Source organism: Haloarcula terrestris (genome assembly GCF_031624315.1).
Lineage (GTDB): Archaea > Halobacteriota > Halobacteria > Halobacteriales > Haloarculaceae > Haloarcula > Haloarcula terrestris.
In genome coordinates this window covers 1-55,353 of sequence record NZ_JAMQOM010000006.1, presented here as the reverse complement: position 1 = coordinate 55,353, position 55,353 = coordinate 1, and the positions used below count along the sequence as shown (strand labels likewise).

Here is a 55,353-nt window from a genome sequence, read left to right as displayed (position 1 = left end):
CGGGGACGTACATCCACAGCGTCTTTACCCGCGACTTCGGGCAGTCAGCCTTGATAACTGTCGAGACGACGGGTGAGGAGCCGCCGGAAGAGGAGCCAACTGAGACAGAAGAGCCGACTGAGACTGAGGAACCGACCGAAACTGAAGAACCGACGGATACAGAGGAGCCAACGGACACTGAGGAACCGACCGCGACCGAGGAACCGACCGAAACTGAAGAACCAACAGAAACTGAGGAACCGACTGAGACTGAGGAGCCCACGGAAACTGAAGAACCGACTGAAGCTGAAGAACCAACGGATACAGAGGAGCCCACGGAAACTGAGGAACCGACTGAAACAGAAGAACCGACCGAGACTGAGGAACCAACGGAAGTCGAGGAGCCGACGGAGACTGAGACGGAAGTATAACCCGCGCCAACGGACCGATTCGAGACCCGACCAGGACAGACAAATAACGGCGGCCCTGGTCGGGAGCCTACCGCATCGAGACGCGTCTCCGTTCACGACTTGGCAGCCGCCTTCGAATTAGGGGTCTATTGCCGTCCATGCCACGTCTGTGGCCAGGGACGCCGTAAAAACACGGCTTGGTCACTGCGACTGCCGTTCGAGCCACGTCTCGACGTGCCCGACCACGCCGGTGAGGTGGGCGGTCCCCCAGATAGCCACGATGATCGCGCCGATGGCGTCGAACACCAGATCGAGCATCGTGTCGCTGAGGCCGAACTGTGTCAGAATCGTGTCGTTGCCCGTCGCCGATGCGGCCAGCGTGATCGAGAACTCGATGACTTCCCAGAACACGCCGAAGGCCATCACGAACAGCAGCAGGAACACGAACATGAACCGCGATGGAATCGATATCTCGTCGGTGTGCTCGTCGAGCGCACGGACGGTCGTGTAGCCGACCGCGGCGACGACCGACGATGAGAGGGCGTGGGTGAAGTGGTCCCACCACCAGATAGTGACGTAGAAGTTCTCCTCGGCCCCGGGGAGACCCACAGTTCCGAGGGCGTGGAAGAACGCGGCCGAGGTAATCCACAGCGTCAGCGCCGGGTCGAGGACGATGTCGTAGTCCCGCTCCAGCAGCGCCGGAAGCTGCGTCACCGCGATAGCGACGGCGGAGTTGACGATGATGCCGACGTTGCCCCGCTCGATACCGACCGCAAGCAGGCCGACAAGCGCGAACGACAGCACCCGCGAGAGCAGTTGTTGTGTGGCCGTACTGACGCTCAGGCGGTCGCGCACCCTCATGCGTCCGGCCGCACCTCCTCGGGGACGCGGTTGGTCCCGACCTGCTGGCGCACGTAGTACGCGAAGACCACGCCGGCCCCGACGCCGGCGATAGTCGACGCGACGAACTCCCACATCAGCGCCTCCTCGATGACGTGCTCGGACACCGACGGATCGAGGATGAAGGTGGTCCCGAGGAACTGGTCGGCCACCCAGCGGACGACCGCCCAGACGCCGGCGGTCGCCATCGTGGTGATCGCGACGAAGACGACGGCGAACCGGGGGGTCATCCGAACGGGCGTAAACAGCTGGAGTTCGACGGCGAGAATGAGCGCGATGGCGGCGACCGAGAGATAGGTCGCGAGGTTCCCGGTCATCGAGAAGGTCGCGAACAGGCGGCCGACCACGGGCAACGCCGCCAACAGGAGAATTTCCCAGGGGAGCATCGCGTACCGGTTGAAAAGCAGGACCGGTGGAAACAGCGCCAGTGCGGCGACGGCGGCCGCGAACCCGGCCCACAACAGGTCGCCCTGACCGGCACTCGTCACCGAGACAGCGGCGAGCATGACGACGATACACCACGCCGCGAGCGCGTTGACACGCCTGTCCCGGACCAACTGTGTAACGTCTCGGCTCATACCACGTGGAGTGACGCGATTCAAAAAACCCTATCGACCGCCAGGGATGACGTGGCTCCGTCAGATAGCGCCATACGCCATCGCGTACGCGAGCGCGGCGATAGTCACCGCCGCAAGCCCCGTCACGACCGTCTCCAGCCAGTCGACGCCGTGGCTGAACGGCCGGACCGGAGCCCCGATGACGCCCAGCGCGAGGACGCTGAACACGAAGTGCGCCGACCGTTCGAGCGTCGGCGCGGGCAGGAACAGAACGGCCGCCGCGTAGCCGATTCCCAGCGCCGCCCGCGGCCGGACGAGTTCGGTCAGCGTGTACCCGCGGAGGTGGACGTAGGTCCACACTGCGAGCCAGACCGTTGCGAGTTCGATGGCAAACGCCGCCAGGAGGTGCGTGGTCGGGTCGGGGTGGAGTAGCACCCGCTCGGCGACGAGCGTCACGTCGAAGGGGTAGAGGAACGGCGGCGGGCCGCCGGTAAAGAGGTCACCGAACGGGTGGGTGAGCAGTCCCAGAAGCGCCAGCGCAGCCACCGTCCGCGGACTGATATCGCGGGAGACCGCGAACGTAGCGATGGCAAGCGCGGCTGCGACGAACACGACCGTTACGAGTGCCGCGACGGGGCCGCTGAGTACGCCCGTCACCGCGACGAGTGCCACGCCGATAGCCAGCGACGCGATTCTGGCAGGCTGTGATTCGGTCGACCAGAGCCCGGCCGCGACGGCGAGTGCCGTCCCTAGCACGAGCGAGTGGGTCGGCCCGCGGTGGACGACGTTCGCGGTCTCCCAGAAGCCGTCCGCCGTCAGGTTCTCGGCGGCTCCGACGAGCAGCCCGAACGGAGCGTAGACGATGTCGGCGTCGGGCGCTGCGGCGAACAGGCCGGCGACGACACCTAACTGGACCGCTCGCTCGCGGGAGAGCCCCAGCCACCGGGCGGCGAGGGCTCCGAGGGCGAACGCAAATAACGCGTGCCCGACGAACATACGTCTGGTACGATAGCGATAGGCTTAAATATCGCGTGTGAACGGGTAGCGCGGCGCTTGGTTCCGCTCAGGACCCGGATTCGACTTTCGTCCAGCGTTCTTCGATGGCTGCGTTGGCTCTGACGACAGTATCGCCGTCGACCCGGAACCGGGTCTTCCGGAGTTCGATGGCGGCCACTTCGCCGGTGGTATCGCCGGCTTTGATAGTGTCGCCGGGGTTGAAGTCCGGGTCCCGGAGGAGGTACACGCCCGCGACGGCGTCTTTAATCATCTCCGAGAGCGCGTAGGAGACCCCGAGCGCGAGGAACCCCGTCGCTGTGCCCAGCGACGCGGCGATGGCAGTCAGGCCGACGATAGAGAGGAAGGAAAGCGCCACGCCGAACCACAGGAACACGAGCACGATGACGCCGAGGAACTGCCGATAGACGGGCGATTCGCCGGGCAGCGACCGCTTCAGAACGGCCCGCACGACGAACATGATGGCTTTGATACCCACCGTCGCGACCGCGAGAAAGACGAACGCGGTTATGAGACGCGGGAGCGCGTCGACGACGTTCGAGACTAGCTGTTCGAGCGCTCGATTGATAACACCGACTTGCACGCCGGATGGTGGACGGAGAGCCCCCTAAGTGTTGGTGTCGGGCGGTACGGCTGTGTCGCCGGGGTGCCGGACCACTTCGTAGTCGCCGTCTTCGGTGACGCCGATGACGGCCCAGTCGTACGATACGTCCCGCCGGTCGAGACGGCGGCTGAGATGCGTCGCTTCGCCGGTGCGTGTGACGAAACAGCGCAACTCGCCGCCGTCGGGTATCGGGTCCCGCGAGTCGAGCACCGAGACGGTGACGACGCGCCAGCCGCGTTCCGCTTGCAGTTCGGTACCAGTGCGCGACACGGTGTATCCGAGATCGTCGAATATCGACCGGGCCTGCTCGTCGAGTGATGTGGTAACGGCCCCCATCTGAGAACCAGTACCACTGGCTGTCTCATAAACGTTCCCACTATCCACTCAGCTGATAGTTCCGGTAGGGAGACGAGCAAAGGGGTTCAGGGCCTCGGTCGGCCAGTCCGACACAGAGCCGGCGCTACTCGTGGGCGGCGTCCCACTCCTCGGCCTTGCGGAGGTTCGAGCAGTCGTTACAGCGGATGCGTCCCATCGAGTCCATGGCGTTGTTGAACGTCTCGCAGTTGCTACAGAAGTAGCCCCAGCGGCGTTCGTGGTCGGCATCGCGGTAGACGACGTGAAACGCGCCTTTCGTGCCGATGTCGCCGTCGCTCCTGTCGACATACAGCGTCTCGCCGTCCGGACCTTCGAGTGCGTCCATACGTAGTCATGACAGGCCAGCGGCTAAATCACTGCGGAAGCCATTTGTGGCTGGTTCCCTTGCACTGTGGGTGTGAGTCCCCGGATCGTTCACTACTCCGACCTGGAGAAGGCCTACGACACACCCGAGCGCATCGGGCGGTTCGCGGGGACGGTGGCCGCCGCTGACGGCCCGGACACGCTGGTGGTCGGCACTGGGGACAACACCGGCCCCGGGGTGCTGTCGCTGGTCACAGACGGCGCGCAGTCCCTGGACCTCTTTACCGCGCTGACGCCCGCCTTCGAGACGCTTGGCAATCACGACTTCGATCACGGACTCGACGCCACGCGGGACATCATCGCCACATCCCCCCAGACGTGGCTGACCGCGAACGTCGAACGGGACGGCGACCGCTTCGCCCGGCGATTGACCCGGCCGTGGGCGAGTCGGACTGTCGATGGGCAGCAGATTGGCTTCGTCGGCGTGACCGACCCCGACACGGCGTCGGCCAACCCGCAAGCGAGTACGCTCTCGTTTACGGACCCTATCGAGGCCGTCGCCGAAGCGGTCACGGCACTTCGAGAGGACGGGGCCGATGTGGTCGTCGTGCTGTCCCATCTGGGACGCACCGACGAGCAACTGGCCCGTGCCTGTGACGTGGACGTAATTCTCGGCGGGCACGTCCACGAGCGTCGCATCGACCGCGTGGCCGGAACCTTACTCACCAGACCGGGAGCCAACGGCGGGGCCGTCGTCGATGTCGACCTCGGCGGGACCGAACCGACTGCACAGTTCCGCGAGACCGCAGCGGGTCCCGTCGACGGTCGCGTCGCGGCGGCTATCGAGGACAGGCTCGCCGAAGCGGGGCTGGACGAGGTCGTCGGCCACGTCGAAGAGCCACTGGACCGGAGCCAGGCGACCATCTACGGCGGCGAGTGTCGGCTCGGGAACCTCGTCGCGGACGCGTACCGGTGGGCGACAGGCGCGGACGTGGGGCTCCAGAACAGCGGTGGCCTCCGGAACGACACGGTTCCGCTGACTGGGGCGCTGACGGTCGCTGACCTGATGTCGATCGTTCCCTTCGAGGAGCCCCTGACCGTCGCCGAACTGACGGGCGCGGAACTCCGGACGCTGTGTCAGCAGGGCAGCGGGCAGCAGGTCGACTTCGGGGAGTCGGACTGGTGGCACGCCCACTTCAGCGGCGTCGAACTGGTCTGGAACGACGACACGCAAACCATCGAGCGGCTGCGGGTGGACGGCCAACCGGTCCGTGACGCCGAGACGTACACGCTCGCGACGAGTAACTACCTCTACTACACGGAGCTAGAGTTCCCGGTGTTGACCGAATCCCACCGGGTCAGCGTCGCTGCGGTGCAGTACGAGGCGCTGGCCGACTACGTTCGGGAGACGGACATCGCCCCGGCCGTCGACGGGCGGCTCACTCGCCGCTAGCGATTTAAACCTCGGCACGGTACGTTTCGCCGATGCCACAGGTCGTCGTCCCGGTCAGATACCCGCTCTCCGAGAACTCCCGAGCCACGCTCGCTGAGGCCATTCAGATCGCCGACGAGGAAGACGCGGACCTCACCGTGTTACACGTCAATCTCTATCAGAACAGCCACCGGGTCGACCGGACGGAACTCAAACGCGCCGTCGAGCAGTCGTTCGGTCACGTCCCCCGGACGCGATACGTCGTCCGGTCGGGGATGCTGGTCGAAGAGACGATTCTCGACGAGGTGGCCGCACAGGACGCTGATATCGTCGTCATCGGGAGCAAGCAGGCGAGCCGCTGGCGACAGATGATCCGGCGGCTAGTCGATGACCCTGATGTCGAACAGTTCCTCCGCGAGGAACTCGACTGCGAGATCGTCACCGTCCAGCCGGACGCACAGTCGACGCATCACTCGTCGGCGAACTCGTCGGGGTCTTGAGCGGGTGACACGGGCGCGTCGCCGGTCGCCGTGTGGGGCCGGTCGACGCCGTCCAGGCTCTCAAGTCCGTTGTTGAGCGAGACGTTCATTTCGCCACTGGTGTCGTCGAAGTACAGATGCGAGTGCGGGTAGGCGATCTCGACATTCACGCCCTCGAGCCGTCGCCAAAGGTTCGTCTGGACGCGCGAGCGGGCGGCGAGCAGTTTGTATGGCTCTGTGATCCAGTACCGGAGCGTCAGCAACACGCCGTGGTCGGCGAACTCGTTGATGTACACCGTCGGCGATGCGGGGTACCGGGCCGCGCCGACGCGGATGTTCGGCCCGCCGGAGATGACGTTGTCGACCTCTCTGGCGGCTTCCTCGATGAGGCTCCGTGCGACGGCGATGTCGCTCTCGTAGGTGACCAACACGTCGAGTCGAAGGCGTGTCCGTGAGTCTTCCGCGGAGTAGTTGACGACATCCCGCTGTCGGATCTCCCCGTTGGGGATGACGAGAAACGTGTTGTCGAGCGTGAACATCTTCGTGTGCCGGAGCGTGATGTCCTCAACGAACCCCTGTTGGCCGGTGTCGACGAGTTCGATCATGTCGCCGATCTCGTAGGGCTGGTCGGCCAGCAGGAACACCCCGGAGATGAAGCTCCCGAGGATCGGGGCCAGCACGACACCGACCACGGCCGAAAAGATAGCGACGGACAGGCCGATGTCGGTCAGTCGCAGGCCGTAGATGTTCAGGATGGTCAGTAACCCGAAAAGGTACACGGTGACGCGAATGCCGCGCAGCGCTGTCCGGGTGAGACTCGGCCGCCGGAACTGCTGGGCGACGCGTCGGCCGAGCAGGCGGACGAGCAGTCTAGAGACGACAACTGCCAGCGCGATGACGATCAGGGACTCTCCGATGTTCGCCACCCACATCGGAATCTCGAACGGGAGCAGACCACCGATGTCAGTGGCCACGTCCGTCGCGGTTTCGGTCGGCGTCGGTGTGGGTGTCTGTAACGGCCAGACAGGGCCAAAACGCATGACAGGGATTCGACGCCGCCACGAGAAAAGGGTTCCCCTCCCGAACTACTTAGCCCCCGCCGCCCGTTCGCTACGATATGTCTCCAGATGACATCTCTGTGGTTCTTTCGGACGACCGACCACCGGTCGACACCTTAGCGGTTGGCGTCTCGGAGTACGGCCTGGCCGGGCTCACGGCCGTCGATTATCTGACCGACCAGCACTCGATGCGCGAGATCGGGCACCTGCGGACGCCGGGGCCGCCGTTTATCACCCCCTTCGAGAACGGGACGCCGAGACACCACACGCGGCTGTACGCCGACGAGGAAGCGTCGTTTGCCGTGGTGGTTGGGGAACGGTTCGTGCTGCCAGCCCAGGCCGGGTCGCTGGCCGAGGCCGTCGCGACTGCCGGGCGAAAACTGGACGTTTCGAACATTACGATGCTCACCGGCGTCCCAATCGCACACGGCCCGGACGACCACGCCCCGTTCTACATCGCAACACCGGCCTATCAAGAGGCGTATCTCGACGACACCGACATCAGGCCGATGGGCAACGGCTTCCTCGAAGGATTGAGCGCGGAGCTTGTCGCCCGAGGTATCGACGACGAGCGTCCGACCGGCGTGTTCACGACACCGACCCACCCGCAAGCGCCCGACGCCGCGGCCGCGATCAGACTGCTCACCGCGCTGCAAGAGACCCACGCAATCGAGACCGACACCGGTCCGCTAGAGGCCTTCGCCGCGAACATCGAGGCCCACTACAAAGCACTCGCAGAGCGGATGGAAGCAGCCAACACCGACCAGCCGTCGGATGACCGAATGTATATGTAAAACGCAAAATATACTACGAATGGTCGAGTATATACGTCAAAAATAAACGATAATTCCACATTGTGGGTTAACAATCAAACATTCTGCCGACAGGTTTTTCAGCGTACAGCGCGTTCTTTTCTCTGATGACCTCCACCGAAATCTATACGCGCGGCGCAGTCGATTCTGACCCGCCACCGCGGACGCGGTCCAAGAGCGCGCTGTTCTGTCCCGACTGCGGTCACGAGAGCGCAGTGACGGGCGACTGGACAGTCGAAGGAACCGAGAACCGTTTGCGGCTTCGGTGTCCGGAGTGTGACACCGTCGTCCAACAGCGGTAGGGCCACTGTCGGCACAGCTATCCTATCCGCCCAGCGAACTCTGTCCTTATTACTGCAGTCATCAAAAACCGCGTACAGCAGCTATTTCAGCGGCGCTGCTCGAATCGGCTGGTCAGTGCATCGAGAGACTTTCAGAAACGTTGGTCGGGCCAGCGTTAATCGAGTCGTTAGCCTGTATTAAGAGACGACAGACCGCATCACCTTCGCTATGTCTGTAAGGGTCTTTTCGCCCTGTAGTGACGATGCACTGGGTCCAGTCGCAAATACCGGGACTTTGGTTTTCGTGTGTTGCGTTGTCGACCACCTGAGACCGGCTCTGTTAGCAACGATTCGGCGGATGTTCCCCGAATTAGCTTTCAATGATTCGATTTCGAGGGTCGTCAAATCAGAGATGCCAGTTCCGTCCGCAACAACGGCCCGAATGAGAGCCGTATCGCCGTCCACCTGTGCTAGCCGATTCCGCAGCGTTGTATCACTGGCTACCAAGCTATCTACGACATTGAATTTCGGAGAGGCTGTGAACGAGAGCCCACCAGTTTCGTGGTCACCTGTTGTAATCACCAGCGTACTACCGTCTGCGGCATCAAGCGCCTGTTTGGTCCCCGCAGTGTCGAGTTCCAACACGTCGTGGGGGAGACCGGCCCAGTTACTGTGGCCGTACGTATCGATGTGCTCGTTTTCTATCAGGAGGAAGGACTTGCCCGTCCCCAGGCGTTGTCTTGCCTTTTTGACCAGTAGGTCCATATTCGGCTGACTCGTCGCTGAATTGGACCGCGAAATCGTCCCGCCCATCGAATCTGTCGCGAACAGCCCGAGCGTTTTTCCTGCTCCCGAGAGGCCCGCAAGCCCGCTCGCGGTAGTGACGTAGTTGTATCCAGCAGCCTTCGCCTGGTCCCGTAGAGTACTGCTGAAGTATTTTTTCCCACCCCCCAGCAAGACATCCACACCGGTCTCCCGAATGTATTGTCGGGCGATTTCTGTCTGGTTTGACCGACTCGCCGTGTGTGCACCGAAGGCCGCTGGTGTCGCATCTGTTAGTGCCGATGTCGTCACTAGCCCCGTCTTGTAGCCGGCCTTCTTCGCGCGTTCAAGCACGGTCTCTTTCGGGACGAATCGACCACTGCTGTCTATCACGCCGCCGATAACGCCGTTTTTTGTCTTGAATCCAGTCGACATTGCGGTCGCCGCGGCGGCCGAGTCAGTAATTCCTCCAGAGGCGTTTGTTGTCGTGGCTTGGCCCGACTCAGCATGCCGATCTACCTGTAGCGAGGCATTGAACCCCGAGCTTCCGTCTCGATATGCCTTGAGCCCACGACCTGCTTTCAGCTGATTCGGGCCTTGCCCGTCGCCAACGACGAGGAGTATGTCCGGGGCAGTCTGACTGCTTGCGACCGTTCCGAGACCACCTCCGGAAAAGAAGCCCGCCCCGGCAACTGCCGTGAGCCCCTGCAGCACTTTTCGTCGTGAGAGACTGTTTTCAGTTTGTCTATCAGGGGAGGCATGTTCCTGTTCGGGTTGCGTCGCTTTTCGGTGCGCTGAATTATCCTTTTGCTTGAATTTCTTCACAACTGACCTGTAACAACAGTAGTATTTAGTGCCAGACGTTCACCCGGTCACGGACATGTAGCATTTGTTACGTGCTATCGGTCCATACTCCCGAAACGGCCATCTACTCTACTACGAAGACCTCGGTTTCGATACGGAGGACAGCCCGCTAACGGCTACACAAGCAGGAGGCGCTGCTGATGCGAACGCCGTCTGGGAGTCAGTTATTCTCACCGTCCCGAACAATGGCTGACTGACGTTCACGGGCTCGTTCGAGAAACGCCTTGGGAAGCGATTGGATGTCACCGACCTGGACCCGCCAGAGGTTGGCGTACAACTCGTCCGCTTGAAGGAGTCCCGTGTGGGTGCCGTCCTCGACGACGCGACCGTCGTCGAGAACGAGAACCCGGTCGGCGTTGCGGATCGTCGACAGCCGATGGGCGATGACGAAGGTTGTCCGGTCAGCGGCGAACTCCTGGAGACTCGCCTGGATCAGGGCCTCCGTCTCCGTATCCACCGCGCTCGTGGCTTCATCGAGTATCAACAGGTCCGGGTCTTTGAGCATCGTCCGGGCGATCGCGAGGCGCTGGCGCTGGCCGCCGGACAGTTTCACCCCCCGCTCACCGACCATCGTGTCGAAGCCGTCGGGAAGGTTTCGGATGAACTCCCCGGCCTGTGCTCGCTCGGCGGCCGCTTCGATCTCGGCGTCAGTCGCATCGAACGTCCCGTAGCGGATGTTCTCCGCGACCGTCCCGTAGAACAGAAACGGGTCCTGGCTGACGTAGCCGATGGCGCTCCGGAGACTCTGCAGACGCACCTCGCGAACGTTCTGCCCGTCGATGCTGACTGTGCCCTCGTCGGCGTCGTATAGGCGCGGGAGCAGTTTCAACAGCGTCGACTTGCCCGCGCCGGTCGGTCCCACGACGCCGACAGTCGTACCGCCCGCGACTGCGACATCAATATCGTGGAGCACGGCATCCTCGCCGTATGCGAACGTGACAGCATCGAACGCGACGGCCCCCTCGGAAACGGTCAGATCGCTCGCCGTAGCGCTGTCGGCCACGGTTGGGCTGCGGGCGAGTAGCTCATCGACACGGCGGCCGGCAGTCTTCGCGCGTTCGTAGTCGTCGACAACGTCTCCGAGCCTGATTATGGGCCAGATGAACTGCTGCGCGTAGATGACGAAGGTGACGAACGCGCCGGGTGTGAGCGTTCCCGCCACCCCCAGCGGCGCAGCACCGAGGACCCACAGTCCGCCCACGAGGAAGGTGATTGCGAACCCGATACCGGAGATGAGGTTCAATCCCGGGAAGTAAGTGATGCGCACGCGGATGGCCGCCAGGCTGGCCCGAAGATAGCTGTCCGAGGCCGCCCGCACCCGGTCCGTTTCGAACCGCTCGGCGCTCTGGGTTTTGACAACCTCGATGCCGGAGACGCTGTTCTCCAGCCGGGCGTTTAAGTCTCCGATTTCCTCGCGGACGGCGAGATAGCGGGGCTCGACGACCCGGGTGAAGACGAGCGTAAACAGGGCCAAAAGGGGGATGGGCAACAGCGCGACCGCGGTCAGTGTGGGGTTGAGCCCGATCAGGATGACGCTGATGCCGCCGACGGTCGCCAGAATCCACACGATTGCACTCAGCCCGTCTTCCAGAAACGTCTGCAGTGCGTTAACGTCGTTATTCAGAACCGACATCAGGTCGCCCGTTCGGCGGCGGGTGAAGTACGCGAGCTCCTGGTCCTGCAGTGCGTCGTAGGCGTCGACGCGGAGCGAGCGCTGGACCCGCTGGGCGAACACACTCCACCCCCAGTCTTCGACCCACGACGCGACCGCGCCACCGCCTGTCGCGACGAGGAGGAGCACGATAGAGAAGTACAGCTGGCCGACCGGGGCCGCAGGGATCAGTCCGGCGGGGACGAACGGCAGTGCGTACGCGCGTTCGCCCAGGAAGATGGCGTCGACGGCAAGCCCGATCACCAGTGCCGGCAACAGTCCCAGTGCCCGACCGACGAGCGTCGCGACAGTCCCGAGAACGGCGTACCGGCGGCCCTCGTCGGCGTATTCAGTGTAGAGTCGCCAGACGACGTTGCCCGTCCCGGACTCGGGACCCAGTTGCCGGTCGCTCATGTCCCCGTTCGGTCCTCCACCGGTATCAGGGTGCTGGACGGAGCGGTCAAATTGTGGGCGCTACTTCCGAGCAACGCAGCAGACAGAGCCCGTGGTCGCTATATCGTCTGTGTCTCTCAGGGGACGCTCCTCGGTTTTGTGGCGGTAGCAACGATACGGCCGGTAGCTGTCCGACACTGACTGGTTCGATTGGATAGCCAGCAGTTGTATGACGGCCCCGTTTTCAGGGAACCGCCTCCTTACCGCGAAAAGACCGGACCAGCCCGTCAGTATTCGTGTATCTCGTCGTCAGTGACGACCGTATCCAGCAGGTACGTCGGCGTGGCGTCGTAGGCCGGGTTCGCGACCTCGAAGCCGTCTGCGGGTTCCCGGAGCACTTCAGACGGTGATCGGATCTCGTTTTCGAAGGCGAAGGCCCCGTCGACGTACTTCGCGGCGGCCCCGACGACCGTCACCGGCACGTCGTTGTCCGCGGCGGCCGTCGCAATCGGGTAGGTTCCGATGCGGTTGTACAGCGTGTCGTCGACGATACAGTCCATCCCCACGAGCACGCGGTCGACCTGTGACATGAAGTGGCCGGCGGCGCCGTCGACGATGAGCGTCACGTCGATCCCGTCCCGTTTGGAGAGGTGCCGTGCCATCTTCCGGCCGATAAAGCGCGGCCGCGACTCGGTGACGTACACCTCGAAGCTGTGGCCGGCCTCGATGGCGTCGTCGATAGCAGCGAGCACTGTCGAGGAGAAGTCATGCGTCAACAACACGTCGTCGTCGGCGATCTCCGACACCGCGCGTTCGGCGGCGCGGTCCTTCGCCGACTCCACCGAGTCGATAACGTCGTCGATAGCCTCGATGGTCAACTCCTTGGCGGCCGCCACGTCCTCGGGATCTGCGTCCGAGACGGCGTTCACGATCCGGTGCTGGGTCGTGTGAAGCGAGGCGTGGGAGGGGTTCGCCCGCCGCAGGGCGTTGCTGTTCCGGCTGAGCGAGCGGAGGTAGTCCTCGACCGTCGGGTACTCCCTGTCAGTTAGATCCCGGAGCGCCTGGGCGGCTTTGACCGCGACCACGGAGGAACTGTGTGTCTGCATCTCCGAGATCTCCTCGACCGTCTCGTCTATCATACGGGTGGCTGTGAGTTGAACCGATATGTGTCTTCCCCTCGCTGCCGAACAGCATTTAACGCCGTCTCACATTAGGGGCGATAGACGGCTATGGGACGGTTCAGCACTGACACGGTCGGGATGACAGAGGGGATCGGCGTCGCCGTACTGATCGGCCTGACGCTGCTCGTGACGGCGATTGTCGGGCTGAACGTCCTCGTCATCGATGACGACAGCGGCGGCCCGCAGGCGAACTTCTCCTATGACTACGTCGAGAGCAACGAACTGCTCATCGTGACACACGAACGGGGTGACGAGTTCGAAGCCGGTAACATCGAGTTCGAGGGGCCGAGCAAAACAGTCACCTGGGCGAAGCTCGCCAACCGGGAACCAGATGCGACAATCGGTCCGGGCGACCTCGCGCAGTTGAGCAGCGGAAACGCCTACGAACGGCGGGTGGGCGCACGGGACACGATCACAATCTACCACAACGCGAGCGGGAACCGGACCCAGTTGGATCAGTGGAACGGCGCGAACTGAGGGCGCACACCGTACAGCTGAGTGCTGTGGACCGGCTCAATCCGCCGAGACGACGGTCTCACGGTCGGTCTCGGCCGGCCGACCGAACCAGTCATCGAAGGAAAGCGGTCCCGCGCCCATCGTGAACACCGCCGAGGCCATCCCGAACAGCGTGATGTGAGCGAGCACCGGGTCGTCCGGCAGGCCAAACAGTGTCGTGGTGAACAGGACGAAGGAGACGGCCGCCGCCCCGCGGGTCATGAAGCCGAAGATCAACACCAGGCCGACCAGCATCTCGGTCAGGCCAGCGCCGAGTACCCACATGCCGGGGTCGACGGGGACGACGGCGGTGAGATCGTACTTTTCGACGACCAGCAACGCCTGGCCGGGCTCGGCGAGCTTTTGAATCAGGCCCAGATAGACGAAGGTCACGCCCATGCCGACCCGGACGATGACCGGGACGTATTCGCGGTACGGCGCTGTCGCCGCGTCGAGGAACCCCTTCAGGTGATGCACCGGGTCGACGCGCCCGTAGTAGGTGCCCTCGGTGCTGGCGACCTGCTGGAGCATGTGGTCCGCGCTCGGGCGGCCACCGCCCAGTAGCAGCAGGGCCAGAAACGCCGGGACGTACTCCATAGCGAGAATCACGCCGACATCGACGGTCAGCGCCCAGCCGTAGGTCACCAGGCCGATTGCGGTGACGATGCGGGTCGCCAGCCCGAACAGGATCGTAAAGCCCAGTCCGATGAACAGCGCCCGGACGACCGGGTTCAGTGTCGGGTCGAACGTCACCGTCGGGGCGAACAGATACCCCTGGAAGCCGGCCCCGACGAGCGGTAGCCCCACGCTCAGCCGGAGCATCCACGGGACGAGGTCGGCGTAGCTCGCGAGGAGGTTCCGCAGGACGACGATGTCTTTGACCGTCGGTCGGACCCAGAGGTACGCCGCAAGGCCGGCGGTCACTGCGAGGCCCGAGACGCCGAAAACGGCCGCGTTCAGGGGGTCCGAAAGGACGGACAGCGCGAAATCGAGCGCATCCAGCGCGTCTCCCGGTCCCTCCGTCACGTAGTCGACGTGTCCCGCCACGGGTCGCGGAAGGAGCGTGAGAACGAGCACGATAGTGCCGGCGATACTCGGTATGCGCGCATCCATGCTTGAGAATTCGTGTCCAGGGCACCTAATCCTGTTTGTCCGTTCAGGGCTGTCCGAGCCGTTCGATGGTCCCACCAGCGGCCCGTCTCCGTAGGCGGTGGAATTATATCCACGCCTCCACTACTTATACGGCAGTGAGCGTCAATATCGAAACACAGATCGTCGAACGCGGGGACGACGAGCACGTCGACGCGGCGTGGCGGCTCAAGGAGGACATCCGCGAGTCCGACGGGGTACTCCGACAGCGACGGGGGTTCTTTCGTGACGCCTACCGACGGTCGACCACCTATCTCTACATCGACCGGTCGGAGGAGCGCCTCATCGGCTTCGCCGCGGTTCGCCGCGACGGCTACATTCTCTTTCTCGCAGTCGACGACGAATACCGGGGCCACGGCTTCGGCAAGCGACTCGTCGCCCGCGTCGCCGAGGACTACGGCAGCGTGACCTGCCACGCCCGGGCGACGAACCGGGAGGCCATCGGCTTCTACAAACACATCGGCTTCGAGATCCGGCGGCGTATCGACAACTACTATGAGGACGGCGGCGACGCCTACTACCTCAAACTCGGCGAGGACTCGATCACTGACAAACTGTCGAAGTTCCTGCGTAGCTAAGCGAACGCTTTTCAAGGGACCTCCCCAACGAGGTAGCCGATGGAAGAGCGGACCCGCGCGTACCTCCGTGGCCGGTTCGGCGACCACTACCGACAGGCGTCGGTAACGCCGCCGCCGGCCGCGAACGAGCGTGAATGGGGATTCATTCCGTGGACAGAAGGCCCCGGCGAGACGATGGTCCGCCATCGCTCGCTGCTTGACTTAGGCGAGATCGAGGACTTCCTGGGCCGGCGAAAGCCCCGCCACGTCTACTTCTCCGCGGGCCGCTACGACGAACCGAGCGCCTCCACGATGTCGGACAAGGGCTGGCGCTCCTCCGACCTCGTGTTCGACCTCGACGCTGACCACCTGCCCTCGGTGGTGCTTGGCGAGGACACCTACGCCGAGATGCTCGAAAAGTGCAAGGACGCGCTGCTTCGACTGCTGGATTTCCTAGAGGACGATTTCGGCTTCGAAGACCTGACGGTTGTCTTCTCCGGGGGCCGGGGCTATCACGTCCACGTCCGCGACGAGCGCATCCGCCATCTGGAACGGGACGCCCGCCGTGAAGTCGTCGACTACGTCCGCGGTATCGGCCTTGAGTTCGACGAACTCGTCGACGAGGAGGCCGTCGCCGGCACGGCCGGCCGGTCCAGCCCGGCACAGAAGCGAACGCTTTCGACGGAGGGCGGCTGGAGCGCCCGCGCACACCGCCACATGCTCGCCGTCGTCGACGACCTGCTCGCGATGGAAGAGGCGGACGCGCTGGAGCGACTGCAGGAGTACGATGGCATCGGCGAGGGGAAGGCGACGGCGGCGCTGAACGCAGCCCGGTCGAACTACGAGCAACTGGAAGACGGCAACATCGACGTGCATCCGGCGTTCTACCAGCTGGCGAAGATACTGCTGCATGAGGTCGTCGCGGCCGATAACGCGCCGATTGATGAGCCGGTGACGACGGACACGAACCGGCTTATCCGCCTGCCCGGGTCGCTGCACGGCGGCAGCGGGCTGGAAGTCCAGCGCATCGACCGCGACGAACTCGACGGATTTGATCCGCTGGTCGACCCCGTCCCGGAGACGTTCCGGGGCCACGACATCACTGTCGAGGTGACCGACGGCGGCCTCGTCGAGCTAGATGGCGATAGCTTTACACTGGAGGCGGGTAATCAGACTGTACCAGAGCACGTGGGCGTGTTTCTCATGGCCCGTGGCCGCGCCGAGAAGGGGAAAGAATGAACGTAGACGAGCTACAGTCCGTCCAATCGCGCGAACGCCAGACCGATCAGCTCCAGCAGCTGCGCGAGACGTTCTACGAGGACGCCGGGCAGTTCATTCAACAGCTCCGGGAGGAGCGCGACCGCGCGGCCGAGCGCGCCGAAGACCCCTTCGACTCGCCCGAGGTCAACCGCCTGACTGACGACATCAAGACCGCCGAGCAGACCGTTGAAGCCGTCTATGAACGGCGCGTCGGCAAGATCGTCAAGATGGCGTCGCTGGCCGCGGCGGACATGCCCACCGAAGACGACGGTCTCACACAGGAGGAACGACAGCTGTTCGAGACGATGGTCGAGGCTATCGAGTCCAACCGGGGCCACGTCCTCGACGTGATCGCGGGAGAAGCCCCGACCGGCACGGTCGGCGACGAGCCGAAATCGGATTCGCGCGAGGCCCCCGACCCGCAACCACAGCAGGAGACGACCACGCCGGATGGGCCGTCGGCCGACGGACCTGACTCGACGGCAGCCCCCGACTCGAGCGTCGACGCGGCCGACATGATGGGCAGCGGCGGCGATCAGTCGCCGCCAGCGCCACCGGAAGAAAGCGACGAGCCGACGCCGCCGGCCGATTTGGAAACGGAGGGCGATTACGCGTCCGGTGTCGACACTCCGTCGGCCGAGCCGCCGACCGAGAGTGACGATGTGTCGGTGCCGCCAGCCGAAGCCGGCAGCGAAACTGAACCCACACACACTGACGGCGGCCGGCAGCCGCCAGCGGGCGAGCCGGCAGAACCCGATGCAGCCCGAGCGTCCGACGTGGACCGACGGACGGTCCGCATCACGGACGACGTGGGCGAGATATTCGGCGTCGACCAGCGCGAGTACGACCTCTCGACGGACGACGTGGTGACGCTGCCAGCTGACAACGCCGACCCGCTGGTCGAGCAGGACGCCGCCGAGCCGCTGGAATAAGCCAACTCGACCGGCTCCAACGGGGCGCTATGCAAAGTGGCGCTGGACGATCGTTCTGTGGCAGCGTCAGACTATTTATATACAGTAGGTGAGTTGATATGTATGAACACGTACGTTCGTCTCGTGGTCGCCCTGCTTGTCGGCGCGCTCGCGTTTGCCATCACGACCGTCTCGGTGACCAGTGGCTTCGAACCGCAGATAGAGTTCTCGCTACTCATCGGCCTTCCGATGGGTCTGTCGGCCGGTCTGACCGCGCTGTTCGCCGGATACGTCCTGCTGTGGCACCGCGACCGAGCGGCGGCAGGCGCGGTCTCCGAGCGCGCGGTCCGCCTTCGCATGGCCGCGCTGGCGGCCGTCGCGGACTTTTTCGTCGTCACTATCGTCGGTGTCGCCCTCTACGTACTCGCAAGCGGAAGTCTCGGTATCGGCCTGCTGGTCGCGGGGCTGCCGGTGACGCTGTTACTTGCCGCCGCCGTCGGCTATCTCGTGGCCGATGGTAACCGGAACGAGCGGGCCGAGGTCCAGACGCAGTGACGCGCGAGAGCAGGCGTACCCGACGAACCACTCTACGGCTCGGGTCTGGTCCCGAGCGTGAGTTCGACCGTCTCCTGCGTTCCGTCACGCTCGACCAGCACGTCGACCGTCTCGCCGGGGCTGGTCTCCAGTGCGAGGAAGCTCCCCAGCGCCTGTCGCGTCGGTGTCGGCGTCTCGTCCATTTGCCGGACTACGTCACCGCCGGTTGGGATCTCCGTGCCCGAGACGGTTGTCGAGCCGTCGCTTCCCTGTAGAACGCCCGCCGCTGGGCCGCCGTCGACGACACGGGAGATGTACACCCCCGACCCGGGATCCAGATTGTTCGCCTCGGCGATGCGCGGCGAGACGCTCTGAAGTCCAACACCCATATACGGGTGGTCGTAGTCGCCGGTCTGGATGAGCGACGGCACGACCCGCTGGGTGAGCGGGGCCGAGATGGCGAAGGCGACGTTGTCGCCGCCGCCGGAGTTGATGACGCCGACCACGTCACCGTCGAGCGTGACCAGCGGCCCGCCGCTGTTGCCCGGATTGACCGGCGCGTCGGTCTGGACCGCGTCCGCGATGGAGAAGTTGTTCGCGCTCTGGAGCGTGCGGTCGACGCCGCTGATGATACCAGCCGACACCGAGCCCGACAGTCCGAACGGGTTCCCGATAGCGACGACTTCCGTCCCGACTGTCGGCTCAGTTTCGACGAACGACAGGGGTGTCACGTCCGGCGTCGAACCGACTCGCAGGACAGCCAAGTCGCTGTACACGTCCGCGCCGACGACGGTGGCCGAGCGCCAGCCGGTGTCGGCAAAACGAACGTAGTACTCGCTCCCGCCGGCGACGACGTGTTCGTTCGTCACAATATGCTCGTCGTCGATGAGGAACCCGCTCCCCTGCCCACCGACGGTGGTCTCGGCGTACACTCTGATCGAGACGACGGCGTCGGCGACCTCCTGATACACGTCCGTGTAGACGCTGTCAGACTGATCGGTGGCGGCCTGTGATGACTGGTCGGCGGAGTCTTCGGACGACTCGCTTCCCATCCCGGGGGTCTGGCAGCCGGCCGTGGCGGCGACGGCCGTGCCCAGTGCGCCGAGCATCGCTCGGCGTGAGAGAGACTGCTCCATACCCATCCGTGGAACTGAGCCGCGAAAAAGCCACGGTTGCCACTCGAACTGAGAGCGGCGTCGACGGGTCCTGAGAGGCGTCTGTCGGAGCTGTCCAACTGCGGTGTTCAATCTGACAGCTGTCAGTGATGTCGGGCACAAACTACAATCGTCCCGGTAGCATACGGGGGGCCATGGCAGAGGACTCATCGGGAACGACGACGCCGACACCGGGGTTCGTGTTACCCGGCCTGCGATGTGGCGTCGAGATGGCGCTCGTCGGCACAATCGTGTTGCTCATCGGGCTGCCGACGGAGGAACCGATACGGCTCGGAATCGTGTTTCTGTCGGCGCTGCTGGCGATGACCGTCGTGCTGTTTTGGGCGGTCGGCCGGCATGTGCGCCGCTGGATCCGCTACGCACAGGGGAAGCCAACGCGGAATACGCCGTTTGACTGAGGACAGCGTCTCAGTCAGCCCGGCCCACGGAACTGTCGATACCGGCTGAGTTAATAATTTGGGCACAATTCTTTATTAACCAATCCCACTATAGGGCGGTAACTTAGCAGTTGAATTAATAAGAGAGGGTGACCTAGCTCCGGTAATGACTGAGTCCGACGGCTGTTCGGATGCCGGGTGTGACGGCACGAGTGCCGACGGTCCGACGGTGACGGACTCGCGTGACGGGATGCAGGTCGCACAGCTGTCCGTCCCCGAAATGGACTGTCCCTCCTGTGCTGGAAAGGTGGAGTCGAGCGTCCGCGAGTTGGCAGGCATCGAAGCCGTGGACCCACAGATTGCGACGGGTCGCCTCACCGTCGAGTACGACGGGGCCGAGACGGACGCGGCCGCGATAGCGGAGCGCGTCGAGGCGGCGGGCTACACCGTCGCGGACGACGGCGGCGAGACACTGCGGTTCAGCGTCCCGGAGATGGACTGTGCCTCATGTGCCGGCAAGGTCGAGAGCGCGCTGGGGAGCGTCGGCGGTCTCAGAGCCGTCGAGACCCACCCGACCACCGGCACGGCCGTCGTCACGTACGACCGGAACGCGACGACGGAAGGGGACATCGTTGCGGCCATCGAACGCGCTGGCTACGAGGTCACGGAGACGACTGGGGAGGGTGAGACACCCGGGCAGACCGACGAGAACGGCTCGGTCTGGACCAGCTCGCGGGCGCTGAAGACGTGGGTCAGCGGCATGTTCGTCGCGTTGGGCCTCGTTTTCTTTTTCGAGTTCTTGCTGCCCGGCGCGAACGCACAGGTTGGCAGCGTTCTCGGGTCGCCGCTGTTCGTCGACGACGTTCTGTTTCTCATCGCCGTAGCGACGGGCGGCCAGGAAATCCTGCGTGGTGGCTACTACTCGTTGCGGAACCGGAACCTCGACATCGACCTGTTGATGTCTATCGCCATCCTGGGTGCGCTGACCGCGAGCCTGGCCTTCGGCGAGGCGCTGTACTTCGAGGCCGCGACGCTCGCGTTCCTGTTCAGCGTCGCGGAGCTGCTGGAACGGTACTCGATGGACCGCGCGCGGAACTCGCTGGAAGAACTGATGGACCTCTCGCCCGACGAAGCGACGGTCAAACACGACGGGACTGAGGAAGTGGTCCCCGTCGACGACGTACAGGTGGGCGATATCGTCGTCATCAGGCCCGGCGAGAAGATCCCGATGGACGGCGAGGTCATCGACGGGACCAGCGCGGTCAATCAGGCCCCCATTACCGGCGAGAGCGTTCCGGTCGACAAGACCGAGGGCGACGAGGTGTACGCCGGGACCATCAACGAGGAGGGGTATCTGGAGGTGCAGGTCACGGCGGCGGCCAGCGACAACACCCTCTCGCGCATCGTCCAGATGGTCGAGGACGCCCAGTCGAACAAGACCGAGCGCGAGCAGTTCGTCGAGCGCTTCTCGTCGTACTACACGCCGGTCGTCGTGGCCTTCGCCGTCCTCGTGACGCTGGCGTCCCCCGCTGCGCTCGGAGTGGCGTGGTCGACCGCTGTCGTGCACGGCCTGACGCTGCTGGTGCTTGCCTGTCCCTGCGCGTTCGTCATCTCGACGCCAGTCTCGGTCGTCTCGGGCATCACCAGCGCGGCGAAAAACGGCGTGCTCATCAAGGGCGGCAACCACCTCGAAGCGATGGGCGCGGTCGACGTGGTCGCCTTCGACAAGACGGGGACGCTGACGAAGGGCGAACTGACCGTCACCGACGTGCTTCCGCTGAACGGGAACACCGAGGCGGAAGTCCTGCGGTGTGCCCGCGGTCTCGAACAGCGGAGCGAACACCCCATCGGGGAGGCCATCGTCGCGGAGGCGGGGGCCGCCGGCGTCGAAAGCGCCGATATCGACGACTTCGAGAGCATCACCGGGAAGGGCGTCCGGGCGGACCTCGATGGGACGCCCCACTACGCCGGGAAGCCGGGGCTGTTCGACGACCTCGGCTTCGACCTCTCGCACGTCCACGCCACCACCGACGGCGGTGTCGTCACCAGAACGGCCCAGCAACTCTGTGAGCGCAACAACTGTATAGACCTGCTGGAGGACACCGTTCCCGAACTCCAGGCCGAAGGGAAAACGGTCGTTATCGTCGGGACAGAAGACGAGATAGAGGGTATCATCGCCGTCGCCGACGAGGTGCGCCCGGAGGCGAAGGCCGCGATCTCCCGGCTCCGCGATCTGGGCGTCGAGCGGACGGTGATGCTCACCGGCGACAACGAGCGCACGGCGGCGGCTATCGCCCGAGCGGTCGGCGTCGACGACTACCGCGCCGAACTCCTGCCCGACGAGAAGGTCGCCGCTATCGACGACCTCGTCGACGAATACGACGGCGTGGCGATGGTCGGGGACGGCATCAACGACGCGCCGGCGCTGGCGAGCGCGACCGTCGGTGTCGCGATGGGGGCCGCCGGCACGGACACGGCCCTCGAAACGGCTGACATCGCGCTGATGAGCGACGACCTCTCGAAGCTCCCGTACCTGTACGAACTGGCGAACGACGCCAACGGTGTCATCCGGCAGAATATCTGGGCCAGCCTGGCGGTCAAGGCTGGTCTCGCCGTCGCCGTGCCGTTCGGATACGTCCCCATCTGGGCGGCCGTGCTCGCGGGTGACGCCGGCATGACGACCGCCGTGACCGGCAACGCCATGCGGCTCTCGCGGATCAGGCCGGAGAGCGACGACGAGCCGTAGACAGGCACGGTCGTCCGCCCGGGCCGACTGTGGTATTAAGTAGGCGCCGGGAGTAGCAAGTATCCGACATGGAACTCACATGGTACGGCCATTCAACGTGGCACGTGACAGTCGACGACACCGAGTTGCTCATCGATCCGTTCTTCGATAACCCCAAGACCGACACTGATCCCGAGGAACTGGACCCGGACTACGTGCTGTTGACCCACGGCCACGCCGACCACATCGGCGACGTGGACCGCTACGAGGGCTGTGGGCTCGTGGCGACGCCGGAAATTGTCGAGTACTGCGAGGACAACTTCGGCGACTTCAAGGCTGTCGGCGGCATGGGAATGAACCTCGGCGGCACCGTCGAAATCGGCGATGCCTTCGTCACGATGCACCGGGCCGACCACACGAACGGCATGGACACCAGCTACGGCACCAGCGGCGGGATGCCGGCCGGGTTCATCATCTCGGACACGAAGCCGACACAGGTCAGCGACAAGGAGTCGACGACGTTCTACCACGCCGGCGACACCGGCCTCATGACGGAGATGCGCGATGTCATCGGGCCGTTCCTCGAACCGGACGCCGCCGCGGTCCCGGTCGGCGACCACTTCACGATGGGGCCGTTGCAGGCCGCCGTCGCCGTCGACTGGCTGGATGTCGACCACGCGTTCCCGATGCACTACGACACGTTCCCGCCCATCGAAATCGACACACAGGACTTCGTCAACGAGGTCAAAGGCACCGGCAGCGACACCGAGGTCCACGTCCTCGACGGCGACGAGACGTTCGAACTCTAATCGGGCCGTTCCACGTCGGTGATGGTGAACCGCGCGCCGCCGTCTTCGCTTTCACCCACGGACAGCGACCAGCCGTGTTCCTTCGCGATCCGCTTGGCGATGTAGAGTCCGAACCCGCTGTTCTGTTTCTCCGATGCATAGCCCGCCTCGAACACCCGCTCGGGCGGCGAGACATCGACGCCAGGGCCGTCGTCCGCGACGAAAAAGCCCGAAGACGTGGCGCCGACGCGAATTGTCACGTCGGGGCCGCCGTGTTCGACGGCGTTCGAAAACAGGATTTCGAGGAACAGCCGCAGCGATTCCGCGTCCGCCAGCAACTGACGCTCGGACGTGACTTCGAGCGACGCTGATTCGAGCGACAGCGAACTCCACACGTCCCAGACGACCGTCGACAGCCACAGCTGTTCGAGTTCGAACTCCAGAGAGTCACTCGACGCAAGTGAGACGACCTTGTCGACGATCCCGGAGAGTTGGTCGATAGAGTCCTCGACGGCGTCGATGTGCTCGTCGTCGGCCTCGACCTGCGAGAGGTGGCCGGTCGACACCTGGAGTTCGTTGCGAAGCTCGTGTGCGGCCAAAAGCGCCACCTTCCGGAGGCGTTCGTTCTGCTGTCTGAGGAGGCGCTCGCGTTCGCGCTGGTCGGTGATGTCCTGCGTGATCCCGATGAGCCCCGCCAGCTCATCGGCCTCGTCGTACCAGGGGACCTTCGATGTGCGGAGGTGTTTCCCCATGGACGGTGAGAACTCGTGGATATCGAGGATGTCAGACCCGTCGTTGATGACCTGCAGGTCGTCGCCGCGTGCCGCATCCAGATACGTGGCCCCAGCGGGGAGCCCGTCTTCGTCGCGCCGGCCGAGCAGTTCCGGGGGCGCGTACGACGAGTCGTTGAGCAGCACGTAATGCCTGTCAGTGTCTTTCACGTACAGGTGTTCGGAGTTCCGCTCGAACATCGTGGCGAGAATCGTCTCCGGTCGGGAAACCGGGCGTGCGGCCATCGTCTCGCTGCTGTCGAGCGCCTCGCCGACTGCGGCCGTCAGCGCCGGCGACCCGAGGTCACCGGCAACCGTTCGAATGTGATCGCCGCGATCCGCTTCAGTACCGTACATAATCACGGGGAGGTCCGGATAGAGGCCGGTGGCCGCCTCCGCCAGATGTCCCCCCGCCATCGCCCCACACGTCACCGGGACGACCAGACAGTCAGTCGCCATGCGCAGCAGTGTCGTATCGACACACTCGGGCTCAGTTGTCCGGACCGTCGCGTCGATTGCCGCCTCTTCGAGTGCCGCTTCTAATTGGTCTCCGGCGGCAGAATCGGCAGCGACGAGGAGGACAGTCAGCGGGGCCATCAATACACCAATCACACTGGAGTAATAAATAGGTTTAGCAGTCAAGCGCCTGACGAAACAGGCGAAGACACTTCCCCGTCCCGCTATCGATACCGGAACCGATCTCGGTAGCGGCATGTGGTTTCCGGGAACGCCCTGATGAACCGTTGTGACTGCGTTATCGGGTGACGGAGCGCTTGGACTGACGATCCGAATAGAAAGTGGAGCGGTGACACCCCGTGGAAAGGGTCCCGCCAGTGCTGCAGTGGGTGGTTCCGTGCCCCAGATAGAGACAACGGATTGATATGTTATAAAACCGCACATGATTTGACAGAATAATTACTCATTGGCCCACGCTCAGTGGGTGTCTCTCACCGTCGCTTCGTCGTGATATTTTATTGAAACGAGTCATAACATCCGAGTATCCGGACGACGTACGGACGGACGTGTCAGAAACGTACGTGTGTGCCCGATGCCAGGCCGCCGTCGAGCGGGAGTTCGAGGTGCGGTCTATCATCAAGACCTGCGACGAGTGTGGCGAGAACGGTCGCTTCCTCCACAGATCTCTGGTCGAATCCCTCTCCGAGATCGCCACGGAGAACCGGCCGGCCGGCTGGGAGCAGATGACACTCGACGAGCGGTTCGAAGCGGCGCTCAAAGAAGGGCTCATCACGATTACACGGAAGTGAGCCGCGTTGCCGCTGTGGCGGGTCTGTTCAGTTCTGACGGCGGTCCGGCGTGGTTCGGTCGTCGAGCCGGAAGCGCAGGCCGGATGTTATCTGGTTCTCAGTCCCACTTCGCGCCGGGGTTCGTCACTGCACCGCTAGCCACCCACCTTTTTCAGCGTCCCCCTTCCTCGCGCCAGCGGCGCTGCGGGAGGGGTCCTCGAAAAACGTGGGTGAAAAAACGGGACCTCACTCCGTTCGGTCCCGCGAAGGCCAGGCCCCTACTCTATTCGGCGTCTCAGTCCCACTTCGCGCCTGGGTTCGTCACCGCACCGTTGGCGGCGGAGCCGAAGTCGTGGTGATACTTCGCCAGCACGCCGCTCTCGTAGTTAGGTTCGGGGTCCCAGTCTTCGAGGCGCTGCTCGATCTCCTCGTCGCTGAGGTCGACCGACAGTTCCGTGTTGTCGATGTCGATAGTGACGGTGTCGCCGTCCTCCAGTGCGGCGATGGGACCGCCGACAAATGCTTCGGGCGCGACGTGGCCGATGGAGAAGCCGCGGGTCGCGCCGGAGAAGCGGCCGTCAGTGAACAGCGCCACGTCCTCGGCGTGGCCCTGGCCGGCGACGGCCGAGGTCACACCCAGCATCTCGCGCATGCCGGGGCCGCCCTGGGGTCCCTCGTTGCGGATGCAGATCACGTCGCCGGACTCGACGTGGCCCTCCTGGACGTACTCCATAGCCCCTTCTTCCTGCTCGAAGACGCGGACCGGCCCCTCGTGGTGGAGGTGGTCCTCGCCGGTGATTTTGATGACCGCGCCGTCGGGTGCGAGGTTACCCGAGAGGATGCGGATCGCACCACGTTCGTGGATCGGGTCCGCGACAGTGTTGAGATAGTCCACATCGAGGTCTGCGACTGCGGGCGGGTCGATGCGTTCGAGTTCTTCTTCGATTGTGTTGCCCGTGACCGTGAGTTCGTCGCCGTGGAGCAGGCCGGCGTCGTTGAGCGCCTTCAGGACAACCGGGACGCCGCCGACCTCGTGGAGGTCGTTCATAACCCGCTCGCCACCGGGCTGGAGGTCGGCGATCTTGGGCGTCCGGGCGCTGATCTCGTTGAACGTTTCGATGTCGAGCTCGATGCCGGCCTCCGCCGCGTGCGCGAGCAGGTGGAGGACGGCGTTGGTCGAGCCCCCGACCGCGACCTGCAGGGCAATGGCGTTCTCGAAGGACTCGCGGGTGAGGAAATCCGAGGGACGGCGACGCTCCTGGACTACCTCGACGGCGAGTTCGCCAGCCCGGCGGGCCTCCTCGTAGCGGGACTCGTGTTCGGCCGGCGGGGAGGCCGACCCCAGCGGCGCGAAGCCGAGCGCTTCGGAGATAGAAGCCATCGTGTTGGCGGTGAACATCCCGCCACAGGAGCCCGCGCCGGGGCAGGCGTGCCGTTCCATCTCGTCGAGTTCGCCCTCGCTCATCTCCCCGTCGGCGACTGCGCCGACGCCCTCGAAGACGTTCTGGATGGTGACCTCGCGGCCGTCGTGCTCGCCGGGCATGATCGAGCCTCCATAGAGGAAAACGCTGGGTAGGTCCGTCCGAATCGCGGCCATCATCATCCCGGGCATGTTCTTGTCGCAGCCGCCGATGGTGACGATGCCGTCCATGCGCTCGCCGAAGGTGACGAGTTCGACGGAGTCGGCGATTATCTCGCGGGAGATGAGCGACGCTTTCATCCCCTCGGTCCCCATCGAAATGGCGTCGGAGATGGTTATCGTACCGAATTCGATTGGCATCCCCTCGGTGTCATCGATGCCGTCGTAGGCGGCGTCCGCAACGTCGTCGAGGTGGACGTTGCACGGCGTGATGTCGGCGGCGGGATTGGCGATGCCGATCATCGGTGAGGACAGGTCCTCGTCGTCGTAGCCCATCGCGCGGAACATCGCGCGGTGGGGGGCTTTTTCGTATCCCTCCGTCACCTCGGTACTCCGGAGGTCCGGGTCCTTCTCCGGCCGTTCTTGCCGTTCCTGCTTGCTCATATGTGAGCGACGCCGTGGGCAACCTTAAATAACTTGTACTCGCGGTAACGTCCCACGTGAAGCACGGCGAAACCGACCGGTGGCAGTAGCTTCTTTTCCGTTGGGGGCCTCCGCCGGCGTATGCCGACGGTCACGACCGCCGCGCGACTTCACTTCGGGTTTCAGAACCTCTCGCTCGCCCACGAACGTCTCTACGGCGGGGTCGGGCTGGCGCTTGATGAGCCACGCCTGACCGTCGAGGCGACCCGGGCCGAGACGGTCCAGTGTGACGACGCGGCGACCGAACCGTACGTCCGGCGCGTCGTCGATGCGCTGGATGTCCCCGGCGCGGCGGTTTCCGTCGATGAGCGGTTCCCTCGACACGTCGGCCTCGGCAGCGGCACGCAACTCTCGCTGGCGACGCTCATCGCCGTCGTCCGGGCCTACGACCGGACCGCCGACGCACGGACTTACGCGCCGCAACTGGGCCGAGGCGGCCGGAGCGGCATCGGCGTCGCGGCGTTCGAGGCGGGCGGTTTCGTCGTCGACGGCGGCCATCCGACCGAGCGGTTCACCGCCGAGCCGCCGGCCGAGGGCGACTGGGACGTGCCGCCGGTGTTAGCCCACCACGACGTTCCCGCCCACTGGCGCTTCGTCGTCGTCGTCCCGGACACCGATCCGGGCCAGAGCGGGGCCGAAGAGGACCAGAGCATGCGCCAGGCCGTCGAGCGCGCCGACCCCGGAATCGCCGACGAGATCTCGACGCTGCTGACTCGGCGGCTCCTCCCCGCGATTGCGACCAGAGACCACAGCGACTTCGGCCACGCCGCCGCACGACTCGGCCGGCTCAACGGCGCGTGGTACGCCGACGAACAGGGTGGCGTCTACCGCCCGCCAGCCGGTACGCTCGTCGATTCACTGTCGAGCGTCCCGGTCATCTCCGGGGCCGGCCAGAGTTCCTGGGGGCCGACCGTCTGGGGCTTGACGACGGCGGACCACGAACCAGAGGCCCGCGAAGCCGGCGTGCTGGCGCTCGACGAGGCCGGCGTCGAGGGAATGGTTCGCGTCGTCGCACCCCGGAACACCGGTGCATCCCTGACTGAATAGCTGACCCGGATCCGGGAGTAAGTCGCATGAATCGCCGGAAGTAACGACGACTCTTGCAGCCGCCAGTGCGGTTATCCGTCTCGGCGGCGAACCCTCGCTGATGACTGCACTGTTCTCGCCACTGGAACTCCGCGAGACGACCGTCCCGAATCGCGTCATGGTGTCCCCCATGTGCCAGTACTCCTGTGAGGCCCGCGACGGCCTCGCCACCGACTGGCACCGCACCCACCTCGGCTCCCGCGCCGTCGGCGGCGCGGGGCTGGTCATGACCGAGGCGACCGCCGTCGAAGCCCGCGGCCGCATCTCCCCGGAGGACCTGGGGATCTGGAGCGACGAGCACGCGGCGGCACTGGAACCGATTACGGACTTCATCAGCGAGCAGGGAAGCGTGCCGGGCATCCAGCTGGCTCACGCCGGCCGGAAAGCCGCCACGTCGCGCCCGTGGGATGGCCACGATCCGCTCCAGCACGACGAGGGCGGCTGGGACGTTGTCGGCCCGAGCGACGACCCCTGGCCCTACGAGGACGGCGAGGCCCCGCCGACGACGGCGCTCGATCAAGACGGCATCGAATCCGTCATTGACTCCTTCCGCGCGGCCGCCGAGCGCGCGCTCGACGCCGGCTTCGAGGTCGCCGAGGTCCACGCCGCCCACGGCTACCTCCTGCATGAGTTCCTCTCGCCGGTGACGAACCACCGCGAGGACGACTACGGCGGCGACTTCGAGGGGCGCACGCGATTGAACCGAGAGGTCACGGCCGCCGTCCGCGAGGTCTGGCCCGACGACAAGCCGGTGTTCGTCCGGGTCTCGGCGACGGACTGGCTCCCCGACCGCGAGTCCTGGACCGTCGACGACTCCGTCCGACTGGCCGACCAACTCGCCGATGTCGGCGCAGACCTTATCGACGTGAGCGGCGGCGGTATCCACCCCGAATCCCGCCCCGAATACGCCGGCCCGAACTACCAGCTCCGGTACGCAGAGCGCATCCGCGAGGAGACCGAGTCGGACATCGCCGTCGGCGCTGTCGGCGGCATCACGACGCCCGAACAGGCCGAAGCCGTCATCGCCAACGACCGGGCGGACATGGCTATCGTCGGCCGTGAACACCTGCGGGACCCGTACTTCACGCTGACCGCGGCCAAGGAACTCGGCGCGACTGAGGAAATCGAGGGGCCGCCGCAGTACCGTCGCGCCTGGGGCTTCTGAACCGTTTAGACCTTATCGAGGTCGAGGTCGACGGCGTACCAGTCGAGCGCGAGCAGGAACACTGCGCCGACGGCAGCGGCGGCGACGAACGCGATGAGAACGTCAGTCGAAAAGCCGACTTCGCCCCGGACCTCCACCACCGGGGCGCGGAGGGCACCGACGACGAGTGCGACGAGGAACGCCAGCGTGGCTCGCCGGTTATAGTCCAGCGCGCGGCGGACGACGCGGGCGATGGTGAACAGGCCGACCAGTCCGCCGAGGATGAACGTCACGACCGGGACGGCGGTGGTGGTCACGTCCTCGACCGTGCCGCCGGTGGCGAGCGCGATGAGCGCGTCAACGAACTCGCTGAGGGCCGTCAACATACGGGTGTACTGCCCGAGAATGACGAGCAACAGCGATCCCGAAATACCGGGCAGAATCATCGCGCTGACGCCGATCATGCCGGCGACGAAGACGAGTGCGAGGCCGCCCCCGCCTCCGGAGCCCCCGGAGACGCCGGAGACGTAGAACGCGAGCAGGAAGCCAACAACGCCGGCCGCGGCCTGATACGGGGAGTCGACGGTGAGGCTCCGGACCAGCACCACGGCGGAGGCGGCGATGAGTCCGAAGAAGAACCCGAAAAGCAGTACCGGCGTCTCCTGACTGGCGATGTGGACGATTCGCGACACGATGACGACGGCAGTTCCGACGCCGGCGACCAGCGCGAGGAGGAACCAGATGTCGATATCGATGAGTTCCGCAAACGCACCGTGCGGGTCAATGCCGCCGTCTAACGGCGTGAGTGCGCGGAAGAATCGGATTATACGGTTCGGCGTGACGGCTGTGATCGCGGCGATAAGGCGCTCGTAGACGCCGGCGATGAGCGCGATTGTCCCGCCCGAGACGCCAGGGACGCCGTCAGCACTGCCCATACAGAGGCCGATGAGAAACGTTCGAATCCACGCGCGAAGCGGCGGCACCGAGCCCCGAATCGTCGGCGGGTCCCGGTCGGGAGAGGGAGTCATCACTGCACGCTTCCAGCATCACGCTCAAATCCCTTGTGGAGTTGCGTCGTGTTACTAGTATGCCACGACTGCGGGAGCGCAGTACGGAAGATGGTATCGAACGTGCTAGTTCCGGTGCTCTAGCGTGAGCACGCCGTTCCTGAGTGTCGGGATTGCGCCGGCGCTCGGCAAGTCGATATCGAACTCCGTCTGGAGGTGCGGGGCGTCGACAGCGATGATGGCCTCCGTTCCGATGACCTCGACTGTCACGTAGTTGTCGCTAACCTGCAGCGATTCCAGGTCGACGGCGAGCGTCCAGCCGTCGTCGTGGTCGGTATGCGAAACGTGCAGCGGCGACCGGTCAGTTTGTGCGTCCATTCGTCAATCATGGGTACGTGTTACACACATAAAGGTCCCCGTTCGGCGCGTGCCAATCCCCGCAAATTCTGCGGATGTAGCAGGACTGTCACAGCAGGCAACAATCACTGCGTCTCGATATCGACCGTGATGTCGTCGATGTAGTGGGTCGCGTCGCCTTCCCAGATGACACTCGTCCCGAGCGCGATGTACAGTGTGTCCGTCGAGAGTTCGGGCGTCGTCCACTCGAAGGTGTACTCCCGCCAGCCGTCGGCGAGCCACAGCGGTTCCCGGAGCCCGCCGTACGGTGTCTGCCCGAGCGCGGAGGTATTCACCCCGGGTTGTGGAAAGTCCTCCTCGACCGCCGGCGGTTCCGGCCCGAGCCGCATCACCGCGTCCCGGAGCGTGTTGAACGACTCCGATTCGCTCCAGAACTGGGCGCTGACGGTTATCTGGTACGCCTGGCCGGACTCGATAGCGACGGGGTGGACGCCCCACGTCACGCCGTCGTCGTAATCGCCCTCGTTCCAGATGCGCAGCGACCGGTCGCCGGAGGCCGCTTCGGTTTCGGAGACGCCGAACTCCCACTCGAACGCCGAGAGTTCGACCTCCGGGCCGATGGCCGCACCGCTTTCCCAGTCGCCCAGGCCGTCCTCGAACCCTTCTTCGAAGGCCGCTCCCGTGGACCCGCCCGTACAGCCCGCGATTGTTACAGCGCCCGCCACTGCGCCTGCCCGGAGCATGTCACGGCGAAACATTGTCTTGACTGTCATGTCGTGCGCTTATAGTCGGTCGGGCTGGCCTGGATTTCTCTCCACCCGTCACTTCCGACAATCTGTCTTGTCCGTGCCCCCACATGTGGTGGGGTATCAAGATCACAGATGCGACGCTACGCCTGCGGCCCGAGATACCCCCACGCCTGCAGCCGGTCGCCGTCGCCGTCGATCCACCGCTCACCGATGTCGTCCCGGTAATAGAGGTTCGGGATGAGGATGTCGTCGACGCGGTCGTACGCCTGCTCCCGTGCCGCCTGCATCGTCTCGCCCTTGCCTGTGACGACCAGCGGCATCCCGCTCTCGCCCGCGACACGCCACTGACCGTCGACTGCCACTCCCGGCTCGCTTCCCTCACCGGTTGCGCGTTCCGTGCCCGCAACGGGCACGCGCTTTGCATCCTCGATGTGGATCCCTTCGCGGCTGTCGGACCCGAAGACGACCGCGGCGTTGCGGGAGTTCTCGTCATACGTCTTCTCGTCGTCGAACGGGAACGGCGGCAGGACGACTCGAACCGCGATCTGATAGCCCCGGTGGACCTCCAGGCCGGGGTCGCGTCCGTTCGCCAGATCGAGGAAGAACTGTCCCGTCTCCGACTCGAAGGACTCCTCCTGCAGCGTGATCGTCGGATAGCCGAACCGGGGCGTGAACTCCAGTGGATAGATGCCGCTGTCGTTGACGATGCAGTTGAGATCGATGCTGCCGACGTACCCCTCGTCGGCGAGCCAGCCTTCCACCTTGCCGAGTGTCTCGGTAAACAGGTCGTTCCGGCCCGCCCAGAACATCGAGGTCCCCATTTCGCCGGTGGAGGGGCCGATGTTGCCCGGGAACAGCTTCTTGTGCTCGAAGTTGAAGTTGATCGGCTCGACGAACTCCTCGCCGTTGAAGAAGCCACAGACGGCGACCTCGACACCCTCGACTTTGCGCTGGAGCTGAAACCCCTTCATCCGGTGGCCCCACGCCTTCTTGTACGCCTTCAGTACGTCCACAACATCACTCCCGTCGTCCTCGTTGCCGACGTAGAGGAGTCGCTTGACGTTCTGTACCTCCCCGAGTGGTTTGATGACGTACGGTGCAGGGTTCTCTTCGACGTGCTGGATGCCGGTGTCGAAGTCTTCGAAGACGTGGTGTTCGACCGTGTTGACACCGTTGTCTTCGAGAACCGCCATCGCGTAGCCGCGGTCCTCTTCGAGCGTGTCCGTGTTCGGCGTCCCGCCGACGACAGCGTGGCCCTCGGCCCGAAGGTCCTGTGCGATCTCACCGGTGCCGATATCGCTGCCAACCCAGATGTCGTCGAAGACGACGACATCGGCCCAGTCGAGGTCCCCTCGCCAGTCGTCGGTTTTCGGGACGAACCCGTTGGCGATCTCCTGATCGCTGTCGGCTTCGATGTAGTACCGAACGTCGTGGCCCTCCCGGCTGACCTGCCAGGCGATGTCGCCGATGAGCGCCGCGTCCAACGAGCAAAAGAGGAAGTTTGCCATGACCTCTCTGCGAGCGGACGCGGGGTAAGCGTTGCTTGTCCATTCGACACCCGCTGACGTAGTTAAATAACCCCGCTCCCGTAAGCCGAATCGTTTTAGTCCCCATCTGTGAATTCCCACGTATGACACGCGACGAACTCGCATCTGCGAGCGAGCTGCTTGAATCGGCTGCTGAAGATACCGGCAGCGACGACGCACGCGAGCGCCTCGCCGAACTCGCCGACCAACTCGACACCCTGGCGACTGATGAACGCGGCCCGGACCACGGCCGACTCGCACGCATCCAGTCGGCGCTCAACGACCTCAGTAGCGGCGACGCCGAAGACGTGGCTGGTGCCATCGAGGACGCCGACGACCAGATCAACGAGTACCGGTCCGACCTCGAAGGGGTCTGATACGGGTCCACGCGAACCGGAGCGTAACTGTGTGAATGCCTTTCTGCGACGAAAAGCCGGCTCTCGCGAGCGACGGATTCCTCCGACTCGATTGCCGTTTCCTCGACGACTGGCTTGATTCGGGCTAGGAGCACGAGGTACTGCCCGCCGGTCGGATCGACGCCGATGGAATCAACGCCAGGGACCGCGACGCCGGCTACCACTACGGCGTCCGTGAGCGATACTGTAGCCAGACCTATGTCTAAACAACATCATAATTAATGTTTGTCCCTAACAAAAAGCTTTTGACATATCCGGTAGTTCACTTCAGACGAATATCAGGTCAGGGGAGTTGAGTAGTGTCCCCCAAGGTGGTGATTCCAATGAGCAAATCAACGAAGGGCCGAACGGCCCCCAAATCGATGCGTCACAAGCAAATACTCGACGTTGCGGCCGAGAATCCCGAGGCTTCTATCGCCGAGCTTGCGTCGGAAGTTCCGAGCGCGACAGCGGACCTTGTCGAACGTGTCCTCGAAGAACACGGCGACCCGGCCGAGGACGACGACCCGAACGAATCCGCACAGGAATCCAGCGACCATTCGTCGGCGTCCCAGTCGCTTCCGGCGCCGGATGACCTCTCGTCGACCGAATACGAGACGATCAAAGCGATTCGGAAACACCCTACCGCGTCCCAGCGGGACCTCGCCGAGAAACTCGGCGTGACCGCCTCGACAGTGAGCAACCGCGTCAACGGGATCGACGGGTTCGACTGGGCGAACCGCGAGGCGTTCGCCAACGCTGTGCTCGGCGACCAAGAGCCCGAACAGACCGAGTCGACAGCGAGCCCGGACGAAAGCCAGTCGCCAATAAGCCCGGAGGAACCCGAAACGCAGTCGGCCGACTCCGAACCGACCGCATCCTTCGACGGAGCCGACAGACGGGCGTCAGAGTCCGAGCCCGGGTCGGACGACGGCGACTACCCGCCGCCGGAGACCGCGACGGCGGCCGGCGAAGTGAACACTACCATCACCACGTTCCAGTCGACCGTGGAGGACCTCTCCGAGCAACTGGCCGAACTCGAAGGCCAGGTCGAAACTGTCGCGGACGGCGGCAGTTCCCCGCAGCCGTTTCAGGACCCGGAACTCGTCCACAAAGTCGTCCATGCGTGTATGGACTCGGAAAAGATATCCGAGGAAGAGGAGCTCAGGATACTTGATTCGCTACTTTAGTTGTACTCTCGCCACCGATGGCCACAGTCTTGGCACTTGAAAAACCGCGTCGGCGGTTCGTCGGCTGACCCCGTCTGTTTGATCGTGTACCACGCTTTCCCGTGGCCACACTCCTCACAGGTCACGTCGTCGGCCGTCGGCTTCCCCTCGAAGTTCGAGCCTTCTTCGGTCTCGATCAGTTCGTCGCCGCTCTGTTCGGCCGTACTGACGAACTCGGCCGCCCGGTCCTCGTCTTTGGCGTCTCGCGTTCCGCAGGACTGACAGACCATCTCGTCACCGTCAGCGTGCATCATCGAGCCACAGTCGTCGCAGAACTGCATACACGCCCGTCGGACACCGAAACAAAAAGCCGTTACTGCTCGCCCTCGATTTCGTGTTGCTCGGCGACGACGGGACAGTTCAGAAGCCGAACCGTCTCCATGTCGAGAAACTCCATGATCTCGGTCCCGTCGTTCGTGCAGTGTGCGTTCGGCGGCGCGGAGAAGTGCTCGCACTGTTCGCAGTAGCGGTGTTTCGACACCTCTGCGTAGCGGCTCTCCGACGGGTCCTCGCCGTCGTCGTCCTCGGCGATTTCCGCCCATACCTTGTCGGCGTCGATGTGGTCGACATCGACCCGCTCGAACGCGCTCTCGCCGCTTCCGAACGGGTTTTCGCTGGGGTCGTCCATCCCCGAGAAGGGGTCCTCCGGGTCCGTCGTCGACGCCAAACCGGAATCGTCCGGATCGGTCGCCGAGTCCGAACGGAACTCCTCGGTGTCGACGGCCGAGAGGAGGTCGTCAGCACCGTCTCCAGAGGGGGGCGTCTCGGACGCCGATGTCTCACTTGCGTCTCTTCCGGACCAGCCATCATCGGCTGGCTGGTGAGACTCCGTCGGGTCGGTTGCGTCGTCCCCGAACGGAGACTCGTCCGGCGGCTGTGATGCGTCGGCGTCCGTCTCGGCTTTCGGGGCTTCTTCGCCGTCAGGCCCCTCTCCGAGGCGCTCGAACGGGTCGCCCTCGCGGTCGTCGCCGGGGTCGAGCGCCTCGAAGGGGTCCCGCTCGTCGTCACTCATCGCTCTCTCCCGGGCCGAGCTGTGCCGCGGCCACCAGCCGTGCCTTCGAGCGGATGATGCCGCCCTCGGGCCGTACGTCCGACACCGTCGCGTTGCAGTGGGGACACTGGGGTTCGGTCAGCAGCCCGATTTCGACCTGCTCGCTACAGTTCGAACACCGGGCCGTCGAGATGCCTTCCTGTGCCGCGGCGCGTTTCAGCCGGTCGACCGCCTTCTGGTTCTGATCCCGGCCGCCCCGGTCCTCGCGGAGGTCGCTGACGACCCAGGCGACGCGGGTGAGTTTGTCTTCCATATCGTCCAGGCGGTCGTCGATATCATCGATGTCGTCGAGCCGCTCGTCCTGTGTTTCGAGTGATTCGGTCACGTCGTCTCGAAGATCGGCGATTTCATCCTCCAACGCCTCGATATCATGACTGAGCGCATCGATACGGTCGAACTCCTCGTGGCTGTGGTCGGCTGGTGCTTTCGCGTCGGCTTCCCGTTTGACCTGCACGACGCGCTCGCGGACATCTTCGATTTTGGTCTGAAAGTCCGCTTCGAGCGCGTCGAACCGCCCCGCGAGTTGGCGCTCCACCGTGTCGACGATATCGGGGACAGAGGAACTGACGGCGCTTTCAGTCGCCGCTTCGACTGACTCCGATAGCCGCTCGTCGACGGTCGCGGCGACGATAGCGTCGAGTTCGTCCGACGACGGATGGGTGCCCTCCATCTCGTCGTCGAACTCGGCCGAGGCCTTGTATGCGGCCAGCAGTTGCTCCATGACGGCCTCGCGCGGAACACCGAGTGTCTCGGCCTGCTCGGTCAGCCACTCGTCTAGATCCGCAGCTAGCTCGACGTGGACTCCCCCGTCATCCGTCGACTCGGAGGACATTACGACACCCTTGAGGAACAAGACTGATAAGGGTTTACCGCCGATTTCAGATACCGAGAGCGGGAGCGATCCGCCGATACGCTGCTCTTTGTCACTCCTCGACGGGTACGGGCGTCCGCACCGCCCGCTATCGAATTTTGCGCACGTCGCTGATGTCGAAGCCGGCCTCGCCCAGTTCCGTCTCGAACTGGACGATGTCCTCGTCCTCGATCTGTGAGAGGACGCCCCGGAACTGCCGGACGACGAGGGTCCGAGCCCGGGTGGAGCCGCCCGATTCCCACGCGAACTCCATCGTCCCGTGGGAGGCGTCGACGAGCTGGCCGTGGCGGATCGCCGACAGCGTCTCGTGGTTGATATGCAGGAGGATGAGGCCGCCCCACTGGTAGGCCGCCTTCTGGAGCCCCTGGACGAGCGAGCTGATGTCCGCCCAGTCGATCTCATCGCCCATGGCGCTGACGAGGTCCGACAGCGAGTCGATGACGACGAGGTTGTTCGCCGCCACGTCGTTCAGCACCATCCCGAGCGTGCCGAGCAGGTCCTCCCGCTCGTGGCGCGCCCGGAGGTCGGTGATCGACGCGGTTTCGCTGGCGTACCAGTCCCGGGGCACCGGGCTGATGTGGAAGTACCGCTCCGAGAGGTCGTGGAACTCGACAGCCTGGCTCCCCTTGTCGACCACGTCGTCGTCCATCGCCAGCCGCATCTCGCTGACGAGCTGGGACTCGCTTGCGGTAAAGGAGACGTAGTGGACTTCCTCCGGTGCGACGGCGTCCGCCGAGAGGTCGCCGTAGTAGAGGTCGTGTAGCTCCGAATCCACCTGTCGGAGCCCGTTGATGAGCGCGCTCGTGTGCATGAACTCCCGGGAGCCGGCTCCGGCCTCGCCCGAGAGCAGGACGACGCTCCCGGCGGGCGCGCCACCGTTGATGATGGAGTCGAGCTGGCGGACTCCGAACGGGATTCGCTCCATACATCCTCCTACCTACGCGGTCGCTTAAACGCTTGGCCTGCCGTGGACGACACCGGCTTCAGCGAACTACCGCCAGACGGCTCGACCGAGCCGCGTTTCCGAGAGGTCGAAGTCGAAGCGGTCCGTCCAGAGGAGGCCGGCCCCCAGCAGCGCGGCCAGGCCGACCGGTGCCCAGTTCGCGTAAAAGAGGTTGATGCCGCCCCACAGCAGGACGAAGCTCACGAGGTCGTCAAGCATGAACGGACACTCATTGAGGCGCTGTCGGAGCCCCGCGCGGTCGAACCCGAAGTCGAACAGCAGGACAGCGACGGACCCAGAGAGGAGCCAGCCGGCGTAGTTCTGCCAGGGGACGCCGTAGAACTGGGGCACCTCGTAGGTCCAGAAGCCGATAGCGACGGCACCGGGGTCAAGCACCAAATCGACGAGCATGACCGTCGCCAGCGTCGCCAGCAGCCGAACCGCGGTCGATTCCGCACGGGTGCCAAGCAACAGCAGGACGAGCAGGTAGGCGTTCAGGACTAGCGGGAAGAAAAACACCGGGAGCCCGAACGGCACCTCGCCCAGCAGCATTGGGCCGAGGTCCACGCCGTAGGTAAACTCCCCATAGGGCCAGCCGGTCCGGACGCCGACGAGTTCGATGCCGTAGGAGTACAGCGTCAGCGCGACCAGCGCCAGCCCGGCCCGGCGGTCCACGAGCGGAAAGACGCCGGCCACGAGGGGGAGTCGCATCACGAACGTCCCGAACAGGACGAAGTAGGGGTTGAACGCGAGCGGGTCGGGCAACAGTCCCTCGGCGCTGGCAAGGAGGGTGACCGCGCCAACGAGCGGGAAGACCACGGCGATGGTAAACCGGTTCTCGGTGACGAACCGGTCGAACCGGGCGGTCGCTTCGGTCTTCGTCTCCGGGAGCGTCCAGCCCGCCAGCGTGTGCCCATCCTCGTTAGCCATACAGCATCACCCACAGCGCGATGAGCGTGAACAGCATGCCGATGACGGTGTTGATCGCGGGGTACCACCAGTAGGCCTCATCGATGTCGACGCCGATGCCGAGAATCCCGAAGACGAGGCCGGGGTAGACCAGCAGTAGCAGGCCAAACACCCAGTGGGTGTAGGTGAACACGAACGCGGCCGTGAGCCAGCACATCACGCAGTAGTAGTAGGTGTTTGACTCGCCCAGAAACGTCGCCGTCGTCTGGATACCCGCTTCGCGGTCGGGTTCGATGTCGGGAATCGCCGAGAAGGTGTGCATCCCCATCGCCCAGAGCCACGCGCCGGCGACCGCCGTCGCTGGCGGGGCCATCCCTTCGATGGCGGCGTAGGCGATGACGCCCGGCAGGATGTACAGCCCGTTCGAGACGGAGTCCAGAAACGGCGTTGTCTTGAACCGTAGCGGCGGGGCCGAGTACTCGATAGAAAGCGCCAGCCAGGCGAACAGGGCCACGACGCCGAGCATCGGCAGCCCGAAGACGAACAGTAACGCAAGCGCGCCGCTGGCGACGACGATGGCCGTAATGGCGCTGTCTCCGCGATAGCTGACCTCTCGGCCCTCGTCTTTCTTGGGGTTGTGCTCGTCCACGTCGGCGTCGAAGATGTCGTTGACGCCGTAGAGGAACACGTTCGCGGGGATAGTGAAGTACAAAAACAGCGCGATAGCCAGCGGCGAGAACAGTTCCCCCGGCCCGTCGGCCGCGTAGCTGACGCCGACGATGACCGGGCCGCCGAGATAGAGCCAGAAGCGCGGCCTGGAGAGGCGCAACAGATACCCCACCAGCGTCTCCTCCGGCGGAATGACGGCGGTGATGCGGTCGGTCGGGAGTTCGGGCATTACTCAGGCGATGTCCTCGATGAGCGCCTTCGCAGTGTGTTCGCCGCTGATGAGACACATCGGCACGCCGATGCCGGGCGTCGTGAACGACCCCGTGAAGTAGAGGCCGTCGACGGCCGACGAGCGGTTGTTTGGCCGCAAGAGCGCTGTCTGGCGGAGCGTATGCGCCAGCCCGAGGGCGGTCCCCTCGGTGGCGTTGTACCGCTCGCCGAAGTCGGAGACGGCGAACTGTTTCTCGTAGACGATGCGGTCGCGCAGGTCGACGCCGGTGTTGTCGGCGATGTCGGCCAGGATTTTCTCGCGGTACTCCTGGCGAATCTCGTCGCCGTCGTGCAGCCCCGGCGCGATGGGGACCAGCACGAACAGGTTCGAGTGGCCGTCGGGCGCGACGCTGTCGTCGGTCTTCGAGGGGACACAGAGGTAATACGCCGGGTCGTCGGGCCAGGCCGGGTCCTCGAAGATATCGTCGAAGTGGGGGTCCCAGTCCGTTGGCAGGACGAGCGTATGGTGTTCCAGCGGCTCCACGTCGCCCTCGACACCCATGTACATGAGGAAGGCCGACGGTGCGTAGGTCTTGTCGTCCCAGTACTCGTCGTCGTACTGGCGCTCGTGGTCGGGCAGGAGTTCCCGCTCGGCGTGGGCGTAATCGGCGTTGACGACCACTTCGTCGGGGTGAGTCGTCTCGCCGTGGACCGTCTCGACGAGGAAGCCCTGCTTGCGGCGGGCGATTTCGTCGACCTCGGCGTCGGTCTCGTAGGTGACGCCGAGTTCCTCGCCGAGTTCGACCAGGCCGTCGACGACCGCGCCGACGCCGCCGTCGGGGTAGTAGACGCCGAGGTTGAAATCGACGTGGCTCATCATGTTGTACAGCGCTGGCGTGGTTCGTGGCGACCCACCCAAGAAGACCAGCGTGTACTGCATGATCTGCTGGAGCTTCGGGTGCTCGAAGTAGTCCTCGACGTGGCCCTGCATCGACCCGATGAGCTGGAGGCCGACCGGGGCAGCCGTCATCACGTCGAGGTCGATCCAGTCCCGCAGCTCCGAGCGGTCCTTGTAGACAAACTTGTTCATCGCCGTCTCGTAGTGGCGCTCGCTCGTCGCGAGGTAGTCCTCGAAGGCCTCGCCCGCGCCGGGTTCGTACTCCTCGAACTTCCCGGCCATCTCCTCGTTGTCGCCGGTCACGTCGATCCGGTCGCCGTCCTTGAAGAAGATCCGGTAATGGGGGTCCAGTCGCTGGAGGTCGTAGTAGTCCCGTGGCTCCTTGCCGAAGTACGCGAAGAACCGCTCGAACACGTCAGGCATCAGGTACCACGACGGCCCCATGTCGAACCGGAATCCCTCGGCCTCAAGCCGGGAGGCGCGGCCGCCGACTTGCTCGTTTTTCTCAAGCAGCGACACGTCGGCCCCCGCGTCCGCCAGATAACACGCGGCGGAGAGGCCGCCGATGCCGCCGCCGACGACAGCCACGTCTTCACCGGACAAGTCACTCATTACCAGTACAGAGGGGCTGGAGTGTCAATAAATGAGCGGCCAAACTGCATTGGTATGGCACACGTGGCCACATGACGGAGACTCCGTCGGTACTATCTACGCTATCGGAATCGGCGACCGCCTGTATTTTCGGGCCACAGATCGGGCCAGTGGGAGACGTATATGTGGGTGGGGACCGGACTGGCGGGCATGGAACCCGACCTCTCAGCATTGGACGTGTATCTCGACGACGCCGGCGTCGACGGCTACCTCCTCGATGCGGATTCCGAGGTGTCCGACCAGTACTACCTCTCGGGCTTTGACGCCCCGGACCCGTTCATCACGCTGTACGACGGCGACACGCATCTCCTCTTTCCGCGGAGCCTGGAGTTCGGCCGAGCCAAGCGCGAGTCCCGGGCCGACACCGTCGAGCGCTACGTCGACTTCGACCATCAGGAGAAAGTCGAGGAGTACGGCCCCGACGAGGCAGTTTCACACGTCCTCGCGGACTTCCTTGCGGCATACGACGTGGACAGCGTGGCCGTGCCGCCGCGGTTCCCGCTTCGAACGGCGGACGGCCTGCGCGCACGCGGCGTCGACGTGACCGCCGACACCGACGGCATCGTTACGGAGATCCGGGCGACGAAAACCGAGGGCGAAGTGGCTCACATCAGGACGGCCCAGCGAGCCAACGAAGCGGCCATGGATGCGGCCGAATCGCTGCTCGAAGCGTCGGAGGTCGCTGCTGACGACACGCTCGAAGTCGACGGCGAGACGCTGACGAGCGAGCGGGTGAAAGAAGAAATCGAGGTGACGCTGCTTCGCAACGGCTGTTCGCTGGACGAGACAATCGTCGCGTGTGGGGCAGACGCCGCGGACCCCCACGACCGCGGGAGCGGGCCGCTAGCCGCCCACGAGCCGATTATCATCGACATCTTTCCGCAGGACAAGGCGACGAAGTACCACGCCGACATGACGCGGACGTTCGTGAAAGGCGAACCCAGCGACGCGGTGCGCGAGTGGCACGACCTCACCGAACGTGCGATGGCGGCGGCGTTCGACGCGCTGGAACCCGGTGCGACCGGTGCGGACGTACACGACGCCGTCTGTGGCGTGTACGAGGACGCCGGCGAACCGACACTGCGAGACGACGAGCGAACGGAGACGGGGTTCATCCACAGTACGGGCCATGGCGTCGGCCTGGACGTGCACGAACTCCCGCGGCTCTCACCGAACGGCGGCGAACTCGAACCGGGACACATCGTCACCATCGAGCCCGGCCTCTACGACCCCGACGTGGGCGGAGTCAGAATCGAGGACATCGCCGTCGTCACTGCTGACGGGTACGAAAACCTGACCGAGTACGAAATCCAGCTAGTCGTCTGAGCCGGTCACCTCAGAGCCGTTCATCTGGCCGCCACAGGCCGGACAGGCCGCCTTTGCGTCTTCGGCCCGAGTGCCACACAGCGTCCATTCATAGCGCATACCGGTCGAATCACCGCCATCCGTGCCGAGCAGTCCCGACGGTCGGGGTCGCAGTTTCATTCTGGCCACCGTTTGAAGTTGTGGGACACTCTTGCAATAGGCTTGTTACCACACTTCAGTATTTTCCATAGCTCCATCATGAACATTTATTATGGATGCGTCGAAAGGTGTGGGTACCCAATGCTTGTATCCGACGTATGCCTTTCGCGCCGACCTGACACCGCACCACCCACGAACCACAGACGCCGACCGACACGACCCCCAGGATGACAACACGAATCACGACCCCCCGAAACGACGACTCGTACCCGACAACCACACTGCCCTTCGACGACGCGGACAGTTCTCGCCGCGCGCCGAAGATGTTCGCGCCGACTAATGACGCCACGATGGGCCAGTTCGACACCGAGGCCACGGATCCGCGCTAAACTAGGACACAACGCATATCCCGGCGGCCCGCTTCCGTTTCGACATGTCCGATTACACCACGGTGTCGATTCCGAAGGATCTCGCGGAGCGTGTCGAGGAGACAATCGAAGGAACGAGCTTCTCCAGCACCTCGGACCTCGTTCGGTTCCTGCTCCGGAGCATCGTCGTCCAGCACCAGCGGGAAGGCGAGCTGACCGAAGCGGAGTTTCAGGACATCACTGACCAGCTGCGTGATCTGGGCTACCTGGAATAGCGATTTCGGAGCCGGTGCGCTACTGCGGATACTTCTCGGGCGGCTCGATATCCAGAATCGTGACCCCCCGCTCCTGCCCGGCTCTGTCGAAGGCCCCGAGGGCATCGGCGTCCCACGGGGGGATACCGACGAAGATCACCTCGTGTAGGTCGTCGGTCTTGCTGACGCCCATGTACCCGTCGGGATGAGAGACGAACCGACCCTGTGTCTGGCCGGCCGGCGTCCCCAAGTCAACGCCGAACACCGCATTGACAGAGGCCCCGGCCGAGGGGAGATAGAAGTCGGTGAACACCGGCGTCTCGTCGGCCAGGTCCGCATCGGGGAGCTCCCCGGCCGGCGTGACGGCCAGCGAAATCGTCACGTCATCGGGTTCGGCCTCGCTGGCGAGCCGTAACAGCGTCTCGACGAGTCCGCGGGTAACGTAGACCACGCCAGTCTTTCGCACGGGCCGGGTAAAACGGCGTCGTTTGCGTCGATTTAGCCCAGCACGAGCGATTTGAGGTTTTTCGCGTACAGGCCCGGCGTCCGGCCCCGTGACCCGCGGAGCGCGTACGCGATGGCCTCGGTCGCGTCGTCCATCACGCCGTGGCCGTGCCCGACCAGCGCCCGCTCGGGGTCCAGGCGGGCGAGTTTCTTCGGCGGGAACAGGCGCAACATCGGATGGACGCCGAGGCGCTCGTCGCCGGCGAGGAAGTAATCAGCCGTCCCGAGCGCTTCCGGAATCACCAGTGTATCGTCCTCGTCGCCGTACAGCGCGGCCTCCTGCCAGAACGAGTTATCGATGATCTTGTGGACGCCGTAGTCCGTCTCCGGCAGTTGCCGGTGGATGCGTTCGACCGGCGCGTCGATGTCGCCTTCGACGCCGGACATCCACTCGGGAATGTACACCGGTACGTCGTGGCGGTTCGCGACGGCGGCGCTGTCACGCTTGTGCCGGTCCAGCAGGATGACAACGCCGGCCACCTCGCCGAAGTCGGCGAACAGGTCGTCGATGCCGTCGACATCCACCGGGTCGACGACGAACACGCCGGCGTCAGTCGAGAGCGCGTGGCTGACACGGACCATCATCTCATCGGGATAGGCGATCCAGCTCGCCCCGCGGTCCCAGCGGTTCGTCTCCACCCAGCCGGTCGTCGAGTCGTCTCCGTTGATTGGCATACCCCGTTGTACGCGCCAGACAGGAATAAATGGTCGAGAACAGGACAAGACAGTCTCGGCGTTGTGTCACCCTCGGGCGGCGTCCACAGCGGCTTTGTCCGTGGCGGTCGAAGGGCGAGTATGCTCTCATCGCCCGCCTGGGTCACGTTAGAGGTGAAGTACCCGGACCGTGCGACGGCGTTCTACGAGGCGTTCCTTGAACTCGACGTGGTTTCAGAAACACCCGAGGAAGCCGTGCTCGCAGCCGGTGACACCGAACTCAGGCTCCGCGCACCGGGGACGGTCCCGCGCGGCGGCCTGCACACCCACTACGCGCTCACGATTCCCGACCGGGAGTACGACGACTGGTACGACCGGCTGGACGAGCGTTTCGACCTGGTCGAGCACACCTTCGGGGACGCCCGCTCCCTGTACTTCTATGACACCGAGGGCAACTGCGTCGAACTCGGCGAGCGGGCGGTCGACGGCGACGGCGTCACGGGGCTGTTCGAACTCGTCCTCGAAGTGGAGGACCTGTCGGCAGCGACGGAGTTCTACACTGCGCTGGGGTTCGAACTGGTCGACGACGGCCGCGACGAAGGCAGAGTCAGGCTGTCGACGGGCGACCTCGACCTGGAACTGTGGTCGCCGCGGCTCGGCATCGCTGACGCTCGGGGCGGCGTTCACGTCGACTTCGGTGTCGTCGCAGCGGACCCCGAGGCCGCGGCCGACGCGGTGGCTGGGGAGGCGCTGTCGGTCACGTCAGTTGAGGAGGGCGTCCGCATCAGGGACCCGGACGGGCACTACCTGACGCTGGTGTCTGCGTAGCGGCCGCAGGCGTCGAGACCCGTCCCTGAAAGCGAATATAATGACCTCCCTCATACTAGTAGCCGTATAGACCCCTCATAGGCAGGTTCTTTTCGTGTCGACAGTCACCTTCCACCCGAGGATGTCCCCGACCGACTCCCGGACCAAGCGCGATGTCCCGCCGAAGGCGACCCTGTTCTGTCCGGACTGTGGGCACCAGAGCCGGTACGACGGCGACTGGATCGTCGTCGAAACCCACCGCGGGACCCACTACCGCTGCCCGGACTGTCACACCGAGCTCACGAGCCGAGCGAGACACGCCGCTGGGCGCTCTCCCCGTTTTCTCGATGACTGCTGGCAGGCGTGGGACCACGGTATTCGCGTCTGGCACGGACTGCTGCAGCGATTTCTCTCACCGTGAACGGTTCTGTCGCCATCCGTTGCAGGACCGCCGTTTCGAAGCTGCCTGTGACGCCGCTCACTCCAGGCGCTCGGAGTCGATGCTGACGCCCGGCGGCGTCACGACGAGAAAGCCACGGAAATGCATCAGTTCCCCGCCGGCCTCCCGGACCGGCCGGGCGAACCCGGCGGCGAGTTCGTTCAGGTCGCCCTCGACGTTGAGGACCAGCACGGACCCGTTCTCGATGGTGGTTAGCCACTGCTCGGCCGGTTCCGACCCGTCGAGGACGCCCAGCACGACCCGGTTGCTACCCGAGCCGTCCCGGTCGTCGTCCATCTGGTCCTCCACGGCCTGCAGGTCCAGCCCCTCGAAATCGCTCATAACCCAATACATGCGCGGGCGGAGCAAAAATCCTCCCCACCTGTCTGACGCGCGGCAGCCGCGCTGGCTACGGTATCGTGGTCGCGCCCGTGTGTCGTGTCCACGTGCCACCCGATTTATGAACAGCTATAAATAGTGGAAGCGACCAGATACAGGTGCTTATGTCCAACAACGAGGGCACGTCGGGATCTCCGGCGGATCGAGTTCTTCCAGGGCACACTGGATTCCACGTCTGAGATAACAGACGCACGGATTTTCGACACCACGCTGCGCGATGGTGAGCAGTCACCACGCACGTCGTTCAACTACGAGGACAAACGCGAGATAGCCGCGCTGCTCGACGAGATGGGCACCCACGTCATCGAGGCCGGGTTCCCCGTCAACTCTGATGCGGAGTTCGAGGCAGTTCGGGACATCGCCGAGTCCACGCGAGTGACGACCTGCGGACTGGCGCGTGTGGTCGAGAAAGACATCGAGGCGGCTCTGGATTCGGGTGTGGACATGGTCCACACCTTCGTCTCGACGTCGGACGTACAGTTGCAGGACTCCATGCACGCGACCCGTCAGGAGGCGCTCGACACTGCCGTCGACTGTGTCGAGATGATCAAAGACGCGGGCGTCGAGTGCATGTTCTCGCCGATGGACGCCACGAGGACCGACGAGGACTTCCTCGTCGAAGTCATCGAGGCCACGTCCGCGGCGGGGGCGGACTGGATCAACATTCCGGACACGTGTGGGGTCGCCACGCCGCGGCGGTTCTACGACCTCATCGAGATTGTCGACGACTGCACCGAGGCCTACATCGACGTGCACACGCACGACGACTTCGGGCTGGCGTCGGCCAACGCCATCTCCGGCTTCGAGGCCGGAGCCAGCCAGGCGCAGGTGTCGGTCAACGGCATCGGCGAACGCGCCGGCAACGCGGCCTACGAAGAGGTCGTAATGGCGCTGGAATCGCTGTACGATGTCGACACCGGAATCGACACCACCCGCATCACGGAGCTGTCGCGGATCGTCGAGGAGAAGTCCGACATCGGGGTGCCGGCGAACAAGCCCGTCGTCGGGCGCAACGCCTTCTCCCACGAGAGCGGCATCCACGCCGCGGGCGTCATCGAGAACTCCGACACGTTCGAGCCGGGCGTCATGACCCCCGAGATGGTCGGGGCTACGCGCGAACTCGTGCTCGGGAAACACACCGGAGCGCACTCGGTTCGGGAGCGGCTCGTCGACGCGGGCTACGACCCGACCGAGGCCGAAGTTCGGGAAGTGACCCGCCGCGTCAAGGAGTACGGCGCGGAGGAGCAGGTCACCATGTCGGTCCTCGAACGGTTCGCCGAGGAAATCGGCGTGACCGAGGAGAGCGAGGAGGTCCGGGCGTAGGCCCATGCCCTCGCCTCCGGCCGTCACTACGAGTGAGCAGCCACGGGTGAGTGCCCGGTCCCGCGACGGTGTTCGACAGGGGCTCTCACAGAACGTTTATTATTCGGGACGAACTGCTTTCAGACGTGATGACCGCGGCCGCTGGGCGTCAGGTTCGACCGTTCGCCAGCGCCGCGACCGCTATTCTCGGCGCGCGTATTGTAGGGGCCCTATAGCCCCTCTCTTCACATTTTCATATCCGGTCGGATCGATTCGCCACAACACCACAGAGTCACCAGTCATGCACGCAGCACACACATTACCGCGGTATCGAACGCAGACACGAACAGACGGAGGGATGGCACGATGAGCGAACACGCATCAGTCTCCAAAGAGGACGCGGACACCGAGTCCGAGACCGAACAGGAACCGGTCACGACGGGCGCACAATCGGTCATTCGCGCGCTCGAAAACGCCGGGACCGATTACGTCTTCGGCGTCCAGGGCGGGGCGATCATGCCCGTCTATGACGCGCTGTACGACTCCGACATCAACCACGTCACGATGGCCCACGAGCAGGGGGCCTCGCACGCGGCGGACGCGTACGGGATCGTCACTGGCGACCCCGGCGTCTGTTTCGCCACGTCCGGCCCCGGCGCGACGAACCTCGTGACCGGCATCGCCGACGCGAACATGGACTCGGACCCGGTCATCGCCCTGACCGGCCAGGTCCCGACGGAGTTCGTCGGCAACGACGCCTTCCAGGAGACCGACACGGTGGGTATCACCCAGCCGATCACGAAGGAGAGCTACTTCGCCGCCGACTCAGATACCGTCGGCGACGACGTTAGCGAGGCGTTCGCGCTTGCCGACGCCGGTCGACAGGGACCGACGCTGGTCGACCTCCCGAAGGACGTGACCCAGGGCGAGACCGAGGTCGAACCCGGCACGCCGGAGACGCCGGACACCTACCACGTCCCTGAGGAGGCCGACGACGAGCACGTCCAGGAAGCCGCCGAGGCGCTGGCCGAGGCCGACCGTCCCGTCATCCTCTCGGGCGGCGGCGTCATCAAGGCAAACGCCTCGAACGCGCTGCGGGAGTTCGCCATGGAGTACGAGATTCCGGTCATCACGACGATGCCCGGCATCGGGAGCTTCCCCGAGGACCACGAACTCTCGCTCGAGTGGGCCGGCATGCACGGCACCGGGTACGCCAACATGGCGATCACCAACACCGACTGCATGCTGGCTATCGGGACGCGCTTCGACGACCGCCTGACTGGCGGTGTCGACTCCTTTGCCCCCGACGCGGACATCATCCACGTCGACATCGACCCCGCCGAGATCAGCAAGAACATCTACGCCGACCACCCGCTCATCGGGGACGCCCGGGAAGTGCTCCGGCAGCTGTTCGACGCAATGCCGCGCGCGCCCGACGCCGACGAGTGGCGCGAGCAGTGCCAGGAGTGGAAGTCGGAGTACCCGATGACCTACGAGATGCCCGAGGACGAGCCGCTGAAACCGCAGTACGTCGTCGAGACGTTCTCGGATCTGACGCCGGACGACACCATCGTCTGTACCGGTGTCGGGCAGCACCAGATGTGGGCCTCCCAGTTCTGGGAGTACACCGAACCCCGGACGTGGGTGTCTTCCCACGGCCTCGGGACGATGGGCTACGGCGTGCCCGCCGCCATCGGTGCGAAACTCGCCGCGCCGGACCAGGAGGTCGTCTGCTTCGACGGCGACGGCTCGTTCCTGATGACCGTCCAGGGCCTCTCGGTCGCCGTTCGAGAGCAACTGGATATCACCTACGTCGTTCTGAACAACGAGGCGGTCGGGATGGTCCGCCAGTGGCAGGACGGCTTCTACGAGGGCCGCCGGATGGCCTCGGAGTACCCGTGGATCCCGCAGTTCGACAAGCTCGCCGAGGCCTTCGGCGCGCGCGGGTTCACGCTCGAATCGTACGAGACCGTCGAGGAAACGATTCAGGAAGCACGCGACTACGACGGGCCGAGCGTCATCGACGCCCACATCGACCCCGGGGAGAACGTCTTCCCGATGGTCCCGAGCGGCGGTGACAACGGCCTGTTCGCGCTCGAAGAAGACCATCTGGACCAACTATGACAGGAGGAATGCCAGGCCCCGCGCCGGACGAACGGATGCGCCCGAAGGGCCGACGCAACACGCAGGGAATCCGCGTTGACCCCGAGGCCGAAGTGACCCACGAACCGCGACAGGCGGTGCTGTCAGCCTTGGTCAAACACCGACCGGGCGTCCTCTCGGAGGTGTCGGCGCTGTTCAGCCGACGGCAGTTCAATATCGAAAGCCTCACCGTCGGCCCGACAGTCGACGAGGACACAGCCCGGATGACGATCCTCATCGAGGAGCCGGAACCGGGGATCGATCAGGCGAAAAAGCAACTGCGGAAGCTCGTGCCCGTCATCTCCGTCAGCGAACTCGAAGGCGAGTCCGTCCGGCGGGAACTCGCGCTGGTGAAAGTCAGCGGCGAGAAGCCCGACGATGTCAACGCCATCGCTGACATGTACGGCGGACAGGCCGTCGACGCGTCGACCGACTCGGTCACCGTCGAGATCACGGGCAGCAAGCAGAAGATCGACGCCGCCGTCGAGGCGTTCAAGCAGTTCGACGTGCAGGAGATCGTGCGAACCGGGGCCGCCGCACTGGAACGCGGCCCGAAAACATTAGAGAAAGATGTCTGACGAATTCACCACAACAGTCTACTACGACGAAGACGCTGACGTATCGACACTCGACGACGAGACCGTAGCCGTACTGGGCTACGGCTCACAGGGCCACGCCCACGCGCTGAACCTCCACGAATCGGGCGTCGACGTGGTCGTCGGCCTCCGTGAGGACTCGTCCTCGCGGGCCGAGGCCGAAGACGCCGGCCTCCGCGTCGAGGCCCCTGACGTGGCCGCCGCTGAGGCGGACCGCGTCGTGATGCTGGTCCCCGACACGGTCCAGCCGTACGTGTACGAGGCCATCGAGGACGGACTGGACGCCGGCGACACGCTCCAGTTCGCCCACGGCTTCAATATCCACTACGGCCAGATCGAGCCGCCGGAAGACGTTGACGTGACGATGGTCGCGCCCAAGTCCCCGGGACACCTCGTCCGCCGGACCTACGAGCGCGGCGAAGGCACGCCCGGCCTCATCGCTGTCTATCAGGACGCGACCGGCAACGCCAAGGAAGAGTCCCTGGCCTACGCGAAGGGCATCGGCTGTACTCGCGCCGGCGTCATCGAGACCAGTTTCCAGGAAGAGGTCGAGACGGACCTCTTCGGCGAGCAGGCCGTCCTCTGTGGCGGCGTCACCGAGATGGTCAAGGTCGGCTTCGAGACGCTGGTCGACGCCGGCTACGCGCCGGAGATGGCCTACTTCGAGTGCCTGAACGAGCTCAAGCTCATTGTCGACCTGATGTACGAGGGCGGCCACATGGGCATGTGGAACTCCGTCTCCGACACCGCCGAGTACGGCGGCCTCACGCGCGGCGAGGAAGTCATCGACCGCGAGGGGATGGAGAAGATCCTCGAAGAGGTCCAGAACGGCGAGTTCGCCCGCGAGTGGATCAACGAGAACCAGGCCAACCGACCCGCCTACAAGCAGTACCGCGACGCCGAACAGCACCACCAGATCGAGGAAGTCGGCGGCCGCCTGCGCGAACTGTTCGCGTGGGGCGAAGACGCCGACGCCCAGAAGGAAGAAGCCCCCGCAGATGACTAACGAGCACACAGATTCACCGAGCGACACGGGAAGCGAGTCACGCGAGACAATGCGCAGCGTCCAGCACACCCACCCGAAGACGAGCGCGACCTTCGGCGCGGTGTTCCGCCGCGGCCCGGTCGTCGCCGCCGACGGTGGCGAACGCGACGAGGAGCAGGCCGAGGAGACGATGGAAGACATCGACCACGAGGCACCCGGCGAGGGTGTCACTCGCGCGTACGAGCGTGGAACCGAAGGACGGGACGAGACAGTATGAGTCAAAACACGCTGTACGACAAGGTATGGGACAAGCATAAGGTGACGACCCTGCCCAACGGCCAGGACCAGCTGTTCGTCGGACTGCACCTCATCCACGAGGTCACCAGCCCGCAGGCCTTTGGCATGCTCAAAGAGCGCGGCCTCGAGGTCGCGCGCCCGGACCTGACTCACGCGACGGTCGACCACATCGTCCCGACCGCGAACCAGGACCGGCCCTACAGCGACGACGCGGCCGAGACGATGATGGCCGAACTCGAAGAGAACGTCCGCGACGCCGGCATCCAGTTCTCCGACCCGACGACGGGCGACCAGGGTATCGTCCACGTCATCGGCCCGGAGCAGGGCATCACACAGCCCGGCAAAACCATCGTCTGTGGCGACAGCCACACCTCGACTCACGGCGCCTTCGGCGCGCTCGCGTTCGGGATCGGGACCAGCCAGATCCGGGACGTGCTGGCGACCCAGACCATCGCGATGGAGAAACAGAAGGTCCGCAAGATCGAGGTCACCGGCGAACTCGACGAGGGCGTCGAAGCAAAAGACATCATCCTCGAAATCATCCGCCGACTCGGGACCGAGGGCGGCGTCGGCTACGTCTACGAATACGCCGGCGAGACCATCGAGAACCTCGACATGGAAGGCCGGATGTCCATCTGTAACATGTCCATCGAGGGCGGTGCTCGCGCGGGCTACGTCAACCCCGACGAGACCACCTATGAGTGGCTCGAACAGACGGACTACTTCCAGGAGCACCCCAAGAAGTTCGAGGAACTCAAGCCGTACTGGGAGTCCATCCGCTCGGACGACGACGCCGAATACGACGACGTGGTCGAGATCGACGCGAGCGAACTGGATCCCGTCGTCACGTGGGGGACCACACCGGGCCAGGGCATCGGCATCGACGACCCGATTCCCGAGCCCGAATCGCTGGCCGACGACAAGGTCGACACCGCCCGCCGCGCACAGAAGCACATGCGCGTCGAGCCCGGCCAGACGATGGAAGGCTACGACATCGACGTTGCCTTCCTGGGTTCGTGTACCAATGCTCGACTGCCCGACCTCCGTCGCGCGGCCCGCATCGTCAAGGGTCGCGAGGTCGCCGACGACGTGCGAGCGTTCGTCGTCCCCGGCAGCCAGCGCGTCCAGCGCGCCGCCGAGGAGGAAGGCCTGAAGGACATCTTCGAGGAAGCCGGCTTCGAGTGGCGCAACGCCGGCTGTTCGATGTGTCTGGGCATGAACGAGGACCAGCTGGAGGGCGACGAGGCCTGTGCCTCATCCTCCAACCGGAACTTCGTCGGTCGCCAGGGCAGCAAGGACGGCCGCACCGTCCTGATGAACCCCCGGATGGTCGCCGCCGCGGCGATCACCGGCGAAGTGTCTGACGTGCGCGAACTGAAGGAGGTGAATTTAGCGTGAGAAGCGAGACGCGAAGCGTCTCGGATACGCGAACGGGGAGCAACGCGACCCGTGAGCGAACCATGCGACCTACTCAGCGCGAAGCGCTGGAGGTGGTCGCATGAGCGACCCCACTGAGGACATCCCGTCGGTCGACTACGTCGAGGGGTCTGGCATCCCGATCCGCGGGAACGACATCGACACGGACCAGATCATCCCGGCTCGGTTCATGAAGGTAGTCACCTTCGACGGCCTGGGCGAGTTCGCCTTTTTCGACCTGCGGTTCGACGACGAGGACAATGAGAAAGACCACCCGTTCAACGAGGAGCGGTTCCAGGACTCGAACGTGATGGTCGTCAACAACAACTTCGGTTGTGGCTCCTCGCGCGAACACGCGCCACAGGCGCTCATGCGCTGGGGTATCGACGCCATCATCGGCGAGGGCTTCGCCGAGATTTTCGCTGGGAACTGTCTCGCGCTCGGTATCCCGACGGTCACGGCCGACCACGAGACGATCAACGCGCTCCAGCAGTGGATTGAGGACAACCCCGACGGCAAGATCGAAGTCGACGTGCGGGCGGAGACAGTCACCTACGGCGTTCCGGAATCGTCAGATTCCGGAGCCGATCAGAACTCTCCGAGTTCTGAGCTCGACAACGAGATCAACGTCAGCGTCGACCGCGCCCAGCGGGAGGCCCTCGTCGAGGGCAACTGGGACACGACGGCGCTGATGAAGGCCAACCGGAACGCCATCGAGGAGACGGCCTCGCAGTTGCCGTATCTCGATCAGACGCGGTCGGAACTCGAAGCGGACGACTAGCGAGGTCGCTTGCGACCTCGGTTTGCGCGACGATGTTCTGTCTCGGAAATGGGAAGAACAATAGCTGTGCCGGTCACGTCCTTCCCGCATGGACCAGATCCGCGAGATACACATCGCCCCGCTGGGGCACGAACGCGACCGGATTGCCGAGCCGATCCACCAGCACAACGCCGATGATGTGTATCTCCTCACGGGAACGACGGAACCGTCGCGGCTGACGCCGTACCAGCAGGCCCTCGTCGAAGACCTCGACGCCAACGGCGTCAGCGTCGAACTGCACCGAACGGACTTACACGATCTCTACGACGTGCTGGCGGTGGTGACGACGCTAACAGCCGACCATCTCGAAGACATCGTCCGCGTCAACGTCTCCAGCGGGCCGAAAGTGGCGGCTATCGGGAGCGCGATAGCGTGCATGGCGACAGAAGCAACGGCGTACTACGTCCACCCCGAAGAACACGTCCCATCGGTCTCGACGGAACCGCTCACTCGCGGGATGGAGCGCGCGGAGGTCCTGCCGTCATACCCCATCGAAGCCATCTCCCGGGACCAGGTCGCGGTGCTTGACTATCTCAAGCGGACGAACACGGACACTTACACCGCCAAGAAGTCGGACCTCATCGAGTTCGCAGAGGACGCTGGCCTCGCGTTCATCGATGATGCGGATCCGGCAAACGAGAAGGCGAAGTTCGCCTTGTTGAACGCCAACATCATCGACCCGCTCGCGGACGACGGCTACATCACGGTCAGCGATGTCGGTCGGACGAAACAGGTGGCACTGACCGAGACCGGCGAGAACGTCCGTCACGCGTTCCAACACAAGCTCTGACATCCTGTCATTCAAACTTTCATACCACGTATTAAACAGGAGACAACGCTTTTGTGGTTTCACACTTAAATTAATTACAATCTGGCAACGCTCTCCGTATGACTCATTTCTCGATAGACGATGTGACGGTACTCCACGTCGACGACGATTCCAGTTTTACTGAGATTGTCTCCGAGTTCCTTGAACGGGAAGACGCCGTGGTCTCGGTGGAATCCGCGACAAGCGTCGAGGAGGCGCTGACAGTGCTCCGTAACGAACCGGTCGATTGCATCGTCAGCGACTATGACATGCCGAACCGGGACGGGCTGGACTTCCTGGAGCTAGTCAGGGACGACTACCCGGAACTGCCGTTCATTCTGTTCACCGGCAAGGGATCAGAGGAAATCGCGAGCCGGGCGATTTCGGCCGGCGTTACCGACTATCTCCAGAAAGAGACCGGGACCGAGCAGTACACCGTTCTGGCGAACCGAATTCAGAACGCGGTCCGGAGCGCTCGGGCCGAAACCGCGGTCCAGCGCACGGAAGACAGGTATCACAACCTCGTCGACACTGCGCCGATCCCGATCCTCCTCTTTGACCGGGACTGGAAGGCCCTGTACGCCAACGAGGCGGCCGTAACGTTCCTTGATGCGGACTCCTTCGCAGAAATCGCCGGGAAGAAGGCGAGCGATTTTCTCCATCCTGACGAGCAGGACACGGCCAGAGAGCGGTTTCAGCGCCTGATGCGTGACGATGTCTCCGTTCCCGAACGGGAGTACCGTGTGGTGACCGCCGAAGGCGAAGTGGAAACGGCGACAATCGCCACTGCACCCGGCTACTACCGCGGCGAGAAAGTCGCCCAGGCGATGGTGTACCGGTAGTCCGACTGCGTACACGCTTGCCCGTCAGGTTCTACGGCCCGTTTCAGTTCGGTGCTCCTGTCACTGTGGCCCTATTGTATTGATAGTATACATGGTATCAACTGTATCGTTAGTATTGAGATAGAACCTACATAGCTCCCCTCGCTACGAGCAGTTGCGCACGGGTCGCCAGCGATCACCCCTCCCGATTCACTTCGGCCCTCCACACGCTCACGTCGTCCGCTGGTCACCCGTGCCACTCCCCGGAACGCACTGTCGTTTCTGCCTCCGAACGCCCTTGTCCGCGCTTCTTCTCGGTGAAACGCACCGTTTGTCCACATATCGGACCGCATTGCTCCGTTGAACGCCGACGCCGTCTGCGGATTGTATCGCTGATTTCAGGGGAATTGGACGCCGTCTGGCGATATGGGGCGTCTCAGGAACCTTGCACAGACGTTTCGAGACTTTGCCACGAACCAC

The 55,353-nt window shown here is 64.4% G+C and carries 61 protein-coding genes (1 of these 61 only partly in view); 32 read left to right on the top strand and 29 right to left on the bottom strand.

Annotation, left to right across the window (positions count from 1 at the left end; genetic code table 11):
- Positions 1-410, top strand: partial view of a DUF7282 domain-containing protein gene (locus tag NDI54_RS14615; RefSeq protein WP_310897176.1) — the 3' end only. It extends 1,036 nt beyond the left edge of the window; only the last 410 of its 1,446 coding nucleotides appear in the window; the start codon falls outside the window, past its left edge; its stop codon occupies positions 408-410.
- A 180-nt stretch (positions 411-590) separates the two neighbouring features.
- On the opposite strand, the gene NDI54_RS14610 is transcribed toward NDI54_RS14615, so the two are convergent.
- The 6 genes from NDI54_RS14610 to NDI54_RS14585 form a co-directional block, all read right to left on the bottom strand.
- On the bottom strand, positions 591-1,250 hold the full coding sequence (locus NDI54_RS14610; RefSeq protein WP_310897175.1) for a hypothetical protein: 660 nt from the start codon (positions 1,248-1,250) through the stop codon (positions 591-593).
- Complete coding sequence (locus NDI54_RS14605) at positions 1,247-1,867, bottom strand: hypothetical protein (protein ID WP_310897174.1); 621 nt, start codon at positions 1,865-1,867, stop codon at positions 1,247-1,249. The genes NDI54_RS14610 and NDI54_RS14605 overlap by 4 nt, the downstream gene beginning before the upstream one ends.
- A 60-nt stretch (positions 1,868-1,927) precedes the next feature.
- Positions 1,928-2,842 carry a metal-dependent hydrolase gene (locus NDI54_RS14600; RefSeq protein ID WP_310897173.1) on the bottom strand — a complete coding sequence of 305 codons (915 nt, stop codon included), beginning with the start codon at positions 2,840-2,842 and terminating at the stop codon, positions 1,928-1,930.
- Positions 2,843-2,909: 67 nt separating this feature from the next.
- Complete coding sequence (locus NDI54_RS14595) at positions 2,910-3,443, bottom strand: mechanosensitive ion channel domain-containing protein (RefSeq protein ID WP_310897172.1); 534 nt, start codon at positions 3,441-3,443, stop codon at positions 2,910-2,912.
- A 24-nt stretch (positions 3,444-3,467) separates the two neighbouring features.
- Entirely contained in the window at positions 3,468-3,800 is a 333-nt protein-coding gene (locus NDI54_RS14590; protein ID WP_310897171.1) for a DUF7116 family protein, read from the bottom strand.
- Positions 3,801-3,924: 124 nt separating this feature from the next.
- On the bottom strand, positions 3,925-4,164 hold the full coding sequence (locus tag NDI54_RS14585) for a DUF5816 domain-containing protein (protein WP_310897170.1): 240 nt from the start codon (positions 4,162-4,164) through the stop codon (positions 3,925-3,927).
- A 72-nt stretch (positions 4,165-4,236) separates the two neighbouring features.
- Here NDI54_RS14585 and NDI54_RS14580 point away from each other — a divergent pair, with 72 nt between their 5' ends.
- Positions 4,237-5,595 carry a bifunctional metallophosphatase/5'-nucleotidase gene (locus NDI54_RS14580; RefSeq protein WP_310897169.1) on the top strand — a complete coding sequence of 453 codons (1,359 nt, stop codon included), beginning with the start codon at positions 4,237-4,239 and terminating at the stop codon, positions 5,593-5,595.
- A 32-nt stretch (positions 5,596-5,627) separates the two neighbouring features.
- Complete coding sequence (locus NDI54_RS14575; protein WP_310897168.1) at positions 5,628-6,074, top strand: universal stress protein; 447 nt, start codon at positions 5,628-5,630, stop codon at positions 6,072-6,074.
- On the opposite strand, the gene NDI54_RS14570 is transcribed toward NDI54_RS14575, so the two are convergent.
- Positions 6,044-7,093 carry a mechanosensitive ion channel family protein gene (locus NDI54_RS14570; RefSeq protein WP_310897167.1) on the bottom strand — a complete coding sequence of 350 codons (1,050 nt, stop codon included), beginning with the start codon at positions 7,091-7,093 and terminating at the stop codon, positions 6,044-6,046. The genes NDI54_RS14575 and NDI54_RS14570 overlap by 31 nt on opposite strands.
- Before the next feature lie 77 nt (positions 7,094-7,170).
- Between NDI54_RS14570 and NDI54_RS14565 the strand changes: the two genes are divergently transcribed.
- Complete coding sequence (locus tag NDI54_RS14565) at positions 7,171-7,905, top strand: proteasome assembly chaperone family protein (RefSeq protein WP_310897166.1); 735 nt, start codon at positions 7,171-7,173, stop codon at positions 7,903-7,905.
- 125 nt (positions 7,906-8,030) lie between these two features.
- The gene (locus NDI54_RS14560; protein ID WP_310897165.1) at positions 8,031-8,225 is read left to right on the top strand and encodes a hypothetical protein; all 195 of its coding nucleotides are present in this window, start codon (positions 8,031-8,033) and stop codon (positions 8,223-8,225) included.
- Between the two features lie 177 nt (positions 8,226-8,402).
- Here the strand turns inward: NDI54_RS14560 and NDI54_RS14555 are convergent, their stop codons facing one another.
- The 3 genes from NDI54_RS14555 to NDI54_RS14545 all read right to left on the bottom strand — a co-directional run bounded on the left by NDI54_RS14555 (position 8,403) and on the right by NDI54_RS14545 (position 13,013).
- Positions 8,403-9,791, bottom strand: a complete 1,389-nt coding sequence (locus NDI54_RS14555; RefSeq protein ID WP_310897164.1) for an alkaline phosphatase — start codon at positions 9,789-9,791, stop codon at positions 8,403-8,405.
- 199 nt (positions 9,792-9,990) lie between these two features.
- Positions 9,991-11,895: an ABC transporter ATP-binding protein gene (locus NDI54_RS14550; RefSeq protein WP_310897163.1), complete on the bottom strand. Its 1,905-nt coding sequence runs from the start codon at positions 11,893-11,895 to the stop codon at positions 9,991-9,993.
- Positions 11,896-12,161: 266 nt separating this feature from the next.
- The gene (locus NDI54_RS14545) at positions 12,162-13,013 is read right to left on the bottom strand and encodes a translation initiation factor eIF-2B (RefSeq protein WP_310897162.1); all 852 of its coding nucleotides are present in this window, start codon (positions 13,011-13,013) and stop codon (positions 12,162-12,164) included.
- Between the two features lie 90 nt (positions 13,014-13,103).
- Between NDI54_RS14545 and NDI54_RS14540 the strand changes: the two genes are divergently transcribed.
- Positions 13,104-13,532, top strand: a complete 429-nt coding sequence (locus NDI54_RS14540; RefSeq protein ID WP_310897161.1) for a type IV pilin — start codon at positions 13,104-13,106, stop codon at positions 13,530-13,532.
- Positions 13,533-13,568: 36 nt separating this feature from the next.
- On the opposite strand, the gene NDI54_RS14535 is transcribed toward NDI54_RS14540, so the two are convergent.
- Positions 13,569-14,663 carry a DoxX family protein gene (locus NDI54_RS14535; RefSeq protein WP_310897160.1) on the bottom strand — a complete coding sequence of 365 codons (1,095 nt, stop codon included), beginning with the start codon at positions 14,661-14,663 and terminating at the stop codon, positions 13,569-13,571.
- A 134-nt stretch (positions 14,664-14,797) separates the two neighbouring features.
- On the opposite strand from NDI54_RS14535, the gene NDI54_RS14530 reads away from it, so the two are divergent.
- The 4 genes from NDI54_RS14530 (at position 14,798) to NDI54_RS14515 (ending at position 17,982) form a co-directional block, all read left to right on the top strand.
- Positions 14,798-15,277 (top strand): GNAT family N-acetyltransferase, encoded by a 480-nt coding sequence (locus tag NDI54_RS14530; protein WP_310897159.1) that lies wholly within the window; start codon positions 14,798-14,800, stop codon positions 15,275-15,277.
- A 39-nt stretch (positions 15,278-15,316) separates the two neighbouring features.
- Entirely contained in the window at positions 15,317-16,495 is a 1,179-nt protein-coding gene (gene priS, locus NDI54_RS14525; protein WP_310897158.1) for a DNA primase small subunit PriS, read from the top strand.
- Positions 16,492-17,448, top strand: coding sequence for a hypothetical protein (locus NDI54_RS14520; RefSeq protein ID WP_310897157.1), 957 nt, complete (start codon positions 16,492-16,494; stop codon positions 17,446-17,448). Before priS ends, NDI54_RS14520 begins: the two co-directional genes overlap by 4 nt.
- A 102-nt stretch (positions 17,449-17,550) precedes the next feature.
- Complete coding sequence (locus NDI54_RS14515; RefSeq protein ID WP_310897156.1) at positions 17,551-17,982, top strand: hypothetical protein; 432 nt, start codon at positions 17,551-17,553, stop codon at positions 17,980-17,982.
- A 32-nt stretch (positions 17,983-18,014) separates the two neighbouring features.
- Here NDI54_RS14515 and NDI54_RS14510 read toward each other — a convergent pair whose 3' ends face one another.
- Positions 18,015-19,097 (bottom strand): S1C family serine protease, encoded by a 1,083-nt coding sequence (locus NDI54_RS14510; RefSeq protein ID WP_310897155.1) that lies wholly within the window; start codon positions 19,095-19,097, stop codon positions 18,015-18,017.
- A gap of 173 nt (positions 19,098-19,270) precedes the next feature.
- Between NDI54_RS14510 and NDI54_RS14505 the strand changes: the two genes are divergently transcribed.
- The 3 genes from NDI54_RS14505 to NDI54_RS14495 all read left to right on the top strand — a co-directional run bounded on the left by NDI54_RS14505 (position 19,271) and on the right by NDI54_RS14495 (position 23,047).
- Complete coding sequence (locus NDI54_RS14505; protein WP_310897154.1) at positions 19,271-19,534, top strand: hypothetical protein; 264 nt, start codon at positions 19,271-19,273, stop codon at positions 19,532-19,534.
- Positions 19,535-19,679: 145 nt separating this feature from the next.
- Entirely contained in the window at positions 19,680-22,259 is a 2,580-nt protein-coding gene (locus tag NDI54_RS14500) for a heavy metal translocating P-type ATPase (protein ID WP_310897153.1), read from the top strand.
- Between the two features lie 68 nt (positions 22,260-22,327).
- A complete protein-coding gene (locus NDI54_RS14495) occupies positions 22,328-23,047 on the top strand; it encodes a metal-dependent hydrolase (RefSeq protein WP_310897152.1) in 720 nt (239 codons plus the stop codon).
- On the opposite strand, the gene NDI54_RS14490 is transcribed toward NDI54_RS14495, so the two are convergent.
- The gene (locus NDI54_RS14490; protein WP_310897151.1) at positions 23,044-24,393 is read right to left on the bottom strand and encodes a sensor histidine kinase; all 1,350 of its coding nucleotides are present in this window, start codon (positions 24,391-24,393) and stop codon (positions 23,044-23,046) included. The two genes, NDI54_RS14495 and NDI54_RS14490, sit on opposite strands and share 4 nt — an antisense overlap.
- A gap of 377 nt (positions 24,394-24,770) precedes the next feature.
- Here NDI54_RS14490 and NDI54_RS14485 point away from each other — a divergent pair, with 377 nt between their 5' ends.
- Positions 24,771-25,061, top strand: coding sequence for a hypothetical protein (locus tag NDI54_RS14485; protein ID WP_310897150.1), 291 nt, complete (start codon positions 24,771-24,773; stop codon positions 25,059-25,061).
- Positions 25,062-25,335: 274 nt separating this feature from the next.
- On the opposite strand, the gene ilvD is transcribed toward NDI54_RS14485, so the two are convergent.
- On the bottom strand, positions 25,336-27,063 hold the full coding sequence (gene ilvD, locus NDI54_RS14480; protein ID WP_310897149.1) for a dihydroxy-acid dehydratase: 1,728 nt from the start codon (positions 27,061-27,063) through the stop codon (positions 25,336-25,338).
- A 120-nt stretch (positions 27,064-27,183) separates the two neighbouring features.
- Here ilvD and NDI54_RS14475 point away from each other — a divergent pair, with 120 nt between their 5' ends.
- On the top strand, positions 27,184-28,149 hold the full coding sequence (locus NDI54_RS14475; RefSeq protein WP_310897148.1) for a beta-ribofuranosylaminobenzene 5'-phosphate synthase family protein: 966 nt from the start codon (positions 27,184-27,186) through the stop codon (positions 28,147-28,149).
- Between the two features lie 100 nt (positions 28,150-28,249).
- Positions 28,250-29,353, top strand: a complete 1,104-nt coding sequence (locus tag NDI54_RS14470; protein ID WP_310897147.1) for an NADH:flavin oxidoreductase/NADH oxidase — start codon at positions 28,250-28,252, stop codon at positions 29,351-29,353.
- 5 nt (positions 29,354-29,358) lie between these two features.
- Here the strand turns inward: NDI54_RS14470 and NDI54_RS14465 are convergent, their stop codons facing one another.
- The 4 genes from NDI54_RS14465 to NDI54_RS14450 all read right to left on the bottom strand — a co-directional run bounded on the left by NDI54_RS14465 (position 29,359) and on the right by NDI54_RS14450 (position 32,953).
- A complete protein-coding gene (locus NDI54_RS14465; protein ID WP_310897146.1) occupies positions 29,359-30,360 on the bottom strand; it encodes a DUF368 domain-containing protein in 1,002 nt (333 codons plus the stop codon).
- Between the two features lie 105 nt (positions 30,361-30,465).
- Positions 30,466-30,717, bottom strand: a complete 252-nt coding sequence (locus tag NDI54_RS14460) for a DUF7127 family protein (RefSeq protein WP_310897145.1) — start codon at positions 30,715-30,717, stop codon at positions 30,466-30,468.
- Positions 30,718-30,821: 104 nt separating this feature from the next.
- Positions 30,822-31,454: a hypothetical protein gene (locus tag NDI54_RS14455; protein WP_310897144.1), complete on the bottom strand. Its 633-nt coding sequence runs from the start codon at positions 31,452-31,454 to the stop codon at positions 30,822-30,824.
- A gap of 131 nt (positions 31,455-31,585) precedes the next feature.
- Positions 31,586-32,953 (bottom strand): phosphoribosylamine--glycine ligase, encoded by a 1,368-nt coding sequence (locus NDI54_RS14450; protein WP_310897143.1) that lies wholly within the window; start codon positions 32,951-32,953, stop codon positions 31,586-31,588.
- Positions 32,954-33,075: 122 nt separating this feature from the next.
- Here NDI54_RS14450 and NDI54_RS14445 point away from each other — a divergent pair, with 122 nt between their 5' ends.
- Positions 33,076-33,348 carry a DUF7553 family protein gene (locus NDI54_RS14445; RefSeq protein WP_310897142.1) on the top strand — a complete coding sequence of 91 codons (273 nt, stop codon included), beginning with the start codon at positions 33,076-33,078 and terminating at the stop codon, positions 33,346-33,348.
- Between the two features lie 362 nt (positions 33,349-33,710).
- Positions 33,711-34,556 (top strand): winged helix-turn-helix transcriptional regulator, encoded by an 846-nt coding sequence (locus NDI54_RS14440; RefSeq protein ID WP_310897141.1) that lies wholly within the window; start codon positions 33,711-33,713, stop codon positions 34,554-34,556.
- Here the strand turns inward: NDI54_RS14440 and NDI54_RS14435 are convergent.
- The 7 genes from NDI54_RS14435 to crtD all read right to left on the bottom strand — a co-directional run bounded on the left by NDI54_RS14435 (position 34,553) and on the right by crtD (position 40,758).
- A complete protein-coding gene (locus NDI54_RS14435; RefSeq protein WP_310897140.1) occupies positions 34,553-34,876 on the bottom strand; it encodes a transcription factor S in 324 nt (107 codons plus the stop codon). The genes NDI54_RS14440 and NDI54_RS14435 overlap by 4 nt on opposite strands.
- Before the next feature lie 32 nt (positions 34,877-34,908).
- A complete protein-coding gene (locus NDI54_RS14430) occupies positions 34,909-35,607 on the bottom strand; it encodes a hypothetical protein (RefSeq protein WP_310897139.1) in 699 nt (232 codons plus the stop codon).
- Positions 35,600-36,478, bottom strand: a complete 879-nt coding sequence (locus NDI54_RS14425) for a hypothetical protein (RefSeq protein WP_310897138.1) — start codon at positions 36,476-36,478, stop codon at positions 35,600-35,602. The genes NDI54_RS14430 and NDI54_RS14425 overlap by 8 nt, the downstream gene beginning before the upstream one ends.
- A gap of 127 nt (positions 36,479-36,605) precedes the next feature.
- Positions 36,606-37,442: an RAD55 family ATPase gene (locus NDI54_RS14420; protein ID WP_310897137.1), complete on the bottom strand. Its 837-nt coding sequence runs from the start codon at positions 37,440-37,442 to the stop codon at positions 36,606-36,608.
- 66 nt (positions 37,443-37,508) lie between these two features.
- Entirely contained in the window at positions 37,509-38,390 is an 882-nt protein-coding gene (gene cruF, locus NDI54_RS14415; RefSeq protein WP_310897136.1) for a bisanhydrobacterioruberin hydratase, read from the bottom strand.
- On the bottom strand, positions 38,383-39,267 hold the full coding sequence (locus tag NDI54_RS14410) for a prenyltransferase (protein WP_310897135.1): 885 nt from the start codon (positions 39,265-39,267) through the stop codon (positions 38,383-38,385). The genes cruF and NDI54_RS14410 overlap by 8 nt, the downstream gene beginning before the upstream one ends.
- Before the next feature lie 3 nt (positions 39,268-39,270).
- Positions 39,271-40,758 (bottom strand): carotenoid 3,4-desaturase, encoded by a 1,488-nt coding sequence (crtD, locus tag NDI54_RS14405; protein WP_310897134.1) that lies wholly within the window; start codon positions 40,756-40,758, stop codon positions 39,271-39,273.
- Between the two features lie 189 nt (positions 40,759-40,947).
- On the opposite strand from crtD, the gene NDI54_RS14400 reads away from it, so the two are divergent.
- Positions 40,948-42,123, top strand: coding sequence for a Xaa-Pro peptidase family protein (locus tag NDI54_RS14400; RefSeq protein ID WP_310897133.1), 1,176 nt, complete (start codon positions 40,948-40,950; stop codon positions 42,121-42,123).
- Here the strand turns inward: NDI54_RS14400 and NDI54_RS14395 are convergent.
- Positions 42,112-42,282 carry a hypothetical protein gene (locus tag NDI54_RS14395; protein ID WP_310897132.1) on the bottom strand — a complete coding sequence of 57 codons (171 nt, stop codon included), beginning with the start codon at positions 42,280-42,282 and terminating at the stop codon, positions 42,112-42,114. The genes NDI54_RS14400 and NDI54_RS14395 overlap by 12 nt on opposite strands.
- 206 nt (positions 42,283-42,488) lie before the next feature.
- Between NDI54_RS14395 and NDI54_RS14390 the strand changes: the two genes are divergently transcribed.
- Positions 42,489-42,650: a hypothetical protein gene (locus tag NDI54_RS14390; protein ID WP_310897131.1), complete on the top strand. Its 162-nt coding sequence runs from the start codon at positions 42,489-42,491 to the stop codon at positions 42,648-42,650.
- A 44-nt stretch (positions 42,651-42,694) separates the two neighbouring features.
- Positions 42,695-42,904, top strand: coding sequence for a ribbon-helix-helix domain-containing protein (locus NDI54_RS14385; RefSeq protein ID WP_137682350.1), 210 nt, complete (start codon positions 42,695-42,697; stop codon positions 42,902-42,904).
- A gap of 19 nt (positions 42,905-42,923) precedes the next feature.
- Here the strand turns inward: NDI54_RS14385 and NDI54_RS14380 are convergent, their stop codons facing one another.
- Together NDI54_RS14380 and NDI54_RS14375 are read right to left on the bottom strand one after the other, a co-directional pair.
- Positions 42,924-43,334 carry a hypothetical protein gene (locus tag NDI54_RS14380; protein WP_310897130.1) on the bottom strand — a complete coding sequence of 137 codons (411 nt, stop codon included), beginning with the start codon at positions 43,332-43,334 and terminating at the stop codon, positions 42,924-42,926.
- A 47-nt stretch (positions 43,335-43,381) separates the two neighbouring features.
- Positions 43,382-44,062, bottom strand: coding sequence for a hypothetical protein (locus NDI54_RS14375; RefSeq protein ID WP_310897129.1), 681 nt, complete (start codon positions 44,060-44,062; stop codon positions 43,382-43,384).
- A 120-nt stretch (positions 44,063-44,182) separates the two neighbouring features.
- Here NDI54_RS14375 and NDI54_RS14370 point away from each other — a divergent pair, with 120 nt between their 5' ends.
- Both NDI54_RS14370 and NDI54_RS14365 read left to right on the top strand, forming a co-directional pair.
- Entirely contained in the window at positions 44,183-44,869 is a 687-nt protein-coding gene (locus tag NDI54_RS14370) for a VOC family protein (RefSeq protein WP_310897128.1), read from the top strand.
- A gap of 121 nt (positions 44,870-44,990) precedes the next feature.
- A complete protein-coding gene (locus tag NDI54_RS14365; protein ID WP_310897127.1) occupies positions 44,991-45,269 on the top strand; it encodes a hypothetical protein in 279 nt (92 codons plus the stop codon).
- 57 nt (positions 45,270-45,326) lie between these two features.
- Here the strand turns inward: NDI54_RS14365 and NDI54_RS14360 are convergent, their stop codons facing one another.
- Positions 45,327-45,629 carry a DUF5779 family protein gene (locus NDI54_RS14360; protein WP_310897126.1) on the bottom strand — a complete coding sequence of 101 codons (303 nt, stop codon included), beginning with the start codon at positions 45,627-45,629 and terminating at the stop codon, positions 45,327-45,329.
- Between the two features lie 135 nt (positions 45,630-45,764).
- Here NDI54_RS14360 and NDI54_RS14355 point away from each other — a divergent pair, with 135 nt between their 5' ends.
- From NDI54_RS14355 to NDI54_RS14315, 9 genes are all read left to right on the top strand, one after another.
- Positions 45,765-47,009: a LeuA family protein gene (locus tag NDI54_RS14355; protein WP_310897125.1), complete on the top strand. Its 1,245-nt coding sequence runs from the start codon at positions 45,765-45,767 to the stop codon at positions 47,007-47,009.
- 345 nt (positions 47,010-47,354) lie between these two features.
- Positions 47,355-49,112, top strand: coding sequence for a biosynthetic-type acetolactate synthase large subunit (gene ilvB, locus NDI54_RS14350; protein ID WP_310897124.1), 1,758 nt, complete (start codon positions 47,355-47,357; stop codon positions 49,110-49,112).
- Positions 49,113-49,120: 8 nt separating this feature from the next.
- Positions 49,121-49,708, top strand: coding sequence for an acetolactate synthase small subunit (ilvN, locus tag NDI54_RS14345; protein ID WP_310897123.1), 588 nt, complete (start codon positions 49,121-49,123; stop codon positions 49,706-49,708).
- On the top strand, positions 49,701-50,732 hold the full coding sequence (gene ilvC, locus NDI54_RS14340; protein ID WP_310897122.1) for a ketol-acid reductoisomerase: 1,032 nt from the start codon (positions 49,701-49,703) through the stop codon (positions 50,730-50,732). Before ilvN ends, ilvC begins: the two co-directional genes overlap by 8 nt.
- Positions 50,725-50,988, top strand: a complete 264-nt coding sequence (locus NDI54_RS14335; RefSeq protein WP_310897121.1) for a hypothetical protein — start codon at positions 50,725-50,727, stop codon at positions 50,986-50,988. The genes ilvC and NDI54_RS14335 overlap by 8 nt, the downstream gene beginning before the upstream one ends.
- Positions 50,985-52,406 carry a 3-isopropylmalate dehydratase large subunit gene (gene leuC / locus NDI54_RS14330; RefSeq protein ID WP_310897120.1) on the top strand — a complete coding sequence of 474 codons (1,422 nt, stop codon included), beginning with the start codon at positions 50,985-50,987 and terminating at the stop codon, positions 52,404-52,406. The genes NDI54_RS14335 and leuC overlap by 4 nt, the downstream gene beginning before the upstream one ends.
- Before the next feature lie 100 nt (positions 52,407-52,506).
- A complete protein-coding gene (leuD, locus tag NDI54_RS14325) occupies positions 52,507-53,205 on the top strand; it encodes a 3-isopropylmalate dehydratase small subunit (RefSeq protein ID WP_310897119.1) in 699 nt (232 codons plus the stop codon).
- Positions 53,206-53,293: 88 nt separating this feature from the next.
- A complete protein-coding gene (locus tag NDI54_RS14320) occupies positions 53,294-54,034 on the top strand; it encodes an HFX_2341 family transcriptional regulator domain-containing protein (protein ID WP_310897118.1) in 741 nt (246 codons plus the stop codon).
- A 98-nt stretch (positions 54,035-54,132) separates the two neighbouring features.
- Complete coding sequence (locus NDI54_RS14315) at positions 54,133-54,894, top strand: response regulator (protein ID WP_310897117.1); 762 nt, start codon at positions 54,133-54,135, stop codon at positions 54,892-54,894.
- Positions 54,895-55,353: the final 459 nt, after the last annotated feature.

Coding starts and splice junctions, on each gene's coding strand:
- NDI54_RS14600 (WP_310897173.1), bottom strand. CDS start 2,842: ATGTTCGTCGGGCACGCGTTATTTGCGTTCGCCCTCGGAGCCCTCGCC.
- NDI54_RS14570 (WP_310897167.1), bottom strand. CDS start 7,093: ATGCGTTTTGGCCCTGTCTGGCCGTTACAGACACCCACACCGACGCCG.
- leuD (WP_310897119.1), top strand. CDS start 52,507: ATGAGCGACCCCACTGAGGACATCCCGTCGGTCGACTACGTCGAGGGG.
- NDI54_RS14425 (WP_310897138.1), bottom strand. CDS start 36,478: ATGTCCTCCGAGTCGACGGATGACGGGGGAGTCCACGTCGAGCTAGCT.
- leuC (WP_310897120.1), top strand. CDS start 50,985: ATGAGTCAAAACACGCTGTACGACAAGGTATGGGACAAGCATAAGGTG.
- NDI54_RS14550 (WP_310897163.1), bottom strand. CDS start 11,895: ATGAGCGACCGGCAACTGGGTCCCGAGTCCGGGACGGGCAACGTCGTC.
- NDI54_RS14335 (WP_310897121.1), top strand. CDS start 50,725: ATGACTAACGAGCACACAGATTCACCGAGCGACACGGGAAGCGAGTCA.
- NDI54_RS14590 (WP_310897171.1), bottom strand. CDS start 3,800: ATGGGGGCCGTTACCACATCACTCGACGAGCAGGCCCGGTCGATATTC.
- ilvN (WP_310897123.1), top strand. CDS start 49,121: ATGCCAGGCCCCGCGCCGGACGAACGGATGCGCCCGAAGGGCCGACGC.
- NDI54_RS14375 (WP_310897129.1), bottom strand. CDS start 44,062: ATGCCAATCAACGGAGACGACTCGACGACCGGCTGGGTGGAGACGAAC.
- NDI54_RS14455 (WP_310897144.1), bottom strand. CDS start 31,454: ATGTTTCGCCGTGACATGCTCCGGGCAGGCGCAGTGGCGGGCGCTGTA.
- ilvB (WP_310897124.1), top strand. CDS start 47,355: ATGAGCGAACACGCATCAGTCTCCAAAGAGGACGCGGACACCGAGTCC.
- NDI54_RS14535 (WP_310897160.1), bottom strand. CDS start 14,663: ATGGATGCGCGCATACCGAGTATCGCCGGCACTATCGTGCTCGTTCTC.
- NDI54_RS14390 (WP_310897131.1), top strand. CDS start 42,489: ATGACAACACGAATCACGACCCCCCGAAACGACGACTCGTACCCGACA.
- NDI54_RS14585 (WP_310897170.1), bottom strand. CDS start 4,164: ATGGACGCACTCGAAGGTCCGGACGGCGAGACGCTGTATGTCGACAGG.
- priS (WP_310897158.1), top strand. CDS start 15,317: ATGGAAGAGCGGACCCGCGCGTACCTCCGTGGCCGGTTCGGCGACCAC.
- NDI54_RS14370 (WP_310897128.1), top strand. CDS start 44,183: ATGCTCTCATCGCCCGCCTGGGTCACGTTAGAGGTGAAGTACCCGGAC.
- NDI54_RS14320 (WP_310897118.1), top strand. CDS start 53,294: ATGGACCAGATCCGCGAGATACACATCGCCCCGCTGGGGCACGAACGC.
- NDI54_RS14430 (WP_310897139.1), bottom strand. CDS start 35,607: ATGAGTGACGACGAGCGGGACCCCTTCGAGGCGCTCGACCCCGGCGAC.
- NDI54_RS14460 (WP_310897145.1), bottom strand. CDS start 30,717: ATGGACGCACAAACTGACCGGTCGCCGCTGCACGTTTCGCATACCGAC.
- NDI54_RS14515 (WP_310897156.1), top strand. CDS start 17,551: ATGAACACGTACGTTCGTCTCGTGGTCGCCCTGCTTGTCGGCGCGCTC.
- NDI54_RS14420 (WP_310897137.1), bottom strand. CDS start 37,442: ATGGAGCGAATCCCGTTCGGAGTCCGCCAGCTCGACTCCATCATCAAC.
- NDI54_RS14315 (WP_310897117.1), top strand. CDS start 54,133: ATGACTCATTTCTCGATAGACGATGTGACGGTACTCCACGTCGACGAC.
- NDI54_RS14365 (WP_310897127.1), top strand. CDS start 44,991: ATGTCCCCGACCGACTCCCGGACCAAGCGCGATGTCCCGCCGAAGGCG.
- NDI54_RS14575 (WP_310897168.1), top strand. CDS start 5,628: ATGCCACAGGTCGTCGTCCCGGTCAGATACCCGCTCTCCGAGAACTCC.
- crtD (WP_310897134.1), bottom strand. CDS start 40,758: ATGAGTGACTTGTCCGGTGAAGACGTGGCTGTCGTCGGCGGCGGCATC.
- NDI54_RS14510 (WP_310897155.1), bottom strand. CDS start 19,097: ATGGAGCAGTCTCTCTCACGCCGAGCGATGCTCGGCGCACTGGGCACG.
- ilvD (WP_310897149.1), bottom strand. CDS start 27,063: ATGAGCAAGCAGGAACGGCAAGAACGGCCGGAGAAGGACCCGGACCTC.
- NDI54_RS14610 (WP_310897175.1), bottom strand. CDS start 1,250: ATGAGGGTGCGCGACCGCCTGAGCGTCAGTACGGCCACACAACAACTG.
- NDI54_RS14440 (WP_310897141.1), top strand. CDS start 33,711: ATGAGCAAATCAACGAAGGGCCGAACGGCCCCCAAATCGATGCGTCAC.
- NDI54_RS14505 (WP_310897154.1), top strand. CDS start 19,271: ATGGCAGAGGACTCATCGGGAACGACGACGCCGACACCGGGGTTCGTG.
- NDI54_RS14445 (WP_310897142.1), top strand. CDS start 33,076: ATGACACGCGACGAACTCGCATCTGCGAGCGAGCTGCTTGAATCGGCT.
- NDI54_RS14520 (WP_310897157.1), top strand. CDS start 16,492: ATGAACGTAGACGAGCTACAGTCCGTCCAATCGCGCGAACGCCAGACC.
- NDI54_RS14475 (WP_310897148.1), top strand. CDS start 27,184: ATGCCGACGGTCACGACCGCCGCGCGACTTCACTTCGGGTTTCAGAAC.
- NDI54_RS14410 (WP_310897135.1), bottom strand. CDS start 39,267: ATGCCCGAACTCCCGACCGACCGCATCACCGCCGTCATTCCGCCGGAG.
- NDI54_RS14560 (WP_310897165.1), top strand. CDS start 8,031: ATGACCTCCACCGAAATCTATACGCGCGGCGCAGTCGATTCTGACCCG.
- NDI54_RS14395 (WP_310897132.1), bottom strand. CDS start 42,282: ATGAAACTGCGACCCCGACCGTCGGGACTGCTCGGCACGGATGGCGGT.
- NDI54_RS14400 (WP_310897133.1), top strand. CDS start 40,948: ATGGAACCCGACCTCTCAGCATTGGACGTGTATCTCGACGACGCCGGC.
- NDI54_RS14470 (WP_310897147.1), top strand. CDS start 28,250: ATGACTGCACTGTTCTCGCCACTGGAACTCCGCGAGACGACCGTCCCG.
- NDI54_RS14500 (WP_310897153.1), top strand. CDS start 19,680: ATGACTGAGTCCGACGGCTGTTCGGATGCCGGGTGTGACGGCACGAGT.
- NDI54_RS14495 (WP_310897152.1), top strand. CDS start 22,328: ATGGAACTCACATGGTACGGCCATTCAACGTGGCACGTGACAGTCGAC.
- NDI54_RS14540 (WP_310897161.1), top strand. CDS start 13,104: ATGGGACGGTTCAGCACTGACACGGTCGGGATGACAGAGGGGATCGGC.
- ilvC (WP_310897122.1), top strand. CDS start 49,701: ATGTCTGACGAATTCACCACAACAGTCTACTACGACGAAGACGCTGAC.
- NDI54_RS14360 (WP_310897126.1), bottom strand. CDS start 45,629: ATGAGCGATTTCGAGGGGCTGGACCTGCAGGCCGTGGAGGACCAGATG.
- NDI54_RS14465 (WP_310897146.1), bottom strand. CDS start 30,360: ATGACTCCCTCTCCCGACCGGGACCCGCCGACGATTCGGGGCTCGGTG.
- NDI54_RS14450 (WP_310897143.1), bottom strand. CDS start 32,953: ATGGCAAACTTCCTCTTTTGCTCGTTGGACGCGGCGCTCATCGGCGAC.
- NDI54_RS14435 (WP_310897140.1), bottom strand. CDS start 34,876: ATGCAGTTCTGCGACGACTGTGGCTCGATGATGCACGCTGACGGTGAC.
- NDI54_RS14605 (WP_310897174.1), bottom strand. CDS start 1,867: ATGAGCCGAGACGTTACACAGTTGGTCCGGGACAGGCGTGTCAACGCG.
- NDI54_RS14545 (WP_310897162.1), bottom strand. CDS start 13,013: ATGATAGACGAGACGGTCGAGGAGATCTCGGAGATGCAGACACACAGT.
- NDI54_RS14490 (WP_310897151.1), bottom strand. CDS start 24,393: ATGGCCCCGCTGACTGTCCTCCTCGTCGCTGCCGATTCTGCCGCCGGA.
- NDI54_RS14385 (WP_137682350.1), top strand. CDS start 42,695: ATGTCCGATTACACCACGGTGTCGATTCCGAAGGATCTCGCGGAGCGT.
- NDI54_RS14565 (WP_310897166.1), top strand. CDS start 7,171: ATGTCTCCAGATGACATCTCTGTGGTTCTTTCGGACGACCGACCACCG.
- cruF (WP_310897136.1), bottom strand. CDS start 38,390: ATGGCTAACGAGGATGGGCACACGCTGGCGGGCTGGACGCTCCCGGAG.